Raw genomic sequence first — 57,671 nt, 5'->3', positions numbered from 1 at the left:
TAATGCTTTTTCACTATTTTTCACGAAGAATACCACCTTTATATCCTGTTTCACTGTATCCTTACAATAATGATTACGATTATTTCAGATGGGGTTATTTAGGAGTAGAGTTCTTTTTTATCATCAGTGGTTTTGTAATATTTTTCACGCTTGATAACACGCCATTTTTTCGTTCCTTTTGGAAGAAAAGATTAATGAGATTATTGCCTTCTATGATTATTGCTTCGGTAATTACCTACATTATTTTCAACCTTTTCGATACTGATAATATATTTTACAACAGTCATAAAATAGTTAATTTCATACCAAGCCTTACTTTTATTCAACCCAATTTATTGAATAACCTATTCAGTAGATTTAATGTAGAACTCCATTATTTAAACGATTCTTATTGGAGTCTTTGGCCTGAATTACAATTTTATTTCCTGTCTAGTACAATTTATTATTTCAATAAAGAGAGATTTCTTAAAAATTTCATGCTGACTTCAACTATTTTGGTTGTTGTTAATTTCATCGTTGTCAATGATTCCAAATTAAATATTAATTTATTTTCTTCAGGTTTAATACGTATTGGTTTGACCCCATCTTTTTTGATGAGTTATTCAAAATGGATGCAAGAAGGATTCAATTTAATCACTTATTTGCCTTTCTTTGCTATTGGTGTTTTGTTTTATTCATTATTCAAAAACAAGCAGAACAACGCAGAAACGCCGCTTTATATTAAAATCTACCTCCTATTTTTTTCATTATTTATTATTTACTCAGGCGTTAATTTTTCTACAAAGGCAATCTATGGGGGTATGTTTTTATTGTTTTTCTTATTTATCTATCTCCCAGATAAGCTTGCCTTTTTTGAAAATAAAATAGTGAGCGATATTGGTGAATCTTCCTACTTCTTGTATTTAATACATGAAAATACAGGTGTTTTAATCATCTATTCATTTGGTGCCTATTTTTCACCATTTGGTTGGGCATTCACTTTAATTACTATTCTAACATTGATTGCTCTTAGTAATCTGTACACGTTCAGGATTGACAAGCACTTAAATCGTTGGTTGAAAAAGAAATTAATGTAGTGATAGACAACGTCAAATGTAGATGCTAAATCCTACATAAAATTATTACGCATTTCTTGTTTTAAGAATTTTAGGGCATCGTCTGATGGAGCAATATTTTTAGAAAGTACTACTTCCAGAATACGTTTTGATAACTCAAGTGAAGGGGCATTTGGGTCGATATCTTTGGCTGATAAATTAATCAATGCTACTATTTCGTTCATAGCATTTTTGATGTTCAACCAAGCCTCATCACTCAAATATACTTGTTGAGCGAGGTTATGCGAAAACTCCTCTCTGATTTCAGCTAACATCAATTGTTGAAACCCTGCAACAGTGTCAACTCTACCCGACAAACGGATTAACAAGTTATTAGGCGAAATTCTTTCTAAGAACAAAGCCATGCGTTCGTAGGCCTGTAAACGAATAGGCAGGATTGTTTTGGCTGTTTCAGCTTTAATATTTAATTCTTTTTGTACTAATTCTTTTTTCAAGAAAGAACTGACTGTTAGATACATAGCCCATAAAACTAAAGCAGCGGGGAGTAAAACCTTTATTAAATCAGCAACTAATTCCATGATGTTGGGGTTTATTATTCACGATAATCCTTCAAAAATAAGTAATTTTGCCCAATGAAATTACCCTTTAATAAAGGAATCGATATTAAAGACTGTAAATTGAGGGAATTGGAAAGTACTTTTTAGCTGTATTATTCCAAGTCAATCACTATTACTTATTCATTAATGCTAAAAATCAATGACAGATACTAAAATTATTCCCATCAATATTACTGAAACTGCCAAAACAGAGGTAATCAGGGCTTTGGGTATAAAAGGCATTCCTGAGAATTATTTTTTAAGAGTTGGTTTACGTGGTGGAGCGTGTAGTGCTACTTATCTGATTGGCTTTGACAAAATGACAGAACACGATGAGCTTTACGAAATCAATGACTTGAAAGTGTTAATAGACAAGCGTCATTTGATGTATTTAATAAATATAGAGCTTGATTTTGAGGAGGAAGGAAATGGCTTTACCTTTAACAAATTATAATATTATCATTCAAAATTATTATTCATGAAAATTGCCGCAATTGACATCGGCTCGAATGCCGCCAGAATGCAAATCTCAAGAGTGCTGGAAAACGATGGTAAAATAAGTTTTAAAAAAGTAGAATACGTTCGTTTTGCTTTACGTTTGGGACATGATGTATTTAATGACGGAGAAATCAGCCCTGAGTCTGAGGTAAGAATATTCAAATTATTAAATGCCTATAAACTTTTATTAGACTTACACGAAGTAAAAGATTATATGATTTGTGCTACTTCTGCCATGCGTGAAGCAGGAAATGCCGAAGCTGTGATTACCCGTATCCACAAAATTTTGGATATGAAAATCAACATCATCGAAGGCGCTAAAGAAGCTGAACTTATCAACGACGTAGTAGTACAAGCCTTGGATGATGCCAATTATTTGCACATCGACGTAGGTGGGGGTTCGACAGAGTTAAACATTTATTCTGAAAGAAAGAAAATCGCTTCAAAATCTTTTAAAATTGGCTCTGTCCGTCTGTTAGAACATAAGGAAAAAGAGGGCGACTGGGATAAAATGCGCAGATGGATTGAAAGCAATATTGATGTAAAAACAGCTAATATTACCGCCGTAGGTACGGGTGGAAACATTAGCAAGTTATTCAATATTTCTCCTAATCATCAAGATGCTACTTCTATTAGTTATGAAGAATTGATACGCTTAAAAAACTATGTGGCGTCGTTTACTTATGAAGAGAGAATCAATAAATTACGATTAAACGCAGACCGTGCAGATGTAATTGTTCCCGCAGCACAAATCTATTTATCAGCAATGGAATGTGCAGGGGCTAAAAAAATATTTGTGCCTGATTTAGGTTTGAAAGATGGTATCATTCAGATGGTTTATGAAAGAATACAGCATCGTAAAAAATAAGGATATAAACATGAATCTTTCTTTTTTTTATTTAGAAAAACAAGTTTCGAGGTTTTGTATTTATTATCGTCTAGTCCTTACTTTTCTTTCCTTGATGAAAGAAAAGTAACCGCGCGGCGGACCGCAAAAGAAAATCAAGAATTCCTAATCGCATCGGCGAACCGACTCGCTTCGCTCAAACAGTAGGAATTCGAAAGGCGGCATCAATCATAAAAAAACGGTCTAAATTAGTTTTTCGACCGCTTTTTTATGATTTTGAAATTCGGGATGACTCATGTTTATATTATGATAAAAATACGCCACAGCTTACTTGATAGGTTTCCTCTGCTGACAAAGTCAGCAAGCCATCTCCAGAATTATAAGCATTGGTATTGCCTGTCATTGGCTCTATCGCCACACAATCGCGTGTTGGTGGAATATAAACAACCATAAAAGTAAATTGTTTATCTAGTCCTTCTTGCCAAACATTGATAGCAACATTCTGTTTAGGAGAATGAAGTATAGCCGTAATTTTATCAGCTTTTTTAACGCTAAAAACAGCATCTAGGATTTGATTGTTCAAGGCAATACCTCCACTAAAATCAACAGGTTTTTTACTGACAGAAATCATCTGTTCGTCAGGAATAGATTGTTCTGTTGCAGGAAAATCAATGTGCCAATCGTTGGCAGTTTCACCTGCTATTTTAAAATACGGATGCCATCCTAATACTACTGGCATTTTTGTATAACCCGTATTCTTGATGGTATACGTAATCGTAAATCCTTCAGTTGTTGACAACGTATTGGTTATCGCTAACACAAAAGGAAAAGGATAGCCAACATGATTGCCTTTGTATTCAAACTGTATTACAATGCTTGCTTTAGTATCGTCTGCCTCTTCTTGAACAACTTCAAAATTTGCAAAAGCCACAAATCCATGAATAGCATTATGTAGTCCTACTTCATTAATCGGTAATTGATGATTAGCATTTTCAAATGTATATTTCCCATCTCGTACCCTATTCCCCCAAGGAAACAAATGTGCAGATGGGTAAGCCGTCATTTCATTTACTAGTTGCTCGTCGGTGTCTGCCCCAACGATTACGTTGAAAAATTTGCCTTCTTTCTGGAAGGTCATTTTACGGATTATCCCACCGAATGCTGGCAAAATATTCACTGATTCTCCTGTTGTAGGATTGGATAAAATGTATTCTGTAAAACGCCCAAATTGTTCTTTTATAATTTTCATCTTGAAAAATATTGTTAACGCTATTGTTTACTATTTTAAAAAACTCAATGCTCAAAGCTAAATGCTCATTCCTACGTATTTTACATTTCGCCTTCTACTCCCAAACCGAACAAGGCAAAATCATATTTTACAGGGTCTTTGGCATCTAGCAATTTTAAATTTTCAGTTAATTCAACTGCCATTTGCCAATCTGGTTTTGGTCTTTCTACTAAGCCTAATTTACGGGCGACTCTCTCTACGTGTACATCACAAGGACAAATAAGTGTTGAAGTATCTAAGCGATGCCAAATTCCAAAATCAACCCCATGACTATCTTTACGAACCATCCAACGCAAAAACATATTCAGACGTTTACAAGAAGAGTTTTTCAGGGGTGTGGCAATGTGCTTTCGTGTTCTTTCTGGATAATTTTCCAGACTAAAGAAAAGCTCGTGAAAAGACATTAGGTTCTGCTTGACATTCGTATGCTCTGATGACGTATATTCAACCAGAAAGCCTTCTTCTAAAGATTCGTATTTTTGGTAATAGTGACGAAACCAAGCGATAAAATAGAGAGTATCAATATCATTGAAGGTGCGGTGTTTAAACGACAAAAACGGCTTGAGGTCTGCATCTTGATGATTGATGATAAAATCATGTGGGCTACCATCCATCAATGTTATCAACTCTTTGCATTTATTGATAATGGTTTTTCTTTGACCCCAAGCTAATACGGCTGACCAGAAGCCCATGATTTCGATGTCTTCTTTTCTAGTAAAAAGATGCGGAATAGAAATTGGATCGTTTGGAATAAAATTAGGCTGATTATACTTTAAATATTTTTCTTCTAATAAATCTGCGACGTAGTTAGTCATTTTGAAAGGGGAATATAAACTTACGTGGAAACGGGGAGATTCGAACGCTCGTCCACTAGTTAATCATTTTTGAAAGGGGGAAATAAACGAATGGGAATGAATTTATTCATTCCCATTCGTTTATTTAATTCTTGAAGCAACAAATGCGATAATTTTAGATGGGATAGAAAAAATCCATACTAAAACAGTATATAAAAAAGCAAAAGTTGAAATGGCAGGAAATGCTAATGCATAAAGAACATTAAACACGATATGCCCAAAAGTAATTTGTCTTTTATTGCGGCGCATTTTTTATGGGGTCATATAATTAAGCTCTGCTCTGATTCTTTTTTCAGTAGGATTCAATTTTTCAAAAGCCCTTGGTGAAAGTTTAATAATTACTTTATCGCTTCCTAAATCTGGCAACTTTCCTACTACTTTTACCCAGATACTTTGCCCATTAGCAACATTTTTTACATTAATTAAAGTTCCAACTCCCGCCGAACGATGCAATGCTAAATATTTACCTGAGTTATCTTCTACGTCAATTAATTCTGCCAATCCAGTCTCGATAGTTCTTCTATATCCTGATGCTGTTCTTACTACTTCTGATGATGTTTTTATATCATTAGGCAAAGGTTCTTCTACCTTTGCTGTTACTTTAGCATGTTCTGTCGCATCAACTGACTTATAAATTTCTGTTTTGGGCACCTCACTCCTAACTTGATTATCAGGGTATCTTTTACTTCGTTCATATTCTTTTGCATCTACAATCAGCACTTGTCCAGCTGTTAATTGGTCGCTCGTTAAGTTATTCCATCTTCTGATGTCAGCAATTGAAATTTTGTATTTGTTCGCAATTCCATATAACCCTTGTCCATATTCTACAGTATGTGTGGCAGATTTTGGTGGATCTGGTGTCAATATTGCAGTATTATGATTAGCGGATGTCCTTGCAGGAACAGTATACGTAGTAGCTTTGTTATAAGGTACTTTTATCTGTTGCCCAATATTCATATTCTCTGATATTCCAGGGTTTGCCGCTTTGAATTCAGACATTGAACTTCCGTATTTCCTCAAAATAGAATACAGCGTTTGTCTGGGTTCTACTTTATGAATTACATAAGTTTTTCCATCTTCTTTACGTACTGTAACTGAATCTAGGCTAATTTCTTTTGCCAAAGCAGATGTATATGTTGCTGACAAAAGAAAGATAGAGACAATCTTAGCAACGGACTTAGTGTTATATTTCATATCCGATGAGTTGATTTTGATTTTTAATATATAATAAAATGCTAGATTTTATTGAAAAGGTATCTATTCCTATTCCCTCACTTTCAGCAATAAAATCATGCAGTAGAATTTGTTTCTCTTTATTGGTTACTAATAAATAGTTTTGGAATTGGTTTCCTCTGTAAATATAGTAAGAAATTATAATTTTGTCATTGACTTCAAGATAATCTACCCCATTTTGGGCTTCAATATTTATTAATTGGTAGAGGAATCTAAAAATCGTTGGAAAATATGGACTTGAATCTGGATAATGCCTAACCAAATGCTCGTTTGGGTCTGGAACAAAATCATAAAATGGCGCTGTTTCTATCGCAATTTTATGATAAACTGGCATATTACTTTCATCTAACTGATAAAGCACTAAAATATTGCCATCACAACTAAAGAAAATCCAATCCTCTATTTTTTCTTTAATTGCACAAGTATCAATGTTGATAACGATTACTCCCAAAGGTTCAGGTTTTTGTTGGTCAGAATATTTGTGTAAGATTAAATGATTTCCAAAAATGCCTACTAAACCCAACCACCACGATTTTTCAGGAGAGAAGTCTTTCCATAAAATTTTGCCCGTTTTTAAATCCAATGCAGAAAAGCTTACTCGTCGGCTAGTTTCATCCCTTATTTCCAACACCATTTTATCATTAAAAAAGGCTGTATTCCAAATTTTCCCCCCGAAAGCCTCCTCTATTTTTTTTAGCATAAATTTTATTGTTATTTTACGTTTTAATTTGAATCTTCGATTACAAGTTTAAACATATATTTTTGCAATTTCATTCTAATCCAATTTATCAGTGTTAAAAATATTAGGTATTATTCCTGCTCGCTATGCTTCCACACGTTTCCCGGGAAAGCCCTTGGTGGATATTAACGGAAAATCCATGATTCAACGTGTTTATGAACAAGCCTCAAAATCTAATCTGCTCTCAAAAGTAGTAGTTGCTACAGACGATCAAAGAATTGTAGAACATGTAAAAAGTTTTGGGGGCGAAGTAGTGATGACTTCCTCTAAACATCCAAGCGGCACTGATCGTTGTTTCGAAGCATTACAAATCGTTTCTAAAACCGACCGAAGAAAAGAGGGCAAAGAATTCCAAAGATATAATTATGTAATCAATATTCAAGGCGACGAGCCTTTTATCCAACCCAAGCAAATTGACATTTTAGTTAAATGCCTGACCAGTAAAACAGAGTTAGCAACACTGGTAAAACGTATTGAGGACGAGGCTACTTTATTTAACCCTAATACTCCTAAAGTTATTTTCAATAATTTTAACGAAGCAATTTACTTTACCCGACAAACTATTCCTTATTTAAGGGGCATCGAAAAAGATAAGTGGTTAAATGCCCACGATTACTTTAAGCATATCGGTATTTATGCTTACAGAGTAGATGTATTAAAGAAAATCACGAAATTACCTGTTGCTCTGTTGGAGAAAGTGGAGTCATTAGAACAACTAAGATGGCTTGCTAACGGCTTTAGAATTACTATTGCGATAACGCCTTATGATAGTTTTGGAATAGATATTCCTGAAGATTTGGAAGAAGCGCAGAGAAAAATATTTTCGTAACTAAAAAAGAGCTGTGGAATAATCATCCACAGCTCTTTTTAGTTAATAACTTACTTTGCCGTCAGATACACAAATGGAATAATACATTCTTCTAATGATATTCCTCCATGTTGAAAGGTATTCCTATAATGACTTACGTAATGATTGTAATTGTTCGGGTAGGCGAAGAAATAATCTTCTTTAGTAAACACATACGTTGTAGACACATTTACTTTTGGCAAGAAAAAACGCTCTGGTTTTCTACAAACCAACAGATGGTTTTCATCGTCCCAGTTTAAGTTTCTACCTTGTTTATAACGTAAGTTTGTATTAACAGAACGGTCGCCAACAATCTTCACTGGATTTTGTACCCTAATCATCCCGTGGTCAGTTGTGATGATTAATCTTCCTTTTTTATCAGAGATTTTCTTTAATAAATCAAACAAAGGAGAATGGGTAAACCAACTTGCCGTCAAACTTCTATATCCTGACTCATCTGGTGCCAGTTCTTTAATCATTGCCATGTCAGTTCTCGCATGCGACAACATATCTACAAAGTTGTAAACTACTACATTCAAATGATTCTGAAGTAGCTTTGAGAAATTTTCAACCAAACTTTTCCCTTGGTTGTTGTGAATGATTTTGTGATAAGATGACTTTACAGCAAAAGGCATTCTACTCTTACGAATTTGTTCTTGGAAGAAAAATTCTTCGTGCTGATTGAACCCTTCTTCATCTTCGTTATCCCCAATATCTTGTACCCAATGTTTAGGATATTGTTTTTCTATTTCAGATGGCATCAAACCAGAGAAAATAGCGTTTCTGGCATAAGCTGTAGTGGTGGGTAAAATAGAGTAATATGTTGATTCTTCTTCTACCGAAAAATAATCTTGAATTAATCCTTCTAATACCTTCCATTGGTCAAAACGCAAGTTATCTATCAACACAAAGAAAAGAGGAGAGTCTTCTCTGAGCAATGGGAAAACCTTTTTCCTCATCAATTGATGTGAAAGAATAGGATTATTTCCTTTGGGTTCATTCAACCAATGCTCATAGTTATCGGTAATAAATCTTGAGAAATTAGCATTAGCTTCCGACTTCTGCATGTTCATTACCTCTGCCATCGATTTGTTTTCAGTCCTGTCGATTTCCAATTCCCAGAAAAGCAATTTCTTATAAACATCTGCCCATTCTGCATGATCCATTCTGTCTTGATAGCGCATCGCTAACTGACGGAACTCTTGCTGATAAGACAAATTGGTTTTCTCTTCTTCAAGGCGTTTTTTATCTAAAATTTTCTTTACAGAAAGTAGTATCTGATTAGGATTCAATGGTTTAATTAAATAATCAGCAATTTTAGAACCAATTGCCTCTTCCATAATATCCTCCTCTTCCGACTTAGTAATCATCACAACCGGCAAATTAGGCTTCAATTGCTTTATTTTTGGAAGTACCTCTAGGCCAGTCATACCGGGCATATTTTCGTCGAGAAATACTACATCAAATTTCTTTTTTTCTACCTCCTCTAAAGCATCCGCGCCAGAATTTACAGGTGTAACATCATACCCTTTTTGGGTCAAAAACATAATATATGGTTTAAGCAAATCGATTTCGTCGTCTGCCCACAGAATTGAATATTGCATAATAAAATTGATTGTTTTCAAGTACTACAATCCGTACTGTACTTTTTAAAATGTAAAATACAGCCTTTTTATTGCTGTATTTTGTGTTAATTTTAGTTAAATAAACTTATTTAGTTAATTCTTTCAAATCCAAGTCCGACACCTTTAATATACCTACTTTGGGTAATCGCTTTGTCATTTCTCGCCAATTAGGTTCTTTAGCATATATTTTCTGAAGCATTTCAGATGCCTTGATGATGCTCTTATTGTTGGCCATTGTAATGGCTGTCCAATATTGCATTTCGATATTATTGGGCAAAAGCTTCATGGCAGCGCTATATTCCTCCATGGCTTTTTTCATATTGCTGGTTTCTGTGGCTAAATCGCCAGCATCCATGTGGTCGTATGCTCTCCTAATTTTTAGCAGTCTGGCAAGTTCTATTAAGGGAGACTGGTGGTCATCTACTCTTAAATCTACCAGATGGTCTTCATCCCACGGTTTGTTAGTAGAAGTACCCTTCACAACTAATAAAGCCGCCGATTGTTTTCCTCTGATGTCCCCTCCTACTGCTTGTCCAGCTTCCAATGCTTTCAATACTCTTTCAGCCAAAGGTAACCTCCAATTATCTTGAAAAGCTTTCGACATAGCCGATGGTACTTTATTATTAAGCATCATATTACTCTGAACAGAATAATTAGTTCCTTTAATATGCCCCGCAAAATCTACACAACTTTTACCAGTATGTACGGCTACATTACCTTTGGCATCAACGATTCCTACCTGACGAACGTCTTTCCCTCCATCATTTGACAAAAGAATATCCAAAGCTTCTTGTGCCGTTTTCCCACTTTTTAACAGTGCCAATCCTCTTATTCCAAATGATTTATTGACAAAACTCTGTGTAGCAATCACTCCAACGCCTGCCTGTCCCCACGAAACGGCAGTACCAACGCTAAACCAGTGGCTTTGTACCCCAATGGCCATCTCGCCCGTTTTACTATCACGGGCTACAATAGAAAAAGTATGGGCAAAAGGCTCGTGTTTTTTACTAAATTGAGCAAAAATATTACTGGAGAAACATAGAAATGTGAAACATAAAAATAATTTTTTCATAGGTTGAGATATTAAGTGTGTTAAAAAAAATGGTACTTCAAGGTAAAACATTATTATTTTCTCCCAATCGTTCCTTGCTATTGCTCTTTTACTTGTCCGTTTTCACATTTCAAGATTCTCGCAGGGAACTTGCGTATCATATCAAAGTCATGTGTTGCCATTAAAATAGCGGTGCCAGCTTTGTTAATTTCATGAAAAAGCTCTAGGATTTGTCCCGAAACTTCAGGGTCTAGGTTTCCTGTTGGCTCATCTGCAAAAAGTATTTGCGGTTCGTTCAATAAAGCGCGGGCTATTACTACTCGTTGTTGTTCCCCTCCCGAAAGTTGGTGTGGCATTTTATCACGAGACGTTGACATACCTACTTGCATTAATACTTCAGCAACTCTTGCTTTCATTTTTGCACTATCACTCCAGCCTGTTGCCTCCAAAACCCACATTAAGTTTTCCTGAACATTTCTATCCATAAACAATTGGAAATCCTGAAATACAACCCCAATTTTTCGCCTAAGAAAAGGGCGGTCGGCTAACTTTAATTTTTCAATAATAAACCCTGCCACTTTGGCTTTACCTTGTTGTAGCCAAAGATCAGCATATAATGTTTTTAGCAAAGAACTTTTTCCACTTCCTGTTCTTCCTATCAAAAAAACAAACTCTCCTTTGTTGATACTAAAGTTAACGTCGCTTAAAACTATGCGTTCGTTTTGATATACAAATGCACTCTCAATGACAATTACGGGTTCTGATGTAAACATTTTTTGCTTGCTATGTTATTTTTTCAAATATACTGACAAAATAATAACACTTAACTATTTTTTTGTGTGTTAGTCTCCTTATTTACGATAATCTTCCACTCACAAACATCTCCTGACATCGTATAATCAACATCCCTTAGCTATTTCACAGCTTGGTGTATGTCGTTTTCAAATACTTCTACTAGTATCTTATTTATCAACCATAAATTTTGCCAAACATTAATCACCTGATTTACAAGTCAGTTACTTTACTATTTTTCAGAAATTATCAACATTTTTATTATTTTACATTAGCTAATTAATTTTTATGCTTTATATTTGAATAATTTTTAGACTAATCTAAATTATTAATTAGAAACACAAAATGAAAAATATCTCCAAACCGATATTTTATTTAATGATGGCTAGTTTTGTTTTCACCAAGACATACAGTCAAAATGTAATTTCAGGGAAAGTAACCATCGGCGAAAGCGACGAAGCAGTCATTGGTGCGAACATTTATATTCCCGAATTAAGAACAGGGACGAATTCTGACGTAAATGGCTTTTATCAAATCAAAAACTTACCGAAGGGCGATTTTACAATTCAAGTAAGTTATATTTCATTAAAGACCATTACTCAAAAAATAAAAATCCAGCATACGATTAATCAGAACTTTGTCATGGAAAATGCTGCTACATCATTAGAAGAAGTAGTAGTGACAGGCGCAGGCATAAAAACATTGGTCAAAGAAAGTCCAGTACCCATTGCTGCACTTTCTAGGGCTCAATGGCTACAAAGTACTTCAACCAACTTGGTGGATGCCATTGTAAAATTGCCTGGGGTATCACAAATTATGACAGGGCCTACCCTATCAAAGCCCATTATTCGTGGATTGGGTTTCAATAGAGTAATCACGGTACATGATGGCGTTCGTCAAGAAGACAACCAGTGGGGCGAAGAACACAGCTTACATATTGATGAGTTTTCAATAGAACGATACGAAATCATTCGTGGAGCAGGGTCATTAATGTATGGTTCTGATGGTTTAGGTGGGGTTATTTCTGTGATTTCACCTACTCCAACTGAATCAGAAAAAATTAATGGAAGTGTTTTATATAATTATCAAACAAATAACGGCTTGCACGGATTTTCTGTGAATCTGGGTGGAAATAAAAATGGTTTGGTCTGGACGGGACGATTGAGCAATAAAAATGCAGGGAATTATCAGAATCCTTATGATGGATTGGTATATGGCTCTAAATTCAGAGAGCTTGATTATTCTGGTATGATAGGATTGAATAAGAAATGGGGCTTTTCGAGGATTTATTTTTCAAAGTTTGGACAAGACATTAATATCATTGATGGCATGAGAGATGCCCAAGGATACTTTACTAAGCAGGTATTAATCAACGGGAAAGCAACAACCGAAAGAGTATCGGAAGAAGAATTAAAAAATCCTGCTATCAATCCCTCCAATTCGCAGTCATTAATTAACTACAAAGTATCTTGGAACAATTATCTAATGTTGGGGAGAAATACTTTCAGCTTAAACTTGGCTTATTCTCAGAATCACCGACAAGAATATGGTAATGTACTGAAACCTTTTGAGGCTGATTTATATTTTTTCTTGCAGACACTTTATTATGATGCTAGGTTTAATCTGGCAGAGAAAAACAATCTTGAAATCACGATTGGTACTAATGGAATGGCTCAAACGATGAACAATCGTGGAAATGAAACATTGTATCCTGATTTTAATTTGTTAGATAATGGTGTATTTGCTTTTGCAAAAAAGAAAATCAACAGATTATTCATCAGTGGAGGTCTCAGGTTTGACCTCCGCCAGTTGGATATTCATAAACTATATATTGATACAGAAGGAAAATTTCAAACCAAACCTTCTGCTAATACTACTGAACGTTTTGCAGGTTTTAACAAGACATTTCAAAACGCCACAGGAAGCTTTGGTGCTGTTTACAAAATCAACGATTTATTATCGGTAAAAACTAATATTGCTCGTGGTTTCAGAGCACCCTCTGTACCCGAAATATCCTCAAATGGCGAACACGCAGGTACTTTTCGCTATGAAATCGGCAATATCAATCAACAGTCGGAAGTATCCTTGCAAAATGATTTAGGACTTACTTTTGAAAATAGTTCGCTATACATTGATGTTAATCTGTTCAGTAATCGCATCAATCATTATACCTTTTCAGAGCGTGTTCAGAATATTACAGGAAAAGATTCTATGATCAATGGCGTGCCTGTTTTTCGTTATCAGCAAGGCAACGCTCGTCTATTGGGCATGGAAGCTGTGGTTACTTATAACCCTGCCTCAGCACGATGGTTTAGTATTACCCAAAGCTACTCTTCTGTGAATGGGGTAAACCTTTCAGCAAAAACCGATTCTGCTAAATACCTGCCTTTTATGCCTCCGCCAAGATGGCTAAGTAACATTAAATTAACTAAAAATAATTGGGGAAAACATTTAAGAGGTGCTTACTTCTCTGTAGAATTAGAACATAATCAACAGCAAAACAATGCACTGTTGGCTTATAATACTGAAACAAAAACACCTGCTTATTCTCTTATTAATATTGGCACGGGTGCCACCGTTACCAATCAAAAAAAGAAAGCCTTGTTCGCTATCTATCTAAATATTAATAACCTACTGGATAATGCTTATCAGAGCCATCAAAGTAGATTGAAATATTTAGACGTTAATCAGACTACAGGTAATCGTGGGGTTTATAACATGGGCAGAAATATGAGTATAAAAGTGTTAGTACCGATAAATTAGTTTTTTCAGCTTTGAGATGTGAGCCTTGAGCAATGAGCTTTTTTGCTTTCAGATTTCGGATATCTTTTTTTGCTTTGAGATGTGAGCTTTGAGCAATGAGCTTTCGGATTTCAGCTGTCAGCCTTTGTGATCTTCATTTTTAAAAGCTGATTGCTGATATCCGAAAGCTGAAGACCGAAAGCCAATGTTCGAAAGCCCAAATAAAAAAGCTCTTCAAACTTTAGTGTTTGAAGAGCTTTTTTATTGTTATTTATAATACCGATAGCCGAAGGCTGACATCCGAAAGCTAAAAAACTCATTGCTCAAGGCTCAAAGCTTATAACCTATAGCTACTAAGCATTAGTCTTAGCATGGTCAGCTAAGAATTTTGCTAAACCACTATCAGTTAATGGGTGGTTTAATAATGCTAACATCGCAGAAAGCGGACCAGTCATTACATCAGCACCGATTTCAGCACATCTGATAATATGTATTGGATTACGTACAGATGCCGCTAAGATTTCAGTATCAAAACCATAGTTATCATAAATTGTACGGATTTGCTCAATTAATTGGATACCATCAAATGAAATATCATCTAAACGACCAATAAATGGAGAAACATAAGAAGCTCCTGCTTTGGCTGCCAATAACGCTTGACCAGCAGAGAAAATCAATGTACAGTTTGTTTTAATTCCTTTTTCTGAGAAATATTTAAGTGCTTTTACGCCGTCTTTAGTAATCGGAATTTTCACTACGATTTTCTCGTCTAATTCTGCTAATTCTTCTCCCTCACGAACCATTCCTTCAAAATCAGTTGCAATTACTTCCGCAGAAACATCACCTTCCACAATATCACAAATTGCTTTATAATGCTTTAGAACGTTGTTTTTACCGCTGATTCCTTCTTTTGCCATTAAAGATGGGTTGGTAGTTACTCCGTCTAATACACCTAAATCCTGAGCTTCTTGGATTTCTTTGAGATTGGCTGTGTCAATAAAAAATTTCATGTTGATATGTTTTTTGAGAATTATGTTAATTTAACGCTATATGAAAATGGAAAGGATATTTCAAATGGAATTACGCCGTCTTCAATCTATCATTAATACTTGTCACAAAATTAGGAAAAGCATTTGAGAATGCAGAGAATTATTTAATAAAAATTATAACAGTATAGAACAGTTGTTTTTGCTTTACTATTTTAAAAGATATTTAATATGAAGATTGTTGAAGAGAATTGGATGGACATAAAACAAAAAAAGGCAAATTCACCGCTACAACCTGCCTACCCTTGCTTCGGTCAAGACCTGGGGGATTCGGAGGGAGCTGGTAATTTGCCGTCACAAAGATGGCAGGTTTAGTTGTTTTTTCAAAACCTTCACCGCAACTTTGAGGAAAGTTTTCTGATAAAATCTAGTCAACCTTGACTGATTTATAGGATGACCTTTTGATTTACAGTTAATTAACTCAACATTATGACACTAAAAAATATTTTAAAAAAATTTACATTTTTTCTCTTTTTAGCCTCTTTTTGCTTTTTTTTAGTGAATTGTACGGGGTCAGCAGATGCTTTTTTAGAAAAAGCGAAAGAACAATTGAAACAAGGTAAGCCAAGAGAAGCCATAGAATACTTGAATCAGGCTATCGACAAAGACCCTGCCAATGCCAAAGCTTTTAACATGCGTGGTGCTGCCAATTTTGAATTGAAAGATTTTACGACAGCCTTACTAGATTACGAACAAGCCATTAAACTAGACCCCAACAATTATCAACCCTACTTTAATAGGGCTTCAGTAAAAATGGAAAAGTCGGATTGGGATGGAGCTTTTGAAGATTGTAGCAAAGCCATTTTCATACAGCCAGATACTGCCGAATTGTATGTAAAGAGAGGTATTATTTTAGCAGCTTTACATAAAACAGAAGAAGCCATTGTAGATTTCGATAAAGCTATTCAGCTAGACCCAAAGGAAACCAATGCATTGTATAATCGTGGGAATATCTACTTCCAATTGGGTGAATTAGATAAATCTTTAGAAGATTTTACGAATGCGGTAAAAGCCGACAATAAATTTGCCAAAGCATATTATGGTTTGGGCGTAGTTCAACAAAAACGAGGGAACTCAGATGACAGTTGTTTGAGTTTTAAAATGGCAAGCCGTTTGGGTTATACTGATGCTAAACAGGCGATTGAGACGTTTTGCAAATAATTTTTTAGCTGTAAGCTATAATTTAGCTATAAGCTTTGAGTATTAAGCAATGAGATTTAAGTACTTGCAGGCAAGCTATACTAGGCAAGCACATTTATTAACTCAAAACTCTTCACTCAGCACTCGAAACTCAAAAAACTCATCACTCACAAATCATAACTCAAAAAAATGAAATACCTCGGCATAGTTTTTACCATGATTTTCTTATTGTTTGCAGGCTGGCAATATAACGACCCTGACCCTGTACTTTGGATTCCGATTTACTTAGTGGCTGCCTATTGTTCATTAAAAGCATATCAAGGCAAAAGCAACCCTGAATTGCTAGTAGTCGTAACCATTATGTCTTTTGTAGCAGGATTAAATACGTGGTTTCAAATGACCTCTTGGGAAGGTTTTTTCTCTGAAGGTGGAGGCTTATCGATGAAAACCATTAATCAAGAATTAGCCAGAGAAGCCTGCGGACTTTGGATTTGTACTTTTTCATTTCTGTTGTATTTAGGGATGAACTTTTTTCAACCCAAAGCAAAATAGGATTTTTCAATAAATATTCGTTGCAAGCAAAGCAATAGAGGTTCGCTTCTGTTGCTTTGTTTTTTTTGCCATTTATCTAATCCTCAATGTTTTCATCACATTCTAAAAAAATAAATGAAGGTAAAATGTTAATTTGTATAAAAATAAACTTCAAACTTTATGCAACTAACGATTACAAACCTGAATAAGACCTATTCTAACGGCGTTCAAGCGCTCCAAAACGTAAATTTAACAATCAATCAAGGCATGTTTGGTTTATTAGGCCCAAATGGAGCTGGTAAATCGTCTTTGATGCGAACCATAGCAACACTCCAAGAAGCCGATACAGGCACAATAACATTAGGCGATATTGACGTATTAAAACAAAAAGAGGAAGTACGTAAAACATTGGGGTATTTACCACAAGAATTTGGAGTATATCCAAAAGTAGATGCCATTACGCTATTAAACCATCTGGCCGTATTAAAAGGCATTACCAATGCCAAAGAACGCAAAGAATTGGTAGAATCATTACTTCAAAAAACCAATCTTTGGGAGGCACGCAAAAAGAATTTGGGTGGTTACTCAGGTGGTATGAAACAACGCTTTGGCATTGCTCAGGCCTTGCTAGCAAATCCTAAATTGATTATTGTGGATGAACCCACCGCAGGACTTGACCCCGCCGAACGTAACCGTTTTTTAAATCTTCTATCGGAATTAGGCGAAAATACCATTGTGATACTTTCTACCCATATTGTTGACGATGTAAAAGAGTTGTGTCAGGACATGGCGGTATTCAACAAAGGGCAAGTACTTTATAAAGGAAATCCGTTTGATGCCATCAAAGAAATAGAAGGAAAAATATGGCGTAAGCGTATTCAAAAGGTTGAATTAGAGGAATACAAGAAAAACTATACCTTGATTTCCGACAAACTGATTGGAGGGTCACCGGTGATACACGTTTTAGCGGATAACAATCCAGACGGCTCTTTTGATGCTGTTCAAGGAGATTTGGAAGATGTTTATTTCACGAAAATTTTTGCTAATGCCTAAACCGATAATACGATGTTTTTAGAGATTTTACGTTTTGAATTTAGCTATCGAAAGAATAGAGCAGCTACTTATTTATATTTTTTGATATTATTCATGTTGTGTTTCGCAGCTGCTACGTCAAAGTATGTAACAATAGGGAGTGCCGCTGGTGGACAATTACAAGCCAATTCTCCATACTCCTTATCATTCATGACAATCATCATGACTTTCGCCGTAACTTTTATCAGTTCGGCAGTGATGGGCGTAGCAGTTTTGCGTGATTTTGAACACAAAACCGAATCATTGATGTTTACCACTACCATGTCTAAATTTGATTATTTGATGGGTAGATTCTGGGGTTCATTCTTTGTGATGGTGCTGATATATTCATCTATTTGGATGGCCTTTATGCTAGGTTTTTCAATTGGTAAATTTTTACCTTGGGACCCATCTTGGAAGGAAAAAGTAATGCATCCATTTGATATTTGGCATTATTTTCAGCCATTTATCTTTTATGGTATCACCAATCTTTTCATTCAAGCTACCATCTATTTTGCCGCAGGAACATTGAGCAGAAAGCCCTTGGTAATTTATACACAAGGTATTATTCTATTTGTCTTGTATGAAATAACGGGTACGATTACCCAAGATTTGGAGAACAAAGACCTCGCATCATTAATTGACCCATTTGCGGTAAGGACTTTCCAGATTTATACACAATATTGGACACCCGCTCAGAAAAATAATCTGTTGATTCCTCTGGAAGGCATGATGCTATGGAATCGTGTACTTTGGTGCAGTATCGGGGTACTTATATTAGTCATTACCTATTATGCTTTTAGTTTCAATGTGGTTACGTCTTCATGGCTCAAGAAAAAGAAAGTAGTAAAAGAAACACCATTGACTATTAAACCAGAAAACGTATTGATTCCAGTGGTACATCAATTCACTAATTTTTCAGCGAATCTTATTCAGCTATGGGAGCAATCAATTTTTTATGCGAAAATGGTTGTTAAAGAAATCCCATTCATTGCTATCGTTTTTGTTGGGTTTACAGATTTAACCATCAACTCATTTTATTTCGGTGAAATGTACGGAACAAGCTCCTACCCTATTACAGCCAATGTATTAGGCTTTTTAGGGGAGTTCGATTTGTTCTTTTTAATCATCGTTGTTTTTTACTCAGGCGAGTTAATCTGGCGTGAAAGAACAGTGAATATTAATTTAATTATAGATGCATTACCCGTGCCAGATTGGGTGGGACTATTTTCAAAATTTTTAGGCTTAATTGTCATCTATATAGGTTTGCTGTTCTGCTTAGTTTTCTTCGGGGTATGTGTTCAAGTAGCACATGGCTATTTCAATTTTGAATTGTCACTCTATTTCGAAACCCTATTTACCGACGAGTTAATCTTTCTGACTGCCTTTACTTTACTCTCTTTCTTTATTCAAACCATTGCCAATAACAAACTAGTTGGTTTTGCCCTGATGTTTGTTTTCTTTATCATCAACTTGTTTATGAGTGGCGCTGGTATCGAACACCCTCTGTTTTCATTCAATAGTGGTAGTTTAGGAAGCTATTCTGATATGAATAAATACGGGCATTTTGTATCGTCATTTTCATGGATGAAACTCTACTGGCTGGCTTTTGTGGGCATACTTTTTATCCTATCCGTTTTGTTAAGTGTAAGAGGAACAGAGGTTTTGATGCAAACACGTTTGAAAATTGGCAAGCTTCGTTTAAGTAAACCTGTACTTACTTTTGGTATCACGGTACTGATAACCTTCGTTGCCACGGGGGCGTATATATATTATAATACCAACAAATTGAATAAGTATGTTACCAAGGAAGATCAAGATAAAATACAGGCAGATTATGAAAAAACCTTGAAAAAGCCATTTGACAATGCTCCTCAACCTCGTATTGTAGATGTTAATTTAAACGTTGAGATTTATCCTGAAAAGCGTGATTTTACTGCCGAAGGTTATTTTTGGTTAAAAAATAAAACAGCTAAAACCCTGAATGATATTTATATCCAAAATGATATTCAGCATAACATGAAAATTGAATATTTAAAATTTGAAGGAGGTGCAAAAATTAAAAAGACCTACGATGATTTTGGATTCACTATTTATCAATTAAATAAACCGTTGGCTTCTGGCGATTCTGTTAAGATGAGCTTTAAAACTATCTATGAAACAAAAGGTTTTGTTGCCAAAGGCTCTAATACTGATATCGTCTATAACGGTACTTTTTTCAATAATGGCTATTTGCCTTCTTTGGGCTATAGTGATGGCTTTGAAATAGGTGATGACGATACTCGTAAAAAATACAAATTGCCTGAAAAAGAACGCATGATGGAACAGAATAATCCAATCGGACTTTCACAAAGTTTGTTTGGTGATGATTCAGACTATATCCGTTTTGAAATGGTAATAGGCACAAGTAAAGACCAAACGGCTATTGCTCCTGGTTACTTACAAAAAACTTGGGAGAAGCAAAACCGCAAGTATTTCCATTATAAAATGGATGTGCCGATGGTTAATTTCTATTCTATTATCTCTGCTGATTATCAGATTAAGCATGATAAATGGAAGAATGTAGACTTAGAAATTTACTACAACAAAGGGCATGAATATAACCTTGACAAAATGATGGCCTCTATGAAAGCTTCATTCGACTATTTTGATAAAAACTTTGCCCCTTATCAATATCGCCAAATGAGAATCATGGAGTTTCCACGCTATGCTTCTTTTGCTCAGTCGTTTGCCAATACCGTTCCATTTTCAGAAGGAATTGGTTTTATCCAGAAAATCAACGACCCAGAAAAAGATTTGGATATGCCATTTTATGTAACTGCCCATGAATTAGGACACCAATGGTGGGGACATCAGGTAGCCGAAGCGAAGGTAAAGGGAAATGCGATGCTTTCAGAAACACAAGCGCAATACTCAGCTTTAATGGTGATGAAACACGCTATCAAACCTGAATTAATGCAAAAGTTCTTGAAATATGAATTGGATAAATACCTGAGCGGACGTGCAAGAGAAAGTAAAAAAGAGCAGCCCTTAGCCTTGGTAGAAAGTCAGGGATATATTCATTATAACAAGGGGTCAGTAGTGATGTTTGCTTTACAAGATTATATCGGTGAAGATAAAGTAAATAAAGCATTGCATGATTTCTTAGCAGATTGGAAATATCCAAGTTCTGATGGTAAATACAAACGTTATCCTACTAGTCAGGATTTGCTAAAGTATTTCAAAGCCGAAACGCCAGATTCATTAAAATACATCATTCATGATATGTTTGAAACCATTACTTTGTATGAGAACAAAACCGATAAAGTGACCTACAAAGTATTACCAAACAAAACTTATGAAGTAAGCATCAAAGCCATTTCAGAAAAATTCAGGGCAGATAGTTCTGGTAATGAAAAACCTATTACCCTGAACGATTGGATTGACGTAGGTGTGTATGGAGAAGACAAAGATGGTAAAGACAAATTGCTTTATATCCAAAAATATAAAGTATCTAAAAAAGACAACACCTTTAAAATAATTGTAAAAGAAAAGCCTAAAAAAGCAGGAATCGACCCTATTAATAAGCTGATAGATAGGCATTCTGACGACAATGTTAAAACGGCTGTTTTAGAGGAAAATTTGTAGTAATTGGAGACTTTAGGACACAAGACTTAAAGATAGAGGTATTTTTCTTAATGTTCTTCCACTTGTTCTGAAAGGCAAGTGGAAGTTTTGATAAAAAGGATTTTAATCCTAAAGAGATAGAGAACGTTTTTATTTGTCATTCGATTTGCTCTTGCGGAACAAATCGAATAGCTTTAATAGTAAACAAAAGTAAATGTTGGTGTTAATTCACCAACAAGGGCGGAATATCCTTTTGTTAAAATAGTTTTTTCTGGATTTGAAGACTGAAAGACTAGACGCTTAAAAAAAGAGAGGGCTTTAAGAATTAAGTGTAAGCACTTACATTCTTAAAGCCCTCTTTAACAAACCTTACTTGTATTAACTACTTTTCTCCTAAAAAACGTAATTTAAAATAATCAGTAAAAAAGATATTTTTAGGGTCACGTTGTTGGCGTAGCATTAAGAAATCATCCCATTTTGGTGTCTGACTTTTTAGATATTCTGCCCAATGTTTATAATCATAGCTAGGTGCAAATTTTCCCCAGTGTAGCCTAAATGGAATATTATTTTTCTCGAAAAGTTCCCAGTATTGTTCATAAAACCCTCCTTTTACAGATGGATTTCCTTCATTTGAGGCATACCAAAAAACATCTACCCTAATAACATCTCTATTATAAGAAGGGCTCAACCAAAAATTACTAGCTTTACCTGCGTATATTTCAGTACTATACGTTCCAGTGGCTTTTCTGCCATCATGCTCAAAAAAATCTTTCAGTAGGTTCATTACCTCTTTTGTTTTCTCAATCGGAATCCACAATTCTGTAAATTCTGTTCCCATCAGTATATCACCAGCCTCGTTATCCATCGGTAAACTTCGCCACATATAATCCATAAATAACATAGCCTTACCATCCTTAGTCAGTGGTTGAAGTAAATTGATGATTGTTGGGAATAATAGCCACAAAACACCTTTAAAAATGCTAAAAAACAAAGTAATTGGAAACAAGATAATGTATAGAATGACTGTTAATAACACAGCTAATATACCAGACTTAATACTGTTATAGAATGCCTTGAAGCTTGGTTGCAGTTTTTTCCAAGTTTTCAAGAAACCATTGTTTCCTAATGTTGTAAACATTACTGACGCCCCCAACTGTTCAATTTGGGTTAACAGATTGGTATCAGCAAATTCTTCATAAGGAGCTGGGTAAAATACAGGAGGGTTTATTCCCCGAATAGCCTGCCACATTACTACTCTATCTACGCCTTTTTGGGGCCACCATAGCATTCTAGAATAAGGTGTTTTTTCAAGATATTGTTGATAATTAGGCTTTGTGGCATTGCCATCACCAAACAAATCTATTGGACATTCTTCGTAGGTTGTTTTAGTGGTTATCTGTTGTCCATAAATATTAAAGAAAGGTACTAATTGCATTCTCACTTTTACAATAACACCTAATAAACCCAAGGAAACACCTAAGGCGTTAAATAAATCACTATCTTTTTCTACCCATTCAGCATTCCCTTGTCCATCTATTACCCTGAATGCTAACAGGTTTTCTTCGATAGTGTACATCGTTGTTCCACCTGCTGAGCCGGTTGACAGAAATCCTGATACTGTTTGATGGGTAATACCGCCTAAATCACTTAATGTCCAGCCTTTTAGAAAAGTTTGATACAATAAACTATTGGCTAAGGTTGATGCTCCTGTTGGGTCCATGGGGTCATAACCAAGGTGAATACCTGCATCTACCTCAATAATTCCTTTTTCGTTATCAATCCAAGTCAGACTCATCAAATTATCAAAAATAAGGTTCAGGTTGGGGCCTTTGGGCGGATTTTCTTCAGAAACTTTGTCGGGTACAGGTAATTCTCCCGGCCCAGGGTCTGTATAGATGGCCCTAGCGATAGAGTGAGATGCCCCTCGACAACGGATTTGCAAATTGTTATCATAGGCATATTTTACCAGTGAAATTACTTCACTTTCAGATGCAGGGTGATAAAACCCATCTGAACTGATTGGAATAATTGTATTTAATGGCATTGTGAGTGATAGTTAAATATGATACAAAGGTTGATTTAGTAATTTTCAGTAAATAGCTGATAGCAATTTCAATTGAAATATTATGGGTACAATAACATTTCAATACTAAAAAATATTGAGTTGACTATAAAGAAGGATTAGGAAAAAGGTATATGTATTACACAAACGTAATTATAATTCATCATTTAACCAAATATTTTTCACTTCAACATAAATATTTAGTTTTCCTTAGCTTTTATTTATTTTAGTAAAATAAAGTTCTTGCAAATAGCTATTCGTTTCTGTATTTTTAAACAAAAGGCATCATCTACATATCAAGTGAATTAATTCACAACATTTGTATATCTGTTAATCTTAAAGGAGCTCAAAAGACTATACGATATTCATAAAATACTTTAACACATATTTTTCCAATCATTTATTTGCGTATATTTTGGTTGATTACCGTTGCTCTTCCACTTGTTCTGAAAGGCAAGTGGAAGTTTTGATAAATGATTTTAATCCCAAAAAGATTGAGAACGTTTTTATCTGTCATTCGATTTGCCCTTGTCGAACAAATCGAACCGTCTATGAATTTTACAATTTAATCCATTCCAAAATCATTTTAATTCATTTATGAGTAAATATCAAATTGCCGAAATCAATATTGCTAGAATGAAGGGCGTAAATATCAACGACCCAATTATGAAAGAGTTCTATGATAATCTGGACACTGTAAATACCATAGCAGAAAGTAGCGAAGGTTTTGTTTGGAGGCTAAAAGACGATTCAAATAATGCTACCAGTATTAATCCATATAATGACGAGCAAGTAATTATCAATATATCTGTTTGGGAAAGTATAGAGACCTTAGAAAATTTTATGTATAAAACTTTTCATTCTGAGTTTTTGAAGCGTCGTAAGGAATGGTTTCAAACTTATGGAAAAGCTTATACAGCCATGTGGTGGATACCTAGCGGACAATTCCCATCTCTTGAAGAAGCAGTTGATAACCTAGACTATCTTCAAAGAAATGGTGCTTCTGAAAAGGTTTTTGATTTTAGAAAAAAGTTTGCAAAACCTGCGTAGTGCAAAACCCCAAATGCACTTTTTTATTTTATAAATTAAGGACTAAAACTATCCTATGTTCTCAAAATATTGATAAATTGGCTAATGAAGCTGTTTAAACTTTCCTTTTCGGGTTAAACTAAGTCTTTTAGAATAGCTTGTTCCAAAATTTACTCAACGTAGCGATGCTATGCTTCGTAAATTTTGAAAAAATCAATTCAAAAATACAATACTTTCACCTCAGAAACGGAAAGTTTAAACAGCTTCAACATTAAAATTTGTAAATGTATGAAACTGACTTTAGACACGATAATTATTTTTGTTCAAAATGTCGATAAACTCAAGACCTTTTATGTGGACATATTAGGGCTAACAATTGTTGAAGAGTTCAATAAAGAATGGCTTCTTCTACAAGCGGGAGTATGTAAAATTGGCCTTCATAAAATCCCTGAAGAGTATTTAGAGGCAAACCAAGAATCATTCAAGTTTGACAATAACACAAAAATTGTATTTGAAGTAGGCGAAGATATTTACGCAATCAGAGAAGATTTAATCCGCAAAAATGTCTCTTTAAAAGAAATCAAAAAGTTTGATAACTACGACTACCTGTTTTGTGATGGCGAAGACCCTGAAGGAAATATTTTCCAATTAAAGCAAAAAAGAAATCGTTAAATATCCTATCAGGAGGAATGTTATTACAGGGTAATCTCCAAAAATTTTGATATCTCAACATCCATCATCATACTTTTGCAAGCAAAATTTCTTTCCACTTTTCTATTTTGTCTTGTACGTCTTGTATTTTAAATGGCTTACTGATATAATCATCCATCCCTGCTAGTATCGCTTTGCCACGATCATCTGATAAAGCATTGGCCGTGGCAGTGGTCTGGCATGTTTGGGATATGGCTATGACGCGTAGGTTTATTTAATATAGACTCAAACAGTTTTGTGTTATCATCCAATGATAGCATGTTGTGGTTTCCTGAAGAGCTAAATAAAATAACAGGCAAGTCTTTTCGTAATTCTTTGATAATCTTGGTCACTTCGATACCCTCCTTGCCGGGTATCAGCATATCAATAATTACTAAATCATACGTATCTGTTTCTATTGATGTTAATGCATCTTCGTAATGTTCGAAAGTTGTAGCATCCATCCCCCAAATATCACATTGTGTTTTAAGAATTTTCAGGTTAGTTTTATTATCATCCAATATCAAAATACGCTTACCTTTCAATGAAACCATTTCTACGTTTGCATTGGCTTTATACTTTTTAACGTCTTTATTGACTTCTACTTTGATGTTAAAGATAAACGATGAACCTTTGCCTACTTCACTTTCTACGCGTATGCTCCCTCCCATCAGTGATACCAATCGCTAACTGATTGCTAAACCAAGACCTGTACCGCCATACTTACGGGTAGTTGAAGAATCTACTTGAGAAAAATTTTCAAATAATTTATAATATTTATCCTGAGGAATGCCAATACCAGTATCCCTTACTGAAAATTCTAAATTATAAAAACCTTGCTCATCAATGCCCCCATTCTTAACGCTCACTTGGATTTCTCCCTTAGCAGTAAACTTTATACCATTGTTTACTAGGTTAAGTATTATTTGTCTGAGTCGGGTAATGTCCGCTTTGTTTTCTAAGGGTACATCAGGCTCAATGTAATAAAGCAAATCAAGTCCTTTTTCATTGGCATTGACAGAAAGTAAATCATAGGTTTCTTCAATGACATTATTGATATAAAATGGTTTGCTCTCTAGTTCTATTTTACCAGATTCAATCTTAGAGAAATCCAAAATATCATTAATGATAGCAATAAGCGCCTCGCCACTGATACGTATAGTCTCTACGTAATCCATTTGCTCTTCACTTAGCTCGGTATTTACTAATAAGCTTGCCATACCGATTACGCCATTCATTGGTGTACGTATTTCATGACTCATATTAGCTAAAAAGTCAGACTTTGCTTTGTTTTGTTCCTCAGCAATTATCCTTTTTTCTGCTAATTCAGTATTCAGTTCTAGGAGTTGTTCATTAGCCAAATGTTGGAAGGTAGCATCTGCAAAAACCCATAAACGACCTTTGATATTTTGAGAAATAGTAGGAACACATGAAACGCTTAGGACATAAGTTACAGGGTCACCAAAAATCCATTTCCAGTAATTTATTTTTTGTCCTGGCAAGCTAAACAATCTGATTCCCTCTTTGATGATTTCGTCTTTGTTAACAGCCTTATCTCTTAACTTCTGCATCGCCTCGGCAATAATCAATGGCTTGTTGTCGTCCTTCGGGATATTTAGTATCTCGGCAGCTTGGCTATTTACCCAACCTCCCTTTCCTACATCGTCTACAAATACTACGCCCTGAGGAATAGTTTCGAGAATAGCATTAAAACGAGTAGTGAGTTCTTCGATTAAAAAATAATTCTGAATAATAAAGATGGTATCTTTAAGACCTACAGAGGCATGGTTTAAAAATGAAGCTGTTTAAACTTTCCGTTTCTGAGGTGAAAGTATTGTATTTTTGAATTGATTTTTTCAAAATTTGAGAAGCATAGCATCGCTACGTTGAGTAAATTTTGGAACAAGCTATTCCAAAAGACTTAGTTTAACCCGAAAGGGAAAGTTTAAACAGCTTCTATCATAGAAAAGAATTGAGATAATGCCATCTATTCATTTATATTCCAAGCCTTTCTTAAATAATACAGTAAGCCATTGGATAAAAGAACTCACAATGCATTCAAAGCATATCTCTTTGCTTTTTTCCTGATTAAATAGGACAACTTTACGATTACTTTCTCTTAATTTCGGTAAATCAAAAAACATTCACTCTCTTTATGAAAAAAACACTTTTAATCTGTTTATCGCTTATTTCTGTTACTTGTTTTGGTCAAGTAAAACTAGCACGACTTTTCTCTGACCATGTAGTATTACAACGACAAAAACCTATTCCTGTGTGGGGTTGGGCTAATGCCAACGAAAAAGTAAATGTTACTTTGGCTGGGCAATCTCAAAATACTAAGGCTGATGCTACAGGAAAATGGATGGTAAGATTTACTCCGCTTGAAGCTGGCGGGCCTTTTAAAATGACAGTAACTGCAAAATCTGGTAGTGTTAATGTAAATGATATTTTAATTGGCGAAGTATGGCTATGCTCAGGGCAATCGAACATGGAATGGAGAGTTTCACAAGCTAATAATTTTAATGAAGAAAAGAAGAATGCTGACTATCCAAAAATCAGACATTTCTATGTAGAACATGAGGTAACGATTGACCCACAAGCAGATTTAAAGACGGGGGAATGGAAAGTAGCCTCGCCAGAAACTGTTGGTAATTTCACAGCAATCGGGTTTTTCTTTGCTCGTGAGTTATATCAAAAATTAAATATCCCAATTGGTTTATTACATTCTTCGTGGGGAGGTTCGCAGGTGGAAGGTTGGATTAGTAAGGAAGGAATGTTAACTTATGATGAACTAAAAAGCTATGCTCAACACTTACCGAGCAACTGGAAAGATGCCGACTATGCTCATGACCAGAAAGTACAAAAGCAGTTATTAGGCAATAATATCAACCCAAGCATTGAAGACGAAAAGAAATACTTGACAGCAAATTATGATATTTCTAAATGGCTTTATGCGGATAGCCCAATGGGACAATGGGACTGGAAAGGCATTTGGGCATATCGTGGAGATGGCTACATGGCTCGCACTATCGAAGTGCCGGAAGAGGCTGTTTCAACCGAAACAACTTTGGCCTTAGCAGAAAACGATAGTTATAATGAGATTTATATTAATGGTAAATTAGTTTCACAGGGTGTCATTAAAGGTGTTCGTAAGATTACTGTACCTGCTAATACTTGGCAAACTGGAACAAACCAATTAATGATAAAATTCGGGAATATGCAAAGCCTTCCTTGGATGGGGTTAGGACTAATAGGTTCTGCTACTGATTTGTATGTAGAAGTCGGTAATCAAAAAATTAGCATTGCGACAGGCTGGAGATTGATGCCATCTTTTGCTGGGAAACATGAATATGTACATTCTAGCAACAATGTTGGTACTACTATTTACAACGGTATGATAGCCCCACTTGTCCCTTTTGCCATTCGTGGCTCTTTATGGTATCAGGGTGAAGCAAATACTGGCAGAGCTTATCAATACCGCCAAACCTTTCCACTGATGATAGAAGATTGGCGTAAAAAATGGAATGATGACTTTTCTTTCTATTTCGTTCAGTTAGCTAATTATGGCCCTTATCAAAACAGTAATCAAGGCAGTAATTGGGCAGAATTAAGAGAAGCCCAAACAATGGCCTTATCATTACCTAAAACTGGAATGGCTGTCATTACAGATATTGGCAATCCGAACGATATTCACCCAACAAACAAACAGGATGTAGGACATCGTTTGGCAATAAATGCCTTGAAAAAAGATTTCGGACAAAATATTGAATACAGTTCTCCGATGTTTGAATCTGTTAGTTATGAAGATGGTAAAGCGATTGTTTCTTTCAAAAATATTGCAAAAGGATTAGTCATTCAAGATAAATTTGGATACTTAAAAGGCTTTGAAATTGCAGGGGAAGATAAAGTATTTTATTATGCTAAAGCTGAACTTGTAGATAACAAAGTGATTGTTTATCATCCAAAAGGCTTAAAGCCTATTTCAGTACGATATGCTTGGGCTGATTCACCAATGGATGCCAATCTGTTTAACTCAGAAGGCTTACCTGCCAATTCATTTAGGACAGATACTTGGTCAGGAATGACAATCAATACTAAATTTGAATAAATAAGACAATCCCTTTTAAGTAAGCTACCCACTTAAAAGGGATTTCTTTTTTAATGATAAAATAATACGCCTTTCAGTTCACAAAAGACAAAGTCCTCTTTTAATAAAAATACAATATTTAGTAATACTTAATTTATATTTTACTACAAAACACCTTCAAATTCGCATAAAAGTAGATTTAATATAAGCAATTGATAAAAAAGTATTAACAGTTCCACCACAAAAACTGTCAATTTTGTATTATAAATTATAAAAGTATTTTTTATGCTATCTGACCCTAAGCAAAGCATATTTTTCGAAAAAACTAACCTACATAAATAACCATCTTTATTGAAATATTTGTTAAAACAACCTTAAATGAAAATTCAATTATTAGATATTATCGTTATTATCGCCTATTTAATATTAGTTTCAGTGATAGGAATTGTATTAAAAAAACAGGCACAACGTAGTAAAAATGATTATTTATTAGGGGGAAAATCAATGCCTTATTGGATGTTAGGCGTTTCGAATGCTTCTGGAATGTTCGATATTTCGGGTACGGCTTGGATGGTGGCTATCATGTTTATTTACGGGGTAAAAAGTATTTGGTTGCCTTGGCTCTGGCCTGTTTTCAACCAGATTTTCATGATGGTTTATATGTCTATTTGGTTGCGTCGTTCTAATGTGTCAACAGGTGCAGAATGGATGCTTACGCGCTTTGGGACGAATAAAGATGCTCAACTTTCTCATAAAATTATCATTGCATTTGCCCTTTTGTCCTGTTTGGGTTTTATGGCTTATGGGTTCATTGGTTTAGGAAAATTTATTGAAATTTTTATTCCTTGGGATGTTGTAAAAGGCTATGTTCCTTTTGATGTAGCGCCTGAATACGTAGCCCACCTTTATGGCATTATTTTTACCTTATTCACGGTATTTTACTCTTTATTGGGTGGTATGAAAAGTATTGTTTGGGCAGACTTGATTCACTATGTCATCATGGTGTTTGTATCTTTTGCCGTAGCCATTATTGCCATGCAAGCCTTATCCAATCATTTGCTGATTGTGCCAAAAGGGTGGGATGACATATTTTTTGGTAAAGAATTGAATTTAGATTGGTCGGGAATTATCGATGAAGTAAATACTAAGATTGCTAGCGATGGGTTCTCTCCATTCGGGTATTTCTTTGCGCTAATGACAGCGAAAGGAATCTTGTCAAGTTTGGCAGGTCCTGCACCAAACTATGATATGCAGAAAGTGCTTTCCACAAAATCGCCCCGTGAAGCTGCTTTAATGAGTATGATTGTAAACGTGGTATTGTTACCCACTCGCTATTTATTAATCATCGGCATTACTGTGCTAGGTTTATTGTTCTTCAAAGACATCAATATTTCAACCGCAACAGGCAGCGACTTTGAAAGAATTTTACCTGCTGCGTTGAATACCTTTATTCCGTCGGGCTTATTAGGACTAATCTTGGTAGGGCTAATGGGCGCATTCATGGGGACATTCGCTGGGACATTCAATGCGGCTCAGGCATACATGGTGAATGATATTTACCTGAAATCTATCAATCCTAATGCTAGTAATAAGCAAGTTGCTAGGATGAATTATATCACTGGCCTGGTAGTAGTTTTTATAAGCATTATGCTTGGTTTCTTTGCCAAAGATGTCAATAGTATTCTTCAATGGATTGTCTCAGCCCTTTATGGAGGTTATATCGCAGCCAATGTGTTGAAATGGCATTGGTGGCGTTTTAATAGTTATGGTTTTTTCTGGGGAATGTTTGCAGGCATTGCTTCGTCAATGATTCTTCCAACGATTTTTACAGATGCTTTGCCGCTTTACTATTTTCCAATTATTTTATTATTATCAATTATTGGGTCGGTAGCTGGTTCATTATTAACACCCGCTACTGATACAGAGGTACTCAAAAGTTTTTATAAAAATATCCGTCCGTGGGGGTTCTGGAAACCGATTGATGAGCTAGTAAAAGCAGAAGACCCAACGTTTGAAGCTAATCGTGAATTCAAATCAGATATGTTTAATGTATTAGTTGGTACGATTGCACAAACGGCGATTACGGCCTTACCAGTGTATGTGGTATTATTAATGCCCATGCATGTAGGAATCGCTGCCATTATTTTAGGAATATGCGCTTTTATACTTTGGAAAACTTGGTATAAGAAACTCCCTAATGATTAAAAAAGTATTTCAATCATACATTTATAAATAGCATGAATACATTTGAAAAAAGATTACAAGCTTTAAATAATCATTATGAATCGTTAGTGACCAAGCCTAACCAACCAGTGGATTTAGGAAACGGAATCTATGAGCGCTACGAAAATCCAGTACTTACGGCACAGCACGCACCAATTACTTGGCGTTATGACCTCAATCCCGCTACGAATCCTTATTTAATGGAGCGTTTCGGTATTAATGCTACCTTTAATGCGGGTGCTATTAAGTGGAAAGATAAATATATATTGGCTGTCAGGGTAGAAGGAATCGATAGGAAATCTTTCTTTGCCATCGCCGAAAGTCCAAATGGTATTGATAATTTCCGTTTTTGGGAGTTCCCTATCAATATGCCTGAAACTGATGTACCTGATGGCAATGTGTATGACATGCGTTTGGTGGCACATGAAGATGGATGGATTTATGGTCTTTTTTGTACAGAACGCAAAGACCCTGATGCTAAAATTGGCGATGAGTCTTCGGCAGTAGCTCAAGCAGGCATGGCACGTACGAAAGATTTAATCAATTGGGAACGTCTTCCTGATTTAAAAACGCCTTCTCCACAACAAAGAAATGTGGTCTTGCACCCTGAATTTGTCAATGGTAAATATGCTTTCTATACTCGTCCACAAGATGGATTTATTGAAGCAGGAACTGGCGGGGGAATTGGCTTTGGCTATGCTGATACGATGGAAGATGCCTTCGTCGAAAAAGAATATATCGTTGATGAGAAACATTATCATACGGTTTACGAAGTGAAAAATGGACAAGGACCTGCCCCTATTAAAACGTCTTTGGGTTGGTTACATTTGGCTCATGGTGTTCGTAATACTGCGGCTGGGTTACGCTATGTATTATACGTATTCATGACAGATTTGAACGACTTAACTAAAGTAATTTATAAACCTGCTGGATATTTTATTGCTCCCGAAGGCATAGAAAGAGTCGGAGATGTATCAAATGTTATCTTTGCGAACGGTTGGATTTTAGATGATGATGGGCAAGTATTTATCTATTATGCTTCTTCAGATACGCGTATACACGTGGCTACTTCAACGCTAGATAAGCTCTTGGACTATGTCGTTAATTCTCCAACGGATGGTTTCCGTTCGGCTACGTCTGTAGAGAACATTTATGAAATTATTAAAAAGAATAAATCGTATGCACAATCACAGCAGTTTGCTGAAACACTCTAAGACTTTTATTCACTCTCAAAATTTATAATACTGAAGCTGTTTAAACTTTCCGTTTCTAAGGTGAAAGTATTGTATTTTTGAATTGATTTTTTCAAAATTTGCGAAGCATAGCATCGCTACGTTGAGTAAATTTTGGAACAAGCTATGCTAAAAGACTTAGTTTAACCCGTAAGGGAAAGTTTAAACAGCTTCAATAGTAAGTAGTCATGAAGGATTCGTTCTTCATGACATTTTTTATTCACATGAAATCTATGCAAATGAGCAACAAAACATACCAAAAGGAAGTAAATCAGGAAGTAGAAAATATTTTAGATTACTGGCTTAATAATACTATTGATGATGAATTTGGTGGTTTTTATGGACAAATTAACGAAAATGATGAAGTAGTGCCTAATGCCGAAAAAGGTTCTGTTTTGAATGCTCGTATTTTATGGACTTTCTCAGCAGCATATCGCCATAATCCTCGACCAGCGTATTTATCTACTGCAACAAGGGCTTATGAGTATTTGAGAAATTATTTTAGCGATAAAATCTTTGGTGGCGTATATTGGTCAGTAGATTTTAAAGGAAATCCATTGAATACACGTAAACAAATTTATGGACAGGCTTTTGTAATTTATGGACTGAGTGAATATTATAAAATCACCCAACAACAAGAAGTACTTGACTGGGCGATAGACCTATTTAACATCATAGAAACCAACAGTTTTGATAAAGTATATGGAGGATATTTAGAGGCCTTGGCACAAGACTGGCAACCTATTGAAGATTTAAAATTGAGCCAAAAAGATGCTAATGAGAAAAAGTCGATGAATACTCATTTGCATATTTTGGAGGCTTATGCAAATTTATTGAAGGTTTGGGACAATAATTTGCTTAAAAACCAGTTAAAAGCACTGATTGAAGTATTTATCCAATATATTATTGATACGAAGACGGGACACCAATATTTATTTCATGATGATGATTGGACGGTGAAATCTCACATCATTTCTTATGGACACGATATTGAAGCTTCATGGCTTTTATATGAGGCGACCGAAGTGCTTGGTGACGAAAATTTATTGAATGAAGTACACAAAATTTCCCTTAAAATTACTGATGCTGTGGGAAAAGGATTGCAAGGAGATGGAGGCTTAGCATATGAGTCTGAAGGAGAGCATCATGATACTGATAAACACTGGTGGGTACAGGCAGAAGCGATGGTTGGTTATTTGAATGCCTTTCAATTATCTAAAAATCCGAAATATCTTCAACAATCTATCAAAAGCTGGGAGTTTATAAAAGCGTATTTAATTACGCCATCAGGCGAATGGTATTGGGGTGTAACAGGTGAACACAATAAACCAATGCCTCATCAAGACAAAGTAGGCTTTTGGAAATGTCCCTATCATAATGTTCGAGCTTGCTTGGAAGTTTATGATAGACTTGAAAAAATAAGTAATTAAAAAATGAGTATCTTTACAAAATTTTTGAATCTTATATAAGATAAGGAACTAGATAATTTCTTCGGAAATATTATAATATTAAAAAAATAAAAATGGTTAATGTTTAAAGTCGATACTATTTTAGTTTCGGCTTTTTTGTTTTTCCAATAACCTAAACAACGATTCATATACCATTGCTTTATTTATTCGCAGAAAAACGCATTTCGTTGTTGAAATTTAGCATATTTATTTCTTTATTCAAACATATTGTCAAAAAAATTATGATAATATATTACAATTATTCTCATTACCTCAGATTCCTCCGCTTAAGTTCAAAAATGTTCCTTCTATGCTAACAGATTTTAATAATTCTATGGCTTTGGCACTTCTTAAACCTGTCTGACAACAGAAAACAATCGTTTTTTCTAAGTTTATTTCATCAATGCTTTCTAATAAATCATCCAATGGAATATTAATTCCACCAATATTATCTCTTTCAAATTCATGTGGGTTTCTTACATCAATCAATTGAAAATCTCGCTGTTCCGCAATCCATTGCTCTAATCTTTGGATATCGATTACATTACTGTTTTCAACAGGAAAATCACCACATAAAATTTGATAATCGACCAAATTTTTAATTTGCTTATTCTCAGGAATAGCCTTGAATTTGATGATTTGAGAACGCATTGTAAGCATATCAAACATTAATAATTTACCTGATAATACCTCCCCTGCCCCTGTAATCATTTTAATTACTTCGGCTGCTTGCATCGTTCCGATAATACCTGCTAATGTGCCTATTACGCCTATTTCAGCACAATTAGGTACACTTCCAGCAGTCGGTGGTTCAGCATATAAACAGCGATAAGTTGGGCCATCTTGAAAATTAAATACAGAAACCTGTCCTTCAAACTTAAAGATTGAGCCAGAAACAAATGGTTTATTCAGTATCACAGAAGCATCATTTACTAAATAGCGTGTAGCAAAATTATCAGAACCATCTACGATAATATCATACTTCGCAAAAAGCTCAAGTGCGTTGTCTGCACTGAGGTTAACAGGAAAAGTTTGGATATTAACATTGGGGTTAATCGCCAGTAAACGTTCTTTGGCTACTTCTACTTTCTTTTTGTCAATGTCAGCAGTAGTATATAATATTTGCCTTTGAAGATTAGAGATTGACACCACATCAGCGTCAACAATTCCAATATTGCCTACCCCTGCTGCTACTAAATATTGTAAAATCGGACAACACAAGCCTCCAGCACCAATAACCAATACTTTGGCATCATTCAGTTGTTGCTGTCCTGCTAACCCAATTTCTGGTAAAATTATCTGACGATTATAACGCTGAAAATCCATGTTTTATTAAAATATTGAGTGATTGAGTGATTGAGTGATTGAGTGATTGAGTGATTGAGTGATTGAGTGATTGAGTGATTGAGTGATTGAGTGATTGAGTGATTGAGTGATTGGAAATGCGATTTACATTAAATGAGTTCCCAAAAAATTATTTATTTTTTATTTAAAATTAATCACTCATTCAAAAATCACTCATTCACAATTAAAACAAATCACTCAATCACAAATCACTCATTCACTAAATGTAAGGACGTATCCCAATCTTTCCAAACAGGCTCATAGCCTTGTTGTTCAATCATTTTAGCAATTACTGTTGGGCTTCTTTCATCACTAATTTCAAATTGCTCTAACGACTCAGGTTCAACAACGTATCCCCCAGGATTAGTCTTTGACCCTGCACTCATGGCAGTAATACCCAATTTAATAATGTTATTTCTAAAAATTTCGTTCTCTCGCGTTGAAATTGAAAGTTCTACCTCTTCTTTAAAAATCCTGTAAGCACAAATCAATTGTACCAACTCAGCATCCGACATCACAACTTTTGGTTCAAGTCCACCTGAAAAAGGTCTTAATCTTGGAAAGGAAATAGAATATTTAGTTTGCCAATATTGCTTTTCAAGGTAATCAAGGTGTAATGCCGTAAAGAAAGAATCTGTACGCCAGTCTTCTAAACCAATCAATACTCCTAATCCCATTTTATGAATACCTGCTTTTCCCAAACGGTCGGGCGTTTGTATTCTATATTCAAAATTAGATTTTTTTCCTTTAGGATGATGAATTTTATAGTCTTCTTGATGATAGGTTTCTTGATAAACCAAGACTGTATTGAGTCCTTCGGCAATCAGTTCGGTATAATCTGTTTCATCCAAAGGTTGTACTTCCATCGAAATATGCGAGAAATATGGGCGAATTAATTTGATAACATTTTTCAAATAGCTCACCCCTACAGTTTGGTTTGCCTCGCCTGTCACCAACAACACATGCTCATAATTCATGGCTTTTAGCACTGCTACTTCTGCCAGAATCTCTTTGTCTGTCAATGTTTTACGTTTGATTTTATTATCAAAACTAAAACCACAATAGGTACAAATATTCTGACATTCATTGGAAAGATACAACGGAACATACATTTGAATGGTTTTACCAAAGCGTTTTTGGGTCAATTGCTGACTAACCCTAGCCATTGATTCTAAAAAAGGCATGGCAGCAGGAGAAATCAAAGCTTTGAAATCTTCTAAAGTTCTGCGGGAAGTATTCAAAGCTCGACGCACATCATCAGCCGTTTTAGCAAGAATACTCTCCTGAACCTCCGCCCACTGATATTGCTGAAAAAGATGTTGAAAGGAATGCATATTTATTGAGTGATTGAGTGATTGAGTGATTGAGTGATTGAGTGATTGAGTGATTGAGTGATTGAGTGATTGAGTGATTGAGTGATTGAGTGATTGAGTGATTGGAAAGGCGATTCACACTGAATGAGTTCCCAAAAATTAATTTATTTTTTATTTAAAATTAATCACTCATTCACAAATCACTCATTCACTAATTATTTAAGAAACCCAGTCAAAGGGCTACTGGCAACTGCATTATTTGTTTTAGGAGCAAGCCTAGCTTCGTATGCCATTCTTCCCGCTTCCACTGCCATTCTAAAAGCCCTTGCCATCATTACAGGGTTTTCTGAAACTGCTATGGCCGTATTCACCAATACTGCATCAGCCCCAATCTCCATCGCTTTTGCCGCATCGGACGGTGAGCCAATTCCAGCATCTACCACCACAGGCACGTTACTTTGCTCAATAATAATCTCCAAAAAATCAATCGTTTTCAATCCTTTATTGGTACCAATCGGCGAGCCTAAAGGCATCACTGCCGCTACCCCTACTTCCTCCAAACGCTTGCATAACACAGGGTCTGCATGAATATAAGGCAATACTACAAAGCCCATTTTCACCAGTTCTTCCGCGGCTTTCAAGGTTTCAATTGCATCAGGCAACAGGTATTTAGGGTCGGGATGTATTTCTAATTTTAGCCAATTTGTTTCCAAAGCTTCTCTGGCTAATTGTGCTACAAAAACAGCCTCTTTAGCATTCCGAACACCAGAAGTATTGGGCAATAAATTAAACTGAGGGTTATGTAAATAACCCAAAATATCCTCTGATTGCTTCGCTAAATGTACTCTTTTCAAAGCAACTGTCACCAATTCTGACCCTGATTCTAATAGACTTTCTTCCATTAAACCTAGTGAGGAGAATTTCCCAGTACCTGTAAAAAGTCGGGATGAAAATTCTTTATTAGCAATTGTTAACATATAGCTGTTCAGTTAAAGCCTTCATAAAATTGTTTGCTACTGCTGATGGATTATCAGCCAAATTAATCACCGAAGAAACTGCAATGCCATGCAAGCCTGCCAAAAGTATATCTTCCACATCTGCCAGTTGTACACCCCCAATGCCTACGATGGGCAAATGAAGTCCAGAGGCTTTGCACGATGCCAAAAGACTTTGGTATTTTTCTAAACCCAAAATCGGACTCAGGTTCTTTTTGGTTTTAGTAAATCTGAAGGGACCTAAACCAATATAGTTTACCTTAGCCTGATGCAAAAAAGCTAGGTCTTCAAAAGTATTGGCTGTTCCTCCAATGATAAAGCTATCTCCTAAAATTTCTCTTGCTACTATCGGCGAAGCATCTGTTTTTCCCAAATGCACACCATCAGCTTGTATTTCTTTCGCTATTTGGACATTGTCATTAATAATCAACGTAGCACCAAAAGCTTTACATACCTCCTGAGTTTGTAAAGCAGTTTGTTTCCAAGCCTCAAAATCTTGATTTTTTACCCTGAGTTGCACCCAATCGGCACCGCCCTCACAAGCTAAACGAGCTTGTTGCCAATGCGAAATATGAGGTAAATCTTGGCTGATATAGTGTAATTTAGAAATCGTCATGATTGAAAATGATAACCCAATAAACTTGGGTTACTCTTTAAAAATTGATTCATATAATGTTTAGCATTTTCGCAGGTTTCTTCAAGGCTTAAACCTTTTGAAAGATTAGCAGTAATTGCCGAAGAAAGCACACAGCCAGAACCGTGTTTTTCACCATTCGGAATCCTTTCAGCGGTAAAAGAAAATGTATTGATTCCTGTAAATAGAATATCTTTACAGATTTCATTGTCTGAATGCCCTCCTTTTAAATAAACATTACAAAACTTGCTCAGCCCAAAGGCTTTTTGCTCAACTGAAGACCCTCCTACTACCAATAACTGAAGCTCGGGCAAGTTGGGAGTAATGAGATAAATCTTTTTAAGAATTTTTTCTAATAGTATTTGATTGATATTTTCATGAAAATCAAACCCTGCACTGGCTTTTAAGATTGGGTCCCAAATGATTTTTATTGTTGAATTCCACGACAACAAAGTGTTGATGATTTCATCTAAATCTTTCAAACTTTGTACTAAGCCAATCTTAACAAAATCGATAGGATATTTATCAAAAAGCAATTTTGCTTGATGGATAATAGTCTGATTGTCGAGCCAAGTAACACCCTCAAAATGATTATCATGTTGAAAAGTAATAGCAGAACAAACGCCTAATCCATAAATTTGATGTTGCTCGAATGTTTTAATATCTGCCAAAATACCAGCCCCAGCACTTGGGTCGAGTCCTGCAATACTCAGTACAAAAGGTCTATTATTCATTTAATTTTCTGCTTGAAAATACTTCTCCCATACCGACCCCATCAACACATATCCCTGAAAACCAATCCTTTCTAAAAACGCTCTATTTTCTTCTCTGATACCCCCCAATGCATACACAGGGGTGTTACTTTTCCGAACATGAAAATAAAACTGTAATTCATCCATGGTAAAAACACCTACATAATCAGTCTTAGAAATACTTTTGAGAATCGGACTTAAAAAAACGTAATCAGCCTTAAAACTCAAATTTTCAATAGCATTCAATGTATGCAATGAACAACTGACAGATAGTCTATGCTTACGTAACATTTTTACTGTGTTGAACAAAGTTGCATCATCTATGCTTTGTCTGAATGTCTCTGTAAAATGTACTCCCTTCACATTATATTTATTAATCAACTCATAATGCGAATGCAATACAATCTTGCGATAGCATTTCGGTTGAATCTGTCTAAGAAAATCTTCATACTCTTTCAGCGACTTTCCTGGTTTTCTGAGGTGAAAAATCAATGATTCATCCATCAACAATTGTTCGATGATGGATATTTCACCGTCAAAATCAGTGGGGTTGGAAAGAATTACTTTTTGCATGTCGACTTTAGTTAGTGATTTAGTGAATGGTGAATTAGTGATTTTTAAGTTTGATTCAGCAGAAATATTTAATTTTACTAAACTAAATAATTATTCCATCTCAATTTAATCTTTTTATCTTTGAAAAATCACCAATTCATAATGCCTTCAATTCCAATCAATTAAAATCACTCATCAAATTGCCTAAAATCACAATTCACACATTCACTAAATCACTCATTCACAATTAATTATATATAGACCTCCGAACCTTGTTCAACAAAAATTTTTGCTCTTTCTTGCATACCTTTTGCCAAAGCCTCTTGTTCTTCAACACCCATATTGTCAGCATAGTCGCGTACTTCTTGGGTGATTTTCATCGAACAGAAATTAGGACCACACATCGAACAGAAATGGGCAATTTTAGCTCCTTCTGCTGGTAACGTTTCATCATGATATTCACGAGCGGTGTCTGGGTCAAGAGATAAGTTGAATTGGTCTTCCCAACGGAATTCAAAACGTGCTTTACTCAAAGCATTATCCCTTATTTGTGCACCATAATGTCCTTTGGCAAGGTCGGCAGCATGGGCAGCAATCTTATAAGTAATCACGCCTACTTTTACATCTTCTTTGTTAGGCAGTCCTAAATGCTCTTTAGGTGTTACATAACACAACATAGCACAACCAAACCAGCCAATCATAGCCGCCCCTATTCCAGAAGTAATATGGTCGTAAGCGGGTGCAATATCTGTTGTTAATGGTCCAAGCGTATAGAAAGGTGCTTCATGACATTCTTTCAATTGCTTATCCATATTTTCTTTAATCAAGTGCATCGGCACGTGACCGGGACCTTCAATAATCGTTTGGACATCGTGTTTCCAAGCAATTTTAGTTAGCTCTCCTAGCGTCTCCAATTCTGCAAATTGTGCGGCATCGTTAGCATCAGCAATACTTCCTGGACGAAGACCGTCACCTAAAGAAAACGCCACATCATAAGCCTTCATGATTTCACAAATTTCTTCAAAATGGGTATAAAGAAAGTTTTCTTTGTGATGTGCCAAGCACCATTTTGCCATGATACTTCCCCCACGAGATACGATGCCTGTCACTCTTTTTGCCGTCATGGGTACGTATCTTAATAATACACCTGCATGAATCGTAAAATAATCAACACCTTGTTCTGCTTGTTCTATGAGGGTATCCTTGAAAATTTCCCAAGTCAAATCTTCTGCCTTTCCTCCTACCTTTTCAAGGGCTTGGTAAATAGGTACAGTTCCAATTGGAACAGGAGAATTTCTAATAATCCACTCACGGGTTTCATGAATGTTTTTACCTGTAGATAAATCCATGATGGTATCAGCACCCCAGCGACAAGCCCAAACGGTTTTTTCTACCTCTTCTTCAATGTTCGATGAAACAGCCGAATTACCAATATTAGCATTAATTTTCACTAAGAAATTACGTCCAAGAATCATCGGCTCGCTTTCTGGGTGATTGATATTATTAGGAATCACCGCTCTACCCATGGCTACTTCCGAACGTACAAACTCAGGAGTAATTAGTCCTTTTGGGGTATTTGCCCCAAAACTATGTCCTTCGTGCTGATGCCCTATCGTGCTAAGTTCTTGTATTTTCTGGTTCTCACGAATGGCAATGTATTCCATTTCTGGCGTAATAATGCCTTTTTTAGCATAATGTAATTGCGATACGTTCTGTCCAGCTTTTGCTCTCAAAGGTTTTTTAAGGTATTCAAATCTTAGCGCATCAAGAGCAGGATTGGCTAAACGTTCTAGTCCATAATTTGATGTAATTGAAGGGAGTTCCTCAACATCTCCACGCTCTAAAATCCATGATTGTCTTAGTCTTGGCAAGCCTTTTCTTACATCAATATCAATGTCTGGGTCTGTAAATGGTCCACTGGTATCATATACTGTTACGGGTGCATTGGCTGAGATTACTTTGCCATTTACAATCGTATCTGACAAGCTAATTTCTCGCATTGCTACTTTAATATCATGAATTTCCCCTTGTACATAAACTTTTTTGGAAGCTGGAAAGGGGGCTCTGCTGATTGTTTCAGCATGAGGAGTTTTTTCTGTTTTCTTCATGTTTTTCATAAGCTTTTGAAATATTGAACGCCAGATTTTCAACCGCCTTGAGTAGCCCGAATCAGCATCAACTGGTCATTACTTTTAAGCTTGATGCTTCCCCATTTATCACGAGGAATTACTTCTTCGTTAATGGCAATGGCAAGACCTCGCAATTCGATAATGCCTTGCTGATTGAGCACCTCGATTAAAAGAGGGTTTTCAGGAAATTCAAAGATTTGGTCGTTAATAATGACAGTCATTCCATGTATTTATTTAAAATAAAAACAAATGGACTTTAGCGAAAACCAAGGAGAAATTAAAGCGTGTATGAGTGAGCTTTGGGAGTAAATATTTTATAGCGTTAGTTGTACACCTAATCATCTACAAAAAATTATAACCCATCAACAAATCAGAATGAAAAAATCAATCTATCGTTTTTTAAGCTAACCAAGAAAAGCAGTGAAATTTTGAAAACGATGCTTAAATCTGTACACCGAATCTGAAAAGAAAATTCTGCCTTACTTTTTCCTACGCAGCAATTACGCCGTTCAGGTTTTGAGGGTATAATCTCAGCCCGTTATATTTAAGGCACCCCTAAAGTTTGAGACAAATGTAAAATATAAAAATTGAATTTGTAAAATTTTATTTTGTTTTTTTTCAAACCTATCTAAATCCTGACTTATTTAAAGAAGAGAATTTTTATAATACAAATTTCACTTTCTAGGTTTAGGGCTATCCTCATAGTTTCCTAAAAACAAAGGGAAAACCCTTAATTATTATACATTTCTGCAAAAATTGTTGCATTTTCCGCAAAAAATTGCAAATTTACAGGATAACCATCATCTATGCTTATAATACTTTAATTGCAAAAGCTATTGATTTTTTCAACCCATATTATCCAAATGTCTAAAATTTATCGTGAAATCACCCCGCTTACTTCTAATGACTGTTTCATGGTTTTTGCCAGAACAAAAAGTAAGTTTGACTTCCCTTTACATTACCATGAAGAATTTGAGCTAAACTTTATCGAAAATGCAGATGGTGCAAAAAGAGTAGTTGGCGACAATATCGAAATAATTTCAAGTTATGAATTAGTTTTGGTGGGTTCTAATGTACCTCATGGCTGGTTTTCACATGAATCTATTTCTGAAAATATTAATGAAATTACCATTCAATTTCACCGAGATTTATTTGATGAAAAATTCTTAAAAAGGAATCAAATGAGCTTTATACGTTCTATGTTGGAACGTTCGGCAAGAGGCATTTCTTTTTCTCAGGAAACCATCCAAGCAATTAAACCTCGTCTGATAGGGCTTACACAAACCAATGGTTTTTGCTCTGTCATGGAATTGATGTCTATCCTACACGACTTGTCAGTTTCCAGAAATATGAAAACCTTAACAACATTGACTTTTGCCAACGAAAATGCTACTTATGACAGTCGTAGAATTGAAAAAGCCTTTGTTTACATGAGGAATAATTATGACAAAGAAATTTCATTGGAAGATATTGCAAAGATTGTCAATATGACTGTAGTGAGCTTTAGCAGATTCATCAAAAAAAGAACGGGTAAAACCTTTATTGATAGCTTAAATGATATTCGTTTAGGACACGCTTCACGCTTGCTTATTGATACGCGACAATCCATTGCAGAAATTTCCTTTAAATGTGGCTATAATAATCTTTCATATTTTAATAGAATCTTCAAGAAAAAACATGGATGTACCCCTAAAGAGTTCAGAGAAAATTATTCTGGGACTAGAACATTCGTGTAAAGAAAACCTCAGTTTCCTGTGTATAAAAGTACAAATATGGGAATTGAGGTTTTAAAAGTACTATAAATTATTTTGATAAGGATTTCCTTATTATTACACCCTCCTCTCTTTATTTTTTTCTCTTAAATTGTCTTTTCAGATACAATATTCCTTCAATCGTATATATTTTATTAGAAAGAGATAACTCTTTCAATTAATATCACGTTAATTGAAAAACGAAACTATTTTTCAAGAATTCATTCTTCAAAAACCAAAAAAGATTTTCCATGAGAAGCATTAAAAAAATCCATCAAGCAGCATATCGCCCTATTGCCGATTTAATCACTTACTCGCCTTTGCCTACTAGCACCTTAGCCCAAGTAGATCCATTTATTTTCTTGAATCATCATGGATTTCAACAGTATCCTGCCAATAACAGAGGTTTACCGTTTGGTCCACATCCACATAGAGGAATGGAGACAGTAACATTTATCCTCGCTGGCGATATTATGCACAAAGATTCAAGTGGCCATGAAAGTATCATCAATAGCGGAGGAGTACAATGGATGACGGCTGGTAGTGGCTTAATTCATGCAGAAGTATCCTCAGAGGCATTCAAGAAACAAGGTGGTGATTTAGAAATCTTACAACTATGGTTAAACTTACCCGCTAAATTAAAAATGACTAGTCCCTTCTATTTGGGTTTGCAAGAAGACGAAATTCCGACGATAAGTTTGGATGATGATAAAGTAGCCATAAAATTAATTTCGGGAAAATGGGGGGAAAACGAGGGTGCTTTTGAATCAAAAACAGGCGTTTTTTTAAGTACTATTACTTTCAAAACATCTGCTGAATTAACCATCAACATTGCCAAAGAAAGAAACATATTCTTTTACTTAATAAAAGGTGCGCTCACAGTAAATGGACAGACAATCAAAGCTAGGCAATTGGTAGAATTTATGAATGATGATACAAGTGTTCAAATCGTAGCTGACAACGATTCAGTATTGTTGCTTGGTCATGCTGTTCCTTTTAATGAACCAATGGTTGCCCAAGGTCCATTTGTAATGAATACCGAAGAGGAAATCTATCAAGCCTATACAGATTACCAACAAGGGAAGTTTGGTACTTGGCAATAGTAAAACAGAATAAATACGCCTTTATTAAACAATTATTTCTTAAAATTATATAATTTTACTTAAATACCTTTTGTTAAAATCTTTGTTAAACTTCATAAACGCCCCAATATTTTACCTTGAAAAGAACATTACCAAGCTTAATCAAAGCCCTAGAAAAACATCGATCTACAGGAAAACCATTGAAAGCCATTGTCGGCTTCGATGCTTACATTGATTCTATTCAAAAAATTGTGAATAATAATGAAGACAGTCAAAACCATTATTTTGAGACAATTAGTGATTTAGCAACGCAATTGGCTGCTCTTTCAGGAAAAAATACCAAAGTAAATCTTAGGCAATTAGAAATGATAATGAATGGTAATGCTCCTATTCTTGCCAATTCATTAGGGGCATTGGGTGTCAAGAATATTTGTATTGCTACAATGGGCTATCCAGATATTAGTGGTGTATTTGAAGAAATGCATCCTAATTGTGAATTAGTCTCTATCGCTTCTCCTGCCAAAACTACTATTTTGGAATTTAATGATGGCAAAATAATTTTTTCAGAAGAAAGTACTTTTGAACAACTCACGTGGTCGTATGTGGCAGCAGTAGCAGGTGTGGAGAACCTGAGCAGGGGGATTTACGAAAGCTCGTTATTAGCTTTTGTCAACTGGGCAAATATCAAATATTGTACTGATATTTGGAAAGGATTCTTAGAAGACATCGTTGTGAATTTGTCACCAGAGGCCACTAGACAATCACCAAAATACTTTTCTAGAAATAAAATTCAAGAAGAAGAAGATGCATTCGGTATGCGTCATAAAAATTTCTTCTTTGACCTTTCTGATATTAGCAAACGAACTAAAGAAGAAATCCTTGAAATTCTAGATGTAGTTGGATGTTATGCTCAATATGGCAAAGTAAGTTTAGCTATGAACGAAAGCGAGGCGAAATATATTTATGGTTTGAAGCAAGATAACCCAGACGCAACATTACCTGACATTTTAAAAAACATTATTAGTACTTATCATATTCAACAGATTTTTGTTCATGCACACGAAGAAGCATTGATGATTTATAAAAATCATGTTTACGAAGTGAAAGGTAAAAGTTCTTTCCAAAAGCGTATCTCCACAGGTGGCAGAGACAATTTTAATGCAGGAGCTTGCCTAGGATTAATGCTCGATTTATTACCAGAACAAATTCTTGCATTAGCAGTAGGCAATTATGAAGCTTATCTTGGTACTGGAGCCAGTTTAGAACTTAGCGAATTGATTGATTATTTAAAAGATTGGGAGAAAGAACGACATCATGAAGTTTTGGTATAAGTAATAAGTAAAATATGGTTTATCACTAATTTCCCTTTAATTAGAAGATTCTCACACATTTTTGTATTTACTCTCGTCCTTACTTTTCTTTCCTTGATGAAAGAAAAGTAACCGCACGGCGGACCGCAAAAGAAAATCAAGAATTCCTAATCGCATCGGCGAACCGACTCGCTTCGCTCAAACAGTAGGAATTCGAGGAACATCAATCACAAAAAAGCGGTCGAAATTAGTTTTTCGACCGCTTTTTTATGATTTCAAAATTCGGGATGACTCATGTTTGTTTATCTGATATTTTTAGAAGCCTTTTGTTTTCTGGTAAAATCAATAAAATCTTCTACTTGTTCTACTGGTAAACGTTTGGCAATAATCTTTTTGTCTTTATCCAATACATAAATTACTGGCGTAGCATATACATCAAAATTATTTTTAAAGTCGGTGTAATACTCTTCTTTACCTGTTAGGGCATTTTTATGAATATCTATCCCATTAATTAATTCTTCTAGCTTAAATTCTTTGATAAACCCTTTCCATTTTAAAGGCGTTCTGTCGATTGAAGCAGCTACTACTTTTACATTTTTAGTTTTTAAAGTTTGATAGGCTTTTTTCAATTTCGGAGCAGACTCGCGACAATGGCTACATTCAGGGTCATAAATAAACAAAACAGTATAATCAGCAGGTATACGTGGAATATCAATTTCTCTTCCCAAAGTGTCTGTAAGGTACATATCTGGCAATTTTTTACCTATCAAAAGGGGTTTCAATATTGCCACTCTTTCTTTCATTCTTCTTACAGTAGAAGTATCCCATAATGATGGTTCGCCGATATAATATTTCTCTGCCATGTGTACAAATGCGCCATCTGTCCCTAAGATTTTTGGATTTTCATACTGACTAGAGATTTTATAAATTGTATATCTTCTTACATCTCTCGAAGTAGCTCTTGCCAATACAAAATCAGCCTCTTTAGCAATAGAATCGGATACTTGAACAGTCAAATCGTCAAAATAACGTTCCAATTTCTTTTGTAAAAATGGTGTACGCATCATTCTATCATCTTTTAAATCAACATTATCCCAAAAATGAGCTTTATAATATTGAAATTGATACTGATACATCGCTGCGGTATCTGCTTTAGTTTGAAGAGGCTTCGGATATGTTGGAATTTCTGGCTCCTGTGATGATTTAATCAATTTGCCAGCAAATAAATTCTCATTAGCTTTTAACCAATCTTTTTGAAATTGAGTGGTACTAGCTTGGACTTTCTTTATTTTAGCATCAACAGTTGCCGATTTTCCTTTTTTACTTTCAGCTTCCAAGGCTTTCATCTCATCAAATCGGTCAGACATTTCTTGTTGAAATTTAAAGAAAGCCTCATTTTCTTTAGAACCCGTTATTTTCATTTTACGGATTAGATTAACCGTATCCGTTTCAAACGCAAACTCTTGGTTACCAATAATGACATCAAAATATTTACCCTTTGGTAACGAAACCAAATATAGTCCTTCAGGCAATTTTTTGTCTCCTTTAAAAAGGAAATTACCTTCCGAATCAACCTTCGCAGTATCTTTTATTACTTGTTGATTATAACCAAAATAATGTGCTAAAAAAACAGTGGTATCTTTGATGCCTTTTATTTTTCCTTTGATAGAAAAACCTTCACTTGTCTGGGCTAAAAGCTGATTAGAAAAACCAGTAATACTTAGTAGGAGTAAAATTTGAAATATTCTTTTCATTAGTTTAACTGTTGTTGCTATGTTTTTAAATTGTAAGAGCCTGAAGAATGTTATTTTTTCTCAAAGTTACGCTAGTAAAGCATTAAGAAAAAGTATTTAGTAGTTTTGTAAACGATTCTTAAATAATTTCATCCTTACGCATATTTCACCTTGTTTCACTAAAGGTTATTAACGATTTTTATTTCCAAACAGACATACCTTTTTCCAATATGTTTTACTTTCTTTCTAAAGTACTTTTTTATGTACTAATGCCTCTTTCTCTAACCATCTTTGTATTAGTTTGGGCAATTTTTACCAAGAATCCTCAACGTAAAAAGCAATTATTAATCAGTACGTTAGTAATGATTTTTGTATTTGGCAATGATTTTATCGTAAACGAAGGTTTTATGCTTTGGGAAACTCCTGCTACTTCTCCTGAAACTATTGTTGAGCCTTATGATGTCGGTATTATTCTAACGGGTGGAATGATTAGCAATAAAGAAGGAACTCCTCAGCAGATTTTTGTCGATAAAACGGCTGATAGATTTATCCAACCCCTTCGTTTATATAAACAAGGCAAAATAAAGAAAATACTTATAACGGGAGGTAATACTGATTTAACTATCATTAGAACAGATTTTTCGGATGAAAACCTAAAAACTGCACAATTATTAGAAGAATTAGGCGTAAAAAAATCAGACCTTATCTTAGAAACCAAAGCTAGAAATACCCGAGAAAATGCTTCTTTCACGGCTGAAATACTTCGTAAAAAGCCCGAGCTAGGCAACAAATATCTATTATTTACCTCAGCTTTTCACATGAGACGCTCGTTAGGCTGTTTTGAAAAAGCAGGATTGACGGTCACTCCTTTTAGTACAGCCTTCAAATCAAAAGCAAGGGTTTTTACTTTTAGTAGTCTGATTGTTCCAAGCGAAGGTGCCTATTATGAAGGCTATCACTTAATTCATGAGATTCTGGGATATTGTGTTTATAGGGTATTGGGGTATTGCTAAGGTTTGAATAATTTAATGGTATAATCAAGTAATGCTTTGTTTCCGTATTCTCCATGTCCGGGAACAACGATTTTTACATTTGGATATGCCTTTTTAACTTTTTCAACGGTACTCGACCACTCTGCAATAGTAGCATCACCTAAATAGCCTTTGCCTGCCTCTAATTCTTTAATTAAACATCCTCCAAACAAAATATTTTCGCTCGGATAATAACCTATTACATTATCTTTTGTATGTCCTTCTCCGAAAAACTTTGTAACAATATGTTCCTTGCCAACTTTTAAAATAAGCGAATCTTTGAAACTATTTTTGGGAACAACATAATTATTTTCTTTGGCCAATTCAATAGTTTTGAAATAGGCATACGAAGGAATATCATTATCATCAAATGCTTTTAAACCACCCAAACAATCATCATGAAAATGGGTTGGGATAATGGCATTTATTTTACAATGGAGCTTTTCTTTTATCCATTTGATTAACTCTTCTGCACTTTTGTCGTTAGTTGGTGTATCGAAAACAACTACCTCATTATTATTTCTGACGATAAGTCCGTTACAAGGAACATATCCAAAATCATTCGTTTGTTTAAATGAGGTATGTTCAAAAGAATTCTTAGCAATTTGGGTGATAATTAAATCCTTGGATTTGTAAATCTCTTTAAGTTTAAACGCCTCTCTTTTTTGAGCAATACCTTTAAAGTTTGTAATAGAGATTAGAATGATTAATAGGGTTTTTATGAGGGGTTTCATTTTTTGTTTGTGATTTATGGTAAGGTTATGTTACGGATTTTTGCGCTAAATTCTTCTAGAATTCGAAATGTTTAGTACAAATGTTTCATAGAAACGCACAGTCTATCATATTGTCACACAGATATTGCGTATTCGCTTTTTCATTTTTTTAGACCTATGAATTTCCAAAAGTTAAATTTAGGCTTTTCATTTTGCTTATTTTGGAGTTCATCTAATCTATTTAGTTCTTCATAAGATTTAATTGCTACTTTTTGTCTGTCAGCAACCACAATTCCATTATGGTTTCCAACATTTGAACTTATTCTTTCAAATTTGCCCAGTGAAATCATTTTTTCATTTATTACAACTCCGTCTGCATAGTCTTCAAATATTTCTACAGGTAATGGATTATATTGGGGTGTAGATTTTATATAACTGGTAAAAAAATAAGGGTCTAAATCTCCAAATTCAAGTCCAATAAAGAGAGGGACTTCTATAATTTGTCCCGTTTTGTTATTTTCAAATCCACAATGAAAACCGTGAACGTAATATCTCCAATTTTCAACTTTGCCAGTTCTTCTTTTGTCTAGTTTAAGCTCATTAAAAGTCTCCATTGGAAAGTCTTTGTTCAATTTTAAGCCAAGCTTATCAACTAACTTAAAAAGAAGTTCTTCTCCTAATTGTCTGTAATCCTTTGCACACTGCTCAAAAAAATCTTGATTATCTTCAATTTCTTGGTGTGTGATAAGTTTTGCAATATTTATTTCAGGGTTGACGGTATGTACTGCAACTTGGAAACCTGAAAGTTCCTTTTTTAGATTTTGTCCGATTGCTTCTATTTGAATTTGAAGTTCATTTTCAAAAACAAGTTTCAATGTCCGTTCTCGTGGAATTGCCCTAATAGATTCAAGTGTTGGAATCTGTTCAAATGTATTGATAGAAATTATGTCTGTCGTTCTGTTCAATGATGTAGGTTTTAAAATGAAGCATTATGAAAAAAAGCTTGGTGTTGTTGGGGAATTACAAGTCTAACTGTTCATGTAGAAACTCAATAATTGCAGATGTTTTTATTCATTGACAAATTTATAAGAGGTTGGATGCATTAACAAATTTTATTTGGTTCATAGGATTATGGTGTTAATTTGAAACAAAAAGGGTTTTGACAAAAATGCCAAAACCCTTTTTAATGCTAAGTCAACACTACTTACTCAAAATCCCAGCAAGTCTTAATAAATCTGTATTGATTACTTTCTTCATGGTGATAGTATCATGGAAAGCTGTATAGACTAATTGGTCGTTTACGATACCTGCCATTTCGTTTTTATGACCTGCTAAAAGCCCTTCTAAAGCACCCAACCCTAAACGACTAGCCAAGATTCTGTCAGCAGCACTTGGGCTTCCTCCTCTTTGGATATGACCAAGGTTTGTTACACGAATATCAACAGGAATATCAATTGTTTTCTTGATTCTGTCTGCAATAACTGCTGCATTACCTTCTTCGTCTCCTTCTGCTACAATGACGATTGATGATGTTTTTTTCTTATTAAAGCCTGCTTTCAATGTTTCAACTACATCTTCAACAGTTTGTCTTTCTTCAGGAATTAAGATTGATTCTGCACCACCCGAAATACCCGACTGAATAGCAATATAGCCAGAGTCACGTCCCATTACTTCAATAAAGAATACTCTATCGTGCGAATCTGCCGTATCTCTGATTTTATCAATTGCATCTAAGGCTGTATTTACCGCTGTATCATAACCTACTGTAAAATCTGTTCCGAAAAGGTCGTTATCTATGGTTCCTGGTACACCAACTGTTGGAATTTGGAATTCATTAAAGAAAATTTCAGCACCAGTAAAAGTTCCGTTTCCTCCGATAGCTACTAAACCTTCAATGCCATGTGACTTCAACTGTTCGTAGCCTTTTTTTCTACCTTCTGGAGTCATAAATTCTTTACTTCTCGCAGATTTCAAAATCGTTCCACCACGCTGAATAATATTACTTACAGATTGAGAATTAAGAGGAATAATGTCTCCCTTAATCATTCCGTTATATCCACGAATTATTCCAAAAATTTCGACTCCATGATGTAGCCCTCCTCTAACGACTGCTCTAATCGAAGCGTTCATACCCGGTGCATCACCTCCTGAAGTAAATACTGCAATTCTTTTCATGCTGGTAAAGATTGTATTTTAGTAAAGTTGGTTAATAGTAGTTACTTAGTTTACAGAAATAACAAATATCATTATTTCCATAAGCAAAACCTCACAAATTTATTGTTTAAAAGTGATGTTTCTAATATTTTTTCAAAAAATTACAGTTTAATAAAACATAAATAGTAAATTATGTAAATATTCCAATATTAAATTGAACTGTTTACCTTTTAACTCCAAATCATAATATTTTTGCACTAAAATCTATATAGCTAATAAGTAATTTGTATTAGCGGTATATTTGTAAAATTATTTATCCATTAATTTATTACCGCTACCGTTTTTGTAGTAATAGCAAAGTACACAAAACCACTAACAATGCTTAGATTAATTTTTTATTTTTTTATATGTTTATTTTTCTCTTTTGGAGTCGCAGCACAACAATGGTTAGGTATTTCTGGAAGTAATTATGCAGGTACTAATTCAGTTTATACTAATCCTGCTAATGTAGTAGACTCAAGGTATAAAGTATATATTAACTTAGCAAGCAATGATTTTTTTTTAACGAATAACTTCACCAATTGGGAAGCGCCTTATTCTGTCTTGCAACTCTTCAGTAATACTGTTCCTACTCAATACAGAAACCCTGTTAACAACAACATTCTTTTTAAAGACGAATATTTAGCGGCTAATCAAAGTACTGGACTTAAACACCTACACACCATTGATGATTTCAGAGGACCATCTGCTTTAATCAACCTGAATAACAGACAATCTTTTGCTGTTTTGACACGCGTACGAACTGGCATCAATTTCACAGGTATGGAAAGCCAATTTTCTGAACTAATTCGTACAAATATTAAAAATGAAGGTATTCAAAACCAGTTGGTTAACCTAAATGGCACTACTTTCAACGCAAATAGCTTTGTTGAATTTGGGCTTAGTTTTGGGCAAGTATTGATGAGCGAAGACGAAGACTTTGTCAAAGTTGGTCTTACGGTTAAGCGATTAGTGGGTTTATATTCTGCCCACTTGATGATAGACAGAGCTAATTATGATATTGTATCCGACCCAGCCAACCGTACCGAGCGTTTATTAAGAATTAATAGTCTTGTGGCTCAATATGGATATACAAAAAATGAAGCTTTTGAAAACGCAAAGTTTAGTCCCGGATGGATTTTTGGCAATCAATCTGCTGGTAGTGGCTGGGGCGTAGATATTGGTATTGTGTATGAGTTTCGTCCAGATTTACGTAAATTCTCGTATCGTGAAAAGGGTGTTTTGAAATTAGACCCAAGTAAAAACAAATATCAATTTCGAGTGGGTGTTTCATTATTGGATATTGGTGGGCTAAAGTATTCTAATCCTAATTATGTAAAAAATTGGGATATAAATACTACGAATAAAGTTTTTAATTCAAAAGACTATAAAAAAGTACAAGGACTTAATGACGGCCTCGACCGTATCAATGCTTCTTTAAACCTGAGTGAAGATCAAGCTCAGTCATTATTTCACACTAGTTTACCAACAGCTTTCAGCGTAAATTTTGATTATCATTACAAAAACAATATTTACATCAATAGCGTTTGGACACATGCTTTAAGAAGTGACAATTCTATTGGTATAAAATCTCCTTCGTTGCTAGCAATAACCCCTAGATGGGAAACTAAATGGGCAGAAGTGGCTATGCCTTTTGCACTATTAGATAATTATAGCACCTTTTCATTTGGCTTGTCTGCTCGCCTAGGGCCTGTTTTTCTGGGAACTGACAACTTGGGAAGTATATTAAATATCGGCACACCTCGGGGGCTAGATTTATACTTTGGTGCTAGTATTCCTATCTTCAGAAAACCGCCAACTGTTCCTAATGCCTGTTTTTATGAAAAGGGCGCTCGTAAAAGTTTAATAGAAACAATGATGTTCTGGAAAAAATAGGTTCTTTCATAACATTCCTTCGTCGGCAAAGCTGAAGTATTTTTTATCGGTAAAAATCAGGTGGTCTAATACAGGTATATCTAGATGCTGTCCTCCTGCTCTTAATTTTTGTGTAAGGTCTTTATCTACCTGACTAGGGCTTAAATTACCCGAAGGATGATTGTGCGATAGAATAATACCGCTCGCTAAGTGTTCTAAAGCTACTTTAAATATCATTTTAGGGTCAGCAATTGTGCCAGATACGCCACCGATGCTTACTCTTTCACATTTCATTACATCGTTGGCACGGTTGAGTAAGATAACCCAAAATTCTTCATGCTGTAAATCTGACAGATGAGGTTTTAGTACTTCATAAGCATCTGCTGAACACCTAATCCTTGGGCGTTCTGTTTTCTCTGTGTTTTTCTTTCTCCTCCCTAATTCTAAGGCACTGACTATCGTAATGGCTTTCGCTTCACCAATTCCTTTAAACTTAGCTAAATCTTTCACAGAGAGCCTCGCTAGTTGATTCAAATCATTATTTACACTCTGGAGTATTACTTTGGCAATATCAATGGCTGTCATGTTCTGAATACCTGTAGCAATTAATATCCCTAGCAATTCTGCGTCTGATAAGGCTGCTTTGCCTTTGATAAGTAGTTTTTCACGAGGTCTATCTTCTTCTGCCCAAGATTTGATATTGAGATGGGTATTCTCGTAGGACTTCATAGGTGTTAAGTTTTAAAGCGTTAATATAGTGTATGTATTTTATTTTTGACGAAATCAACTATTGAAGCTGTTTAAACTTTCCCTTTCGGATTAAACTAAGTCTTTTAGAATAGCTTGTTCCAAAATTTACTCAACGTAGCGATGCTATGCTTCGCAAATTTTGAAAAAATCAATCCAAAAATACAATACTTTCACCTCAGAAACGAAAAGTTTAAACAGCTTCATTATCGTATTTCAGTAGAAACGATATTTTATAAATATTAAATTAAAACTAAAATATTTTTTTTACAAAATTTTAGGCATAAAAAAAGACCTCTCTTTCCAGAAAGGTCATTTTTTTATGAATATTTCAAAGCTATATTAAGCTATTTTATTCACTAACTTTGCTAACTTAGATTTCAAGTTAGAAGCTTTGTTCTTGTGAATAATGTTCTTCTTAGCTAATTTGTCAAGAGCAGAAGAAACTTTTTGATAAAGATCAGTAGCAACTACTTTATCGTGTGTCAAGCGCAATTTCTTCACCATTGTACGTGTAGTTTTGTGCTGATAACGATTACGTAATCTTTTTGCTTCGTTTGCTCTGATTCTTTTTAAAGATGATTTGTGATTTGCCATGTTTATTTCCCGAATAATATTGGTTTTCTGATTTTCTATTATTGAGGTGCAAAGGTACATCTTTTTTAAGATAATACAAGTGCATATTTACAAAAACTTTTAAATTAGCTAGAATTAGCTTTTTATACCTAAAGTATATCGCCATGAGAAAAATATTTTTACTCCTTCTTTTATGTTCATTTTCCAACATTTCAGCTTCATTTGCTTTTAAAAGTAAAGGCTATATTACCCCAAAACCTTGCCTGAATACTCATAAGGACACAAAATGGGGATTTTTCGCACATCAACGCATTAATCAGTTAGCTATCTTTACTTTACCACCCGAGATGATTTCTTTCTACAAAACAAACTTATATTATATTGTAGAACACTCGGTTGCTCCCGACCGTCGAAGGTATGCTGTGCAGGACGAAGCCCCAAAACATTACATTGATTTGGATAGCTATGGTGATAGTGCCATTTACAAACTCCCACATTACTGGAATGATGCTGTTGAAAAATTTTCAGAAGATAGTTTATTCAAGCATGGTATCGTTCCTTGGCATATTCAGTTCATGAAGTTTCAACTGACAAAGGCATTTGAAGAAAAAAATGCTCAAAAGATTCTCAAAGTCTCTGCTGAAATTGGTCATTATATCGCTGATGCCAATGTGCCACTTCATACTTCGTCTAATTACAACGGACAAAAAACTAATCAAATCGGTATTCATGGTTTTTGGGAATCTCGATTACCAGAATTATTTGCTAGTAACTATGATTTCTTAGTAGGCTCGGCTACTTATGAAAAATCTATCAGTAAACGAACTTGGGAAGCCGTCAGCCATGCAAATGCGTGTTTAGATTCCGTTTTTGCCTTTGAAAAATACCTAAACGCCTCCACCAACACAAGTAAAAAATATAGTATTGAAGAGCATAACGGGCAAAATGTCAAGAAGTATGCTAAAGACTATTCAAAAAAATACCATGAAGCATTGAGTGGACAAGTAGAAAGGCAAATGCGAAGGTCTATCAAAATGATTGGTGATTTTTGGTACACTGCTTGGATAGATGCTGGTCAGCCAGATTTAAGCAACATACAGTTTGTTCCATCCGCTAAAGAAAAACAAGCCGATGAAAAAGAACAGCAAACATGGCTTCAAAAACTGTTTAAAGTACGAGATGAAAATTGATTCCTTTGAAAATGCAGGGTGAATAAGGATTAAAACGATTTTCATCTGTAATTTTGTGGTATGAAATCACAAATTATTTTAAAAGCAGGTAAGGAAAACCCTGTGAAACGTTTTCACCCTTGGATTTTTTCGGGTGCTATTGCAAAAATTATTGGCAGTCCTACTGATGGTGAAGCCGTTGATGTGTTTGATTCGCACAAAAACTATTTGGCTACTGGACATTATCATGAAGGAAGTATCGCTGTGAAAATATTTTCTTTTCAAGAAACTGACGCTGATGAAAACTTCTGGTTTGATAAAATCCAAAAGGCTTATCAGGTGCGTCAATTAATTGATTTTGAAACTACTAATTGTTACCGTTTAATCCATGGCGAGGGTGATGGTTGCCCAGGACTAATCATTGATTTCTACAATGGCGTTGCCGTTTTTCAAGCCCATAGCATCGGTATGTATCTTGAAAAAGAGAAAATTGCGGTAGCCTTACAAAAAGTATATGGAGATAAATTAATCGCTATTTATAATAAATCGCACGAAACGCTTCCTAACCAGTTTGCGTCAACCGTTCAGAATGGTTATTTATTTGGTGCGTGTACAGTACCACACCCTGTCCTTGAAAATGGTTTTAAGTTTATGATTAACTGGGAGACTGGACAAAAAACTGGTTTTTTCCTTGACCAAAGAGATAACAGGGCCTTATTAGCAAAATATTCAAAAGGCAAAAAAGTATTGAATTCATTCTGTTATTCAGGTGGCTTTTCGATGTATGCTTTGGGGGCCGAGGCTGAATTAGTGCATTCTGTTGACGTTTCTCAGAAAGCAATCGACTTGGTTACTCAAAATATCGAAGCAAACAATTTTCAAGGGTTAAATCATCAGGCTTATGCCGAAGATGTAATGAAGTACTTGAAAGCTAACGACCAGTTTTATGATTTAATCGTACTTGACCCACCTGCTTACGCCAAAAACGTAGCTACACGTCATAATGCTATTCAAGGGTATAAGAGATTGAATACTGAAGGTTTTAAAAGATTAGCGAAGGGAGGAATTTTATTTACGTTTTCTTGTTCACAGGTAGTTGACAGAGAGCTATTTTATAATACTGTCGTTTCTGCTGCGCTAGAAGCTGGACGACAAGCCAAAGTATTACATCACCTTACACAGCCTGCTGACCACCCTGTGAATTTCTTTCACCCAGAAGGCAGTTATCTAAAAGGCTTAGTGCTTTATGTAGAATAAAGATTTATGCGAATATATTAGCTTTCTTAAGGGCATCTATTATCGTTCTTAAGAAAGCTAATTTGGCTTCCCTTGAAAATTGTTTTTCGATATTACTTTACGATAAAATCCACTCATGTTCTGGGTGGATTTTTGCTTTCATCTGGGATGATTTATTTGAAAAATACAATTTTATTTGATTTG

General features: G+C 35.1%; 50 protein-coding genes and 1 riboswitch (1 of these 51 running past the window's edge). Of the genes, 22 read left to right on the top strand and 28 right to left on the bottom strand.

Annotated features, from left to right (window positions below):
- A protein-coding gene (locus tag VB264_RS03460) for an acyltransferase family protein (RefSeq protein WP_323246788.1) crosses the window boundary here: on the top strand, positions 1–1,076 show its 3' portion. It extends 58 nt beyond the left edge of the window; 1,076 of the gene's 1,134 nt are visible here — the last part of the coding sequence; its start codon lies off the left edge, out of view; it ends in the stop codon at positions 1,074–1,076.
- Positions 1,077–1,108: 32 nt separating this feature from the next.
- Here VB264_RS03460 and VB264_RS03455 read toward each other — a convergent pair whose 3' ends face one another.
- Entirely contained in the window at positions 1,109–1,633 is a 525-nt protein-coding gene (locus VB264_RS03455) for a DUF7935 family protein (RefSeq protein WP_323246786.1), read from the bottom strand.
- A 178-nt stretch (positions 1,634–1,811) separates the two neighbouring features.
- On the opposite strand from VB264_RS03455, the gene VB264_RS03450 reads away from it, so the two are divergent.
- The gene (locus VB264_RS03450) at positions 1,812–2,105 is read left to right on the top strand and encodes a HesB/IscA family protein (RefSeq protein WP_309919815.1); all 294 of its coding nucleotides are present in this window, start codon (positions 1,812–1,814) and stop codon (positions 2,103–2,105) included.
- Positions 2,106–2,129: 24 nt separating this feature from the next.
- Positions 2,130–3,017: a Ppx/GppA phosphatase family protein gene (locus tag VB264_RS03445; RefSeq protein WP_323246784.1), complete on the top strand. Its 888-nt coding sequence runs from the start codon at positions 2,130–2,132 to the stop codon at positions 3,015–3,017.
- 283 nt (positions 3,018–3,300) lie between these two features.
- Here VB264_RS03445 and VB264_RS03440 read toward each other — a convergent pair whose 3' ends face one another.
- From VB264_RS03440 to VB264_RS03420, 5 genes are all read right to left on the bottom strand, one after another.
- The gene (locus VB264_RS03440; RefSeq protein ID WP_323246783.1) at positions 3,301–4,245 is read right to left on the bottom strand and encodes an aldose 1-epimerase; all 945 of its coding nucleotides are present in this window, start codon (positions 4,243–4,245) and stop codon (positions 3,301–3,303) included.
- An 80-nt stretch (positions 4,246–4,325) separates the two neighbouring features.
- Complete coding sequence (locus VB264_RS03435) at positions 4,326–5,099, bottom strand: TIGR02757 family protein (RefSeq protein WP_323246782.1); 774 nt, start codon at positions 5,097–5,099, stop codon at positions 4,326–4,328.
- 120 nt (positions 5,100–5,219) lie between these two features.
- On the bottom strand, positions 5,220–5,387 hold the full coding sequence (locus VB264_RS03430; protein WP_309919826.1) for a hypothetical protein: 168 nt from the start codon (positions 5,385–5,387) through the stop codon (positions 5,220–5,222).
- 3 nt (positions 5,388–5,390) lie between these two features.
- Positions 5,391–6,332, bottom strand: a complete 942-nt coding sequence (locus VB264_RS03425; protein ID WP_323246780.1) for a LysM peptidoglycan-binding domain-containing protein — start codon at positions 6,330–6,332, stop codon at positions 5,391–5,393.
- Positions 6,322–7,071, bottom strand: a complete 750-nt coding sequence (locus tag VB264_RS03420) for a DUF4905 domain-containing protein (protein WP_323246778.1) — start codon at positions 7,069–7,071, stop codon at positions 6,322–6,324. The genes VB264_RS03425 and VB264_RS03420 overlap by 11 nt, the downstream gene beginning before the upstream one ends.
- Positions 7,072–7,162: 91 nt before the next feature.
- Here VB264_RS03420 and kdsB point away from each other — a divergent pair, with 91 nt between their 5' ends.
- A complete protein-coding gene (gene kdsB, locus VB264_RS03415; protein ID WP_309919836.1) occupies positions 7,163–7,939 on the top strand; it encodes a 3-deoxy-manno-octulosonate cytidylyltransferase in 777 nt (258 codons plus the stop codon).
- 50 nt (positions 7,940–7,989) lie between these two features.
- Here the strand turns inward: kdsB and porX are convergent, their stop codons facing one another.
- The 3 genes from porX to VB264_RS03400 form a co-directional block, all read right to left on the bottom strand.
- On the bottom strand, positions 7,990–9,561 hold the full coding sequence (gene porX, locus VB264_RS03410; protein ID WP_323246774.1) for a T9SS response regulator signal transducer PorX: 1,572 nt from the start codon (positions 9,559–9,561) through the stop codon (positions 7,990–7,992).
- 106 nt (positions 9,562–9,667) lie between these two features.
- A complete protein-coding gene (locus VB264_RS03405; RefSeq protein WP_323246773.1) occupies positions 9,668–10,654 on the bottom strand; it encodes a DUF1028 domain-containing protein in 987 nt (328 codons plus the stop codon).
- 77 nt (positions 10,655–10,731) lie between these two features.
- Positions 10,732–11,406, bottom strand: a complete 675-nt coding sequence (locus VB264_RS03400; protein WP_323246771.1) for a cell division ATP-binding protein FtsE — start codon at positions 11,404–11,406, stop codon at positions 10,732–10,734.
- A 364-nt stretch (positions 11,407–11,770) separates the two neighbouring features.
- Between VB264_RS03400 and VB264_RS03395 the strand changes: the two genes are divergently transcribed.
- Positions 11,771–14,188: a TonB-dependent receptor gene (locus VB264_RS03395; protein ID WP_323246769.1), complete on the top strand. Its 2,418-nt coding sequence runs from the start codon at positions 11,771–11,773 to the stop codon at positions 14,186–14,188.
- Between the two features lie 110 nt (positions 14,189–14,298).
- Here VB264_RS03395 and VB264_RS03390 read toward each other — a convergent pair whose 3' ends face one another.
- Together VB264_RS03390 and fsa are read right to left on the bottom strand one after the other, a co-directional pair.
- Positions 14,299–14,487 (bottom strand): hypothetical protein, encoded by a 189-nt coding sequence (locus tag VB264_RS03390; RefSeq protein ID WP_323246768.1) that lies wholly within the window; start codon positions 14,485–14,487, stop codon positions 14,299–14,301.
- Positions 14,488–14,520: 33 nt separating this feature from the next.
- Entirely contained in the window at positions 14,521–15,177 is a 657-nt protein-coding gene (gene fsa, locus VB264_RS03385; protein ID WP_323246766.1) for a fructose-6-phosphate aldolase, read from the bottom strand.
- Positions 15,178–15,642: 465 nt separating this feature from the next.
- Here fsa and VB264_RS03380 point away from each other — a divergent pair, with 465 nt between their 5' ends.
- The 4 genes from VB264_RS03380 (at position 15,643) to VB264_RS03365 (ending at position 21,582) form a co-directional block, all read left to right on the top strand.
- Positions 15,643–16,374, top strand: a complete 732-nt coding sequence (locus VB264_RS03380; protein WP_323246765.1) for a tetratricopeptide repeat protein — start codon at positions 15,643–15,645, stop codon at positions 16,372–16,374.
- 168 nt (positions 16,375–16,542) lie between these two features.
- Entirely contained in the window at positions 16,543–16,905 is a 363-nt protein-coding gene (locus tag VB264_RS03375) for a transmembrane 220 family protein (protein WP_323246764.1), read from the top strand.
- Between the two features lie 159 nt (positions 16,906–17,064).
- Complete coding sequence (locus tag VB264_RS03370) at positions 17,065–17,937, top strand: ABC transporter ATP-binding protein (RefSeq protein WP_323246762.1); 873 nt, start codon at positions 17,065–17,067, stop codon at positions 17,935–17,937.
- Between the two features lie 12 nt (positions 17,938–17,949).
- Positions 17,950–21,582, top strand: coding sequence for a M1 family aminopeptidase (locus tag VB264_RS03365; RefSeq protein ID WP_323246760.1), 3,633 nt, complete (start codon positions 17,950–17,952; stop codon positions 21,580–21,582).
- Positions 21,583–21,943: 361 nt separating this feature from the next.
- Here VB264_RS03365 and VB264_RS03360 read toward each other — a convergent pair whose 3' ends face one another.
- Positions 21,944–23,605: a D-arabinono-1,4-lactone oxidase gene (locus tag VB264_RS03360; RefSeq protein WP_323246759.1), complete on the bottom strand. Its 1,662-nt coding sequence runs from the start codon at positions 23,603–23,605 to the stop codon at positions 21,944–21,946.
- 615 nt (positions 23,606–24,220) lie between these two features.
- On the opposite strand from VB264_RS03360, the gene VB264_RS03355 reads away from it, so the two are divergent.
- Together VB264_RS03355 and VB264_RS03350 are read left to right on the top strand one after the other, a co-directional pair.
- Positions 24,221–24,673, top strand: coding sequence for a DUF3291 domain-containing protein (locus VB264_RS03355; protein WP_323246758.1), 453 nt, complete (start codon positions 24,221–24,223; stop codon positions 24,671–24,673).
- A gap of 267 nt (positions 24,674–24,940) precedes the next feature.
- A complete protein-coding gene (locus VB264_RS03350) occupies positions 24,941–25,324 on the top strand; it encodes a VOC family protein (RefSeq protein WP_323246756.1) in 384 nt (127 codons plus the stop codon).
- Positions 25,325–25,506: 182 nt separating this feature from the next.
- Here the strand turns inward: VB264_RS03350 and VB264_RS03345 are convergent, their stop codons facing one another.
- Positions 25,507–26,013, bottom strand: a complete 507-nt coding sequence (locus VB264_RS03345; protein WP_323246754.1) for an ATP-binding response regulator — start codon at positions 26,011–26,013, stop codon at positions 25,507–25,509.
- A 15-nt stretch (positions 26,014–26,028) separates the two neighbouring features.
- Complete coding sequence (locus VB264_RS03340; protein ID WP_323246752.1) at positions 26,029–26,931, bottom strand: histidine kinase dimerization/phospho-acceptor domain-containing protein; 903 nt, start codon at positions 26,929–26,931, stop codon at positions 26,029–26,031.
- Between the two features lie 566 nt (positions 26,932–27,497).
- Between VB264_RS03340 and VB264_RS03335 the strand changes: the two genes are divergently transcribed.
- From VB264_RS03335 to VB264_RS03320, 4 genes are all read left to right on the top strand, one after another.
- Positions 27,498–29,450, top strand: a complete 1,953-nt coding sequence (locus VB264_RS03335; RefSeq protein WP_323246750.1) for a sialate O-acetylesterase — start codon at positions 27,498–27,500, stop codon at positions 29,448–29,450.
- Positions 29,451–29,807: 357 nt separating this feature from the next.
- Positions 29,808–31,634, top strand: coding sequence for a sodium:solute symporter family protein (locus tag VB264_RS03330; RefSeq protein ID WP_323246748.1), 1,827 nt, complete (start codon positions 29,808–29,810; stop codon positions 31,632–31,634).
- Positions 31,635–31,666: 32 nt separating this feature from the next.
- Entirely contained in the window at positions 31,667–32,866 is a 1,200-nt protein-coding gene (locus VB264_RS03325) for a glycoside hydrolase family 130 protein (protein ID WP_323246746.1), read from the top strand.
- A 257-nt stretch (positions 32,867–33,123) separates the two neighbouring features.
- Entirely contained in the window at positions 33,124–34,314 is a 1,191-nt protein-coding gene (locus tag VB264_RS03320; RefSeq protein WP_323246744.1) for an AGE family epimerase/isomerase, read from the top strand.
- Positions 34,315–34,605: 291 nt separating this feature from the next.
- On the opposite strand, the gene moeB is transcribed toward VB264_RS03320, so the two are convergent.
- The 8 genes from moeB to thiS form a co-directional block, all read right to left on the bottom strand.
- Positions 34,606–35,658: a molybdopterin-synthase adenylyltransferase MoeB gene (gene moeB, locus VB264_RS03315; protein ID WP_323246742.1), complete on the bottom strand. Its 1,053-nt coding sequence runs from the start codon at positions 35,656–35,658 to the stop codon at positions 34,606–34,608.
- Between the two features lie 227 nt (positions 35,659–35,885).
- The gene (gene thiH, locus VB264_RS03310) at positions 35,886–37,010 is read right to left on the bottom strand and encodes a 2-iminoacetate synthase ThiH (RefSeq protein WP_323246740.1); all 1,125 of its coding nucleotides are present in this window, start codon (positions 37,008–37,010) and stop codon (positions 35,886–35,888) included.
- 194 nt (positions 37,011–37,204) lie between these two features.
- Positions 37,205–37,966 carry a thiazole synthase gene (locus VB264_RS03305; RefSeq protein ID WP_323246738.1) on the bottom strand — a complete coding sequence of 254 codons (762 nt, stop codon included), beginning with the start codon at positions 37,964–37,966 and terminating at the stop codon, positions 37,205–37,207.
- On the bottom strand, positions 37,950–38,600 hold the full coding sequence (locus VB264_RS03300; RefSeq protein ID WP_323246737.1) for a thiamine phosphate synthase: 651 nt from the start codon (positions 38,598–38,600) through the stop codon (positions 37,950–37,952). The genes VB264_RS03305 and VB264_RS03300 overlap by 17 nt, the downstream gene beginning before the upstream one ends.
- Positions 38,597–39,352 (bottom strand): hydroxymethylpyrimidine/phosphomethylpyrimidine kinase, encoded by a 756-nt coding sequence (locus VB264_RS03295; RefSeq protein ID WP_323246735.1) that lies wholly within the window; start codon positions 39,350–39,352, stop codon positions 38,597–38,599. The genes VB264_RS03300 and VB264_RS03295 overlap by 4 nt, the downstream gene beginning before the upstream one ends.
- The gene (locus VB264_RS03290; protein ID WP_323246733.1) at positions 39,353–39,943 is read right to left on the bottom strand and encodes a thiamine phosphate synthase; all 591 of its coding nucleotides are present in this window, start codon (positions 39,941–39,943) and stop codon (positions 39,353–39,355) included.
- Positions 39,944–40,173: 230 nt separating this feature from the next.
- Complete coding sequence (gene thiC, locus VB264_RS03285; protein WP_323246731.1) at positions 40,174–42,030, bottom strand: phosphomethylpyrimidine synthase ThiC; 1,857 nt, start codon at positions 42,028–42,030, stop codon at positions 40,174–40,176.
- A 38-nt stretch (positions 42,031–42,068) separates the two neighbouring features.
- Complete coding sequence (gene thiS, locus VB264_RS03280; protein ID WP_323246729.1) at positions 42,069–42,272, bottom strand: sulfur carrier protein ThiS; 204 nt, start codon at positions 42,270–42,272, stop codon at positions 42,069–42,071.
- Positions 42,273–42,520: 248 nt separating this feature from the next.
- A riboswitch (TPP riboswitch) is annotated at positions 42,521–42,618 on the bottom strand.
- Between the two features lie 296 nt (positions 42,619–42,914).
- On the opposite strand from thiS, the gene VB264_RS03275 reads away from it, so the two are divergent.
- From VB264_RS03275 to VB264_RS03265, 3 genes are all read left to right on the top strand, one after another.
- Positions 42,915–43,787: an AraC family transcriptional regulator gene (locus VB264_RS03275; protein ID WP_323246727.1), complete on the top strand. Its 873-nt coding sequence runs from the start codon at positions 42,915–42,917 to the stop codon at positions 43,785–43,787.
- A gap of 266 nt (positions 43,788–44,053) precedes the next feature.
- Positions 44,054–44,905 carry a pirin family protein gene (locus VB264_RS03270; RefSeq protein ID WP_323246725.1) on the top strand — a complete coding sequence of 284 codons (852 nt, stop codon included), beginning with the start codon at positions 44,054–44,056 and terminating at the stop codon, positions 44,903–44,905.
- A gap of 116 nt (positions 44,906–45,021) precedes the next feature.
- Positions 45,022–46,215, top strand: coding sequence for a hypothetical protein (locus VB264_RS03265; protein WP_323246723.1), 1,194 nt, complete (start codon positions 45,022–45,024; stop codon positions 46,213–46,215).
- Between the two features lie 281 nt (positions 46,216–46,496).
- Here VB264_RS03265 and VB264_RS03260 read toward each other — a convergent pair whose 3' ends face one another.
- Positions 46,497–47,948 carry a DUF4369 domain-containing protein gene (locus tag VB264_RS03260; protein WP_323246721.1) on the bottom strand — a complete coding sequence of 484 codons (1,452 nt, stop codon included), beginning with the start codon at positions 47,946–47,948 and terminating at the stop codon, positions 46,497–46,499.
- A 209-nt stretch (positions 47,949–48,157) separates the two neighbouring features.
- Between VB264_RS03260 and VB264_RS03255 the strand changes: the two genes are divergently transcribed.
- Positions 48,158–48,940 carry a YdcF family protein gene (locus VB264_RS03255; RefSeq protein ID WP_323246719.1) on the top strand — a complete coding sequence of 261 codons (783 nt, stop codon included), beginning with the start codon at positions 48,158–48,160 and terminating at the stop codon, positions 48,938–48,940.
- On the opposite strand, the gene bla is transcribed toward VB264_RS03255, so the two are convergent.
- From bla to pfkA, 3 genes are all read right to left on the bottom strand, one after another.
- The gene (bla, locus tag VB264_RS03250) at positions 48,937–49,692 is read right to left on the bottom strand and encodes a subclass B1 metallo-beta-lactamase (protein ID WP_323246717.1); all 756 of its coding nucleotides are present in this window, start codon (positions 49,690–49,692) and stop codon (positions 48,937–48,939) included. The genes VB264_RS03255 and bla overlap by 4 nt on opposite strands.
- Positions 49,693–49,832: 140 nt before the next feature.
- Positions 49,833–50,636 (bottom strand): DUF6896 domain-containing protein, encoded by an 804-nt coding sequence (locus tag VB264_RS03245; RefSeq protein WP_323246715.1) that lies wholly within the window; start codon positions 50,634–50,636, stop codon positions 49,833–49,835.
- Between the two features lie 235 nt (positions 50,637–50,871).
- The gene (pfkA, locus tag VB264_RS03240; protein WP_309919927.1) at positions 50,872–51,846 is read right to left on the bottom strand and encodes a 6-phosphofructokinase; all 975 of its coding nucleotides are present in this window, start codon (positions 51,844–51,846) and stop codon (positions 50,872–50,874) included.
- A 357-nt stretch (positions 51,847–52,203) separates the two neighbouring features.
- On the opposite strand from pfkA, the gene VB264_RS03235 reads away from it, so the two are divergent.
- Positions 52,204–53,760, top strand: coding sequence for a DUF5723 family protein (locus VB264_RS03235; RefSeq protein WP_323246713.1), 1,557 nt, complete (start codon positions 52,204–52,206; stop codon positions 53,758–53,760).
- A 6-nt stretch (positions 53,761–53,766) separates the two neighbouring features.
- Here the strand turns inward: VB264_RS03235 and radC are convergent, their stop codons facing one another.
- Positions 53,767–54,468: a RadC family protein gene (radC, locus tag VB264_RS03230; RefSeq protein WP_323246712.1), complete on the bottom strand. Its 702-nt coding sequence runs from the start codon at positions 54,466–54,468 to the stop codon at positions 53,767–53,769.
- A gap of 360 nt (positions 54,469–54,828) precedes the next feature.
- Positions 54,829–55,083 carry a 30S ribosomal protein S20 gene (gene rpsT, locus VB264_RS03225; RefSeq protein ID WP_309919933.1) on the bottom strand — a complete coding sequence of 85 codons (255 nt, stop codon included), beginning with the start codon at positions 55,081–55,083 and terminating at the stop codon, positions 54,829–54,831.
- A gap of 143 nt (positions 55,084–55,226) precedes the next feature.
- Between rpsT and VB264_RS03220 the strand changes: the two genes are divergently transcribed.
- Both VB264_RS03220 and VB264_RS03215 read left to right on the top strand, forming a co-directional pair.
- The gene (locus VB264_RS03220) at positions 55,227–56,252 is read left to right on the top strand and encodes a zinc dependent phospholipase C family protein (RefSeq protein ID WP_323246709.1); all 1,026 of its coding nucleotides are present in this window, start codon (positions 55,227–55,229) and stop codon (positions 56,250–56,252) included.
- A gap of 60 nt (positions 56,253–56,312) precedes the next feature.
- On the top strand, positions 56,313–57,488 hold the full coding sequence (locus tag VB264_RS03215) for a class I SAM-dependent rRNA methyltransferase (protein ID WP_323246708.1): 1,176 nt from the start codon (positions 56,313–56,315) through the stop codon (positions 57,486–57,488).
- The last annotated feature ends 183 nt before the right edge of the window (positions 57,489–57,671 follow it).

Origin of the sequence: Arcicella aquatica (assembly GCF_034928825.1) — a bacterium.
Lineage (GTDB): Bacteria > Bacteroidota > Bacteroidia > Cytophagales > Spirosomataceae > Arcicella > Arcicella aquatica.
Note: the sequence above shows the minus strand (reverse complement) of the source record. Positions and strands in the feature narration are given on the sequence as shown.

Excerpts from the sequence above, each read along its gene's own strand:
- VB264_RS03455 (WP_323246786.1), bottom strand. The coding sequence starts at position 1,633 with ATGGAATTAGTTGCTGATTTAATAAAGGTTTTACTCCCCGCTGCTTTA.
- VB264_RS03450 (WP_309919815.1), top strand. The coding sequence starts at position 1,812 with ATGACAGATACTAAAATTATTCCCATCAATATTACTGAAACTGCCAAA.
- VB264_RS03445 (WP_323246784.1), top strand. The coding sequence starts at position 2,130 with ATGAAAATTGCCGCAATTGACATCGGCTCGAATGCCGCCAGAATGCAA.
- VB264_RS03440 (WP_323246783.1), bottom strand. The coding sequence starts at position 4,245 with ATGAAAATTATAAAAGAACAATTTGGGCGTTTTACAGAATACATTTTA.
- VB264_RS03435 (WP_323246782.1), bottom strand. The coding sequence starts at position 5,099 with ATGACTAACTACGTCGCAGATTTATTAGAAGAAAAATATTTAAAGTAT.
- VB264_RS03430 (WP_309919826.1), bottom strand. The coding sequence starts at position 5,387 with ATGCGCCGCAATAAAAGACAAATTACTTTTGGGCATATCGTGTTTAAT.
- VB264_RS03425 (WP_323246780.1), bottom strand. The coding sequence starts at position 6,332 with ATGAAATATAACACTAAGTCCGTTGCTAAGATTGTCTCTATCTTTCTT.
- VB264_RS03420 (WP_323246778.1), bottom strand. The coding sequence starts at position 7,071 with ATGCTAAAAAAAATAGAGGAGGCTTTCGGGGGGAAAATTTGGAATACA.
- porX (WP_323246774.1), bottom strand. The coding sequence starts at position 9,561 with ATGCAATATTCAATTCTGTGGGCAGACGACGAAATCGATTTGCTTAAA.
- VB264_RS03405 (WP_323246773.1), bottom strand. The coding sequence starts at position 10,654 with ATGAAAAAATTATTTTTATGTTTCACATTTCTATGTTTCTCCAGTAAT.
- VB264_RS03400 (WP_323246771.1), bottom strand. The coding sequence starts at position 11,406 with ATGTTTACATCAGAACCCGTAATTGTCATTGAGAGTGCATTTGTATAT.
- VB264_RS03395 (WP_323246769.1), top strand. The coding sequence starts at position 11,771 with ATGAAAAATATCTCCAAACCGATATTTTATTTAATGATGGCTAGTTTT.
- VB264_RS03390 (WP_323246768.1), bottom strand. The coding sequence starts at position 14,487 with ATGAGTTTTTTAGCTTTCGGATGTCAGCCTTCGGCTATCGGTATTATA.
- fsa (WP_323246766.1), bottom strand. The coding sequence starts at position 15,177 with ATGAAATTTTTTATTGACACAGCCAATCTCAAAGAAATCCAAGAAGCT.
- VB264_RS03380 (WP_323246765.1), top strand. The coding sequence starts at position 15,643 with ATGACACTAAAAAATATTTTAAAAAAATTTACATTTTTTCTCTTTTTA.
- VB264_RS03375 (WP_323246764.1), top strand. The coding sequence starts at position 16,543 with ATGAAATACCTCGGCATAGTTTTTACCATGATTTTCTTATTGTTTGCA.
- VB264_RS03370 (WP_323246762.1), top strand. The coding sequence starts at position 17,065 with ATGCAACTAACGATTACAAACCTGAATAAGACCTATTCTAACGGCGTT.
- VB264_RS03365 (WP_323246760.1), top strand. The coding sequence starts at position 17,950 with ATGTTTTTAGAGATTTTACGTTTTGAATTTAGCTATCGAAAGAATAGA.
- VB264_RS03360 (WP_323246759.1), bottom strand. The coding sequence starts at position 23,605 with ATGCCATTAAATACAATTATTCCAATCAGTTCAGATGGGTTTTATCAC.
- VB264_RS03355 (WP_323246758.1), top strand. The coding sequence starts at position 24,221 with ATGAGTAAATATCAAATTGCCGAAATCAATATTGCTAGAATGAAGGGC.
- VB264_RS03350 (WP_323246756.1), top strand. The coding sequence starts at position 24,941 with ATGAAACTGACTTTAGACACGATAATTATTTTTGTTCAAAATGTCGAT.
- VB264_RS03345 (WP_323246754.1), bottom strand. The coding sequence starts at position 26,013 with ATGGGAGGGAGCATACGCGTAGAAAGTGAAGTAGGCAAAGGTTCATCG.
- VB264_RS03335 (WP_323246750.1), top strand. The coding sequence starts at position 27,498 with ATGAAAAAAACACTTTTAATCTGTTTATCGCTTATTTCTGTTACTTGT.
- VB264_RS03330 (WP_323246748.1), top strand. The coding sequence starts at position 29,808 with ATGAAAATTCAATTATTAGATATTATCGTTATTATCGCCTATTTAATA.
- VB264_RS03325 (WP_323246746.1), top strand. The coding sequence starts at position 31,667 with ATGAATACATTTGAAAAAAGATTACAAGCTTTAAATAATCATTATGAA.
- VB264_RS03320 (WP_323246744.1), top strand. The coding sequence starts at position 33,124 with ATGAGCAACAAAACATACCAAAAGGAAGTAAATCAGGAAGTAGAAAAT.
- moeB (WP_323246742.1), bottom strand. The coding sequence starts at position 35,658 with ATGGATTTTCAGCGTTATAATCGTCAGATAATTTTACCAGAAATTGGG.
- thiH (WP_323246740.1), bottom strand. The coding sequence starts at position 37,010 with ATGCATTCCTTTCAACATCTTTTTCAGCAATATCAGTGGGCGGAGGTT.
- VB264_RS03305 (WP_323246738.1), bottom strand. The coding sequence starts at position 37,966 with ATGTTAACAATTGCTAATAAAGAATTTTCATCCCGACTTTTTACAGGT.
- VB264_RS03300 (WP_323246737.1), bottom strand. The coding sequence starts at position 38,600 with ATGACGATTTCTAAATTACACTATATCAGCCAAGATTTACCTCATATT.
- VB264_RS03295 (WP_323246735.1), bottom strand. The coding sequence starts at position 39,352 with ATGAATAATAGACCTTTTGTACTGAGTATTGCAGGACTCGACCCAAGT.
- VB264_RS03290 (WP_323246733.1), bottom strand. The coding sequence starts at position 39,943 with ATGCAAAAAGTAATTCTTTCCAACCCCACTGATTTTGACGGTGAAATA.
- thiC (WP_323246731.1), bottom strand. The coding sequence starts at position 42,030 with ATGAAGAAAACAGAAAAAACTCCTCATGCTGAAACAATCAGCAGAGCC.
- thiS (WP_323246729.1), bottom strand. The coding sequence starts at position 42,272 with ATGACTGTCATTATTAACGACCAAATCTTTGAATTTCCTGAAAACCCT.
- VB264_RS03275 (WP_323246727.1), top strand. The coding sequence starts at position 42,915 with ATGTCTAAAATTTATCGTGAAATCACCCCGCTTACTTCTAATGACTGT.
- VB264_RS03270 (WP_323246725.1), top strand. The coding sequence starts at position 44,054 with ATGAGAAGCATTAAAAAAATCCATCAAGCAGCATATCGCCCTATTGCC.
- VB264_RS03260 (WP_323246721.1), bottom strand. The coding sequence starts at position 47,948 with ATGAAAAGAATATTTCAAATTTTACTCCTACTAAGTATTACTGGTTTT.
- VB264_RS03255 (WP_323246719.1), top strand. The coding sequence starts at position 48,158 with ATGTTTTACTTTCTTTCTAAAGTACTTTTTTATGTACTAATGCCTCTT.
- bla (WP_323246717.1), bottom strand. The coding sequence starts at position 49,692 with ATGAAACCCCTCATAAAAACCCTATTAATCATTCTAATCTCTATTACA.
- pfkA (WP_309919927.1), bottom strand. The coding sequence starts at position 51,846 with ATGAAAAGAATTGCAGTATTTACTTCAGGAGGTGATGCACCGGGTATG.
- VB264_RS03235 (WP_323246713.1), top strand. The coding sequence starts at position 52,204 with ATGCTTAGATTAATTTTTTATTTTTTTATATGTTTATTTTTCTCTTTT.
- radC (WP_323246712.1), bottom strand. The coding sequence starts at position 54,468 with ATGAAGTCCTACGAGAATACCCATCTCAATATCAAATCTTGGGCAGAA.
- rpsT (WP_309919933.1), bottom strand. The coding sequence starts at position 55,083 with ATGGCAAATCACAAATCATCTTTAAAAAGAATCAGAGCAAACGAAGCA.
- VB264_RS03220 (WP_323246709.1), top strand. The coding sequence starts at position 55,227 with ATGAGAAAAATATTTTTACTCCTTCTTTTATGTTCATTTTCCAACATT.
- VB264_RS03215 (WP_323246708.1), top strand. The coding sequence starts at position 56,313 with ATGAAATCACAAATTATTTTAAAAGCAGGTAAGGAAAACCCTGTGAAA.